This window comes from Bacillus sp. FSL K6-1338 (assembly GCF_038006965.1).
Lineage (GTDB): Bacteria > Bacillota > Bacilli > Bacillales > Bacillaceae_G > Bacillus_A > Bacillus_A thuringiensis_S.
The window spans coordinates 4,509,897-4,567,567 of the sequence record NZ_JBBOWI010000001.1 but is presented as its reverse complement, the minus strand read 5'-3'; the positions used below and the strand labels follow the sequence as shown (position 1 = coordinate 4,567,567).

The following is a 57,671-nucleotide window of genomic DNA, read 5'->3' as shown; positions in this document are numbered from 1 at the left end:
AACCCTGACTCATGAGTTGTTAATTCTTCTTCAGTTGGACGAATGAATAATTGATGTACAAATAAATTGTGCCATGCATATTCATTAATAACTTGAATTGGTAGGCGGTAATTGCGGTCAGCGCCTGCAAATCCTTTGAAGACGAATAACTCTTCTTTTTCTTTTAAGTATTCTAAAACTTTAGTATATAATTTATTAAAATGTTCTTCAGAAATCGGTTGGTTCACAGCTCCCCAAGCAATTTTGTCAGCAACCGATGCTTCTTTCACAATAAATTTATCTTTAGGAGAACGTCCTGTATATTTTCCTGTTGAAGCAGAAACGGCACCAGTAGAAGTTAATTTCCCTTCATTTCGCATTAATACTTTTTCCACTAATTGCGGAACACTTAGTTGAATCTGTGCATTGCTTCCGTTCAATAATTCGTGTAAACCAATTTGGACATTCACAGTACTCATATTTATATACCATCCTTTTCATTTAATGAAATATTTCTCGTAATCCCCAACAAGAGTATAACACAATTATATAAATAATGTATACTATTTATTTCTTTTTGTTTGTGTGAATGTATTATTTCCCTATTAATATTTCATTTTAGGCGTATTGAGAAAAACTTTCAGGAAAATGTGAATATTAATTGACAAATGAATATCATTTCTTTAGTATAGGTTGGGACGGATACTCTCTTATCCCGAGCTGGCGGAGGGACAGGCCCGATGAAGCCCAGCAACCTCACTTGTATTGATAAATGCAGGTGAATAGGTGCTAAAACCTGTGCGAGGCTACAGGTCTCGAACGATAAGAGCGAAGGGCAAAAAGCAGTATGCAAGTAGCAAATTAAACCTTTCCTCTATGTAAAGTAGGAAAGGTTTTTCTGTATGCTTGTGTGGGAGAATAAATGTATGTCGCAGTTTGTGGCAAATTAAGGATGAGTTCCGTACAATATATACAATTACTGTAGGGAGGTTTACCACATGACAAAAAAACGTCATCTGTTCACATCTGAGTCTGTAACTGAAGGACATCCAGATAAAATTTGTGACCAAATTTCTGATTCAATTTTAGATGCGATCTTATCAAAAGACGCAAATGCACGTGTAGCTTGTGAAACAACTGTAACAACTGGTTTAGTATTGGTAGCGGGGGAAATTACGACTTCTACTTACGTAGATATTCCGAAAATCGTTCGTGAAACAATTCAAGGCATTGGTTACACACGCGCAAAATACGGATTCGATGCAGAAACTTGTGCTGTTTTAACATCTATCGATGAGCAGTCTGCTGACATCGCTATGGGTGTTGACCAAGCGCTAGAAGCACGCGAAGGTCAAATGACTGACGCTGAGATTGAGGCAATTGGTGCAGGAGACCAAGGTTTAATGTTTGGTTTTGCATGTAATGAAACACAAGAATTAATGCCACTTCCAATCTCGCTTGCTCACAAATTAGCTCGCCGTTTAACTGAAGTACGTAAAGATGATACATTATCATACTTACGTCCAGATGGAAAAACGCAAGTTACAGTTGAGTATGATGAAAATGGTAAACCAGTACGTGTTGATACTATCGTAATTTCTACACAACATCACCCAGATGTTACATGGGAAGAAATCGATCGCGACTTAAAAGAGCACGTAATTAAAGCTGTAGTACCAGCAGAATTAATGGATGGAGAAACGAAATTCTTCATTAATCCAACTGGCCGCTTCGTAATTGGTGGACCACAAGGTGATGCTGGCTTAACAGGACGTAAAATCATCGTTGATACTTACGGTGGATACGCTCGCCACGGTGGCGGTGCATTCTCTGGTAAAGATGCAACAAAAGTTGACCGTTCTGCAGCATATGCAGCTCGTTATGTTGCGAAAAACATCGTAGCAGCTGGTCTTGCTGACAAAGCAGAAGTACAACTTGCATACGCAATCGGTGTAGCACAACCAGTATCAATTTCAGTTGATACATTCGGCACAGGTAAAGTATCTGAAGACGTACTAGTAGAACTAGTTCGTAACAACTTCGATCTTCGCCCAGCTGGTATTATTAAAATGCTAGACTTACGTCGCCCAATTTACAAACAAACAGCAGCTTACGGCCACTTCGGACGTACTGATGTAGATCTTTCATGGGAACGTACAGACAAAGCTGCAGCTTTAAAAGAGCAAGCTGGTCTATAATATATGAAAAAAAGCTTTGCGCGGTGAGCGCAAAGCTTTTTTTATTTCGTTTTACTTACAATTTGAATACATGAACTACAATATACTTCTCCATCTAGCTCAATATACTTTTTCATATTAGTCATGCCACTTGCTGGAAATGGCATATGAATCCAAGCCTTTTCATACGTTTGTATTTCCTTTTTACATGATTTACAAAGGGTGGGTTTCTTCTGGAACATATGTAATCAACCGTTCATTTGACGTGCTTTACCTGCGCAAAAGGCACTGCTTAGTAAAAATAGTGTCGCGAATATAATGCTTACTAATGTAGCGTATGGAATTGCGCCTTTTAAGGAAAAGCCGACAGTGATTGAAGCGACGAATAAGAGGATGAATGTTGTTGTTAATTTTTTATAAAGTTCCATACTATGTAGACCTCCAATTTATTTTTTAGTACAAGTTTTAAAATTGAATTCTATTATGTAGAAAATATAAAGAGTAACTAAAGATGTGTAGTCTAGGAGTATAAGAAAGTGCACTTTCCTTTTTGTGGATTAGTATACTTATATTGTATCATGGCGCATGATTGGCTTCATACATAATTGTGTAAAGATATGTATGATAAAATGAAGAAAAGTCTTTAAGAAAGGAAAGATAAAAAATGAGTGTAACTGAACATAAAAAACAAGCTCCAAAAGAAGTGCGTTGCAAGATTGTTACGATTTCCGATACACGTACGGAAGAAACGGATAAGAGCGGACAACTATTACATGAATTGTTAAAAGAAGCGGGCCATACAGTAACCTCTTATGAAATTGTAAAAGATGATAAAGAAAGTATTCAGCAAGCAGTGTTAGCTGGTTATCATAAGGAAGATGTAGATGTTGTATTAACAAATGGCGGTACTGGTATTACGAAGCGTGATGTAACAATTGAAGCAGTGTCAGCTCTATTAGATAAAGAGATTGTCGGGTTTGGTGAGTTGTTCCGCATGATTAGTTATTTAGAAGATATCGGGAGCAGCGCAATGTTAAGTAGAGCGATTGGGGGTACAATTGGGCGCAAAGTAGTTTTCTCGATGCCAGGATCGAGCGGGGCGGTTCGCCTTGCGATGAATAAATTAATTTTACCGGAATTAGGCCATATTACATTTGAGCTACATCGCCAATGAGTAGGTGGGCTGGAATTGTATTAGCGGGCGGTATGTCGAGTAGATTTGGTGAGCCGAAAGCGTTAGCGAGCTGGCAAGGTAGTACTTTTATTGAGCATATTTTGAAAGAGATGACAAGTGCGCTCCAAGAAGTTGTAGTCATTAGTCATTCTGATATAAAAGAGCGAGTAGAGCAATTCGTACAAGTTCCTGTTATAGAAGATATCCCGCACTATAAAGGGAATGGACCGCTGGCCGGTATTGTATCAGGAATGGAGTACATAGAAGCAGATTGGTATGCTATTATGCCTTGCGATGCGCCAAATGTTTCGCATGAATGGTTTACCATTTTACTGGAGCAAACGAGCAATGAATATGATGCAGTTGTACCTATTATTAACGGAAGAAAACAGCCGCTACTTGCAGCGTATCATAACCGCGTGAAAGAAAAGATTTATGCTTTACTTCAGGAAGAGAAAAGAAGTATGGGGCAGCTTTTATCACAATGTAATGTGAAGTATGTTGCTGGAGAAGATGTACAAGCGAATACAGATTGGTTTATAAATGTAAATACAAAAGAAGAATATGTGCAGGCTCAAAAAGACCTTTCAAATGAATGAAAGGTTTTTTGATATACAGAATTGGGGAACAATTGCTGTATAAAGGTATGTGAGTAAGTTGATTTTAAGGGGAATTCTTAAAATCATTATACAGCAAAAACACTGTATAACCATATATTAATTTTTATGGGTTTTTATTACAAGTCTGTTTAGTTATGTTTATTTTTGCTATAATGAATATGGAAATAAATGATATTTCACCTTATGTATCATTCATTCAACTAAAATTTACAAGTGTGTAATAAACTCCCTTCGTTTTTTGAAGGGAGTTTTTCTGTTCAAGCAAGTAACTCTGATGCGGTATGCTGAAGGACTTCTTCATACTGGTTAAGTAAGCCGCGAAAGATCTCATCCCAGCTTTTTGATTTTGCAAAAGATGAAGCTGCTATTCCCATCTGCTCAAGTTTTTCTTCATTTTGCAATAAAGAATAAATGGATGATAGAAATGCATCCTCATTTTTAGGGGGACAAAGAATTCCCGTTTTTCCATCTGTAATAATATTTTTAACCCCGCCACTATTTGCACCAATGACAGGTGTGCCACATGCGAGTGATTCAAGTACGACATTTCCGAATGTTTCAGTAGCTGATGGAAATACCATTATGTTAGAACAAGCATATGCTTCAGCTAAATCTGCACTTTGTAAATAGCCAGTAAAAGTGACATTTGTTTGTGGAACAGCTTCACGCAAATTTGTTGCTAGAGGTCCGTCTCCTGCGATGAGCCAATGAATGTCGTTTCGAGTATGCGATGTTTTAACGATAAGGTTTTGCAACGTATCAATATCTTTTTCAGGAGCAATTCGTCCTACATAGGAAAGAACGTACTTCGCTGTAATATTATATTTTTTTCGGAATAGGTCTGTATTGTAAGCTGGATGAAAGAGTGTGCAATCTACACCACGTCCCCAAATGGAGAGGGCCTGAAAGCCTTTATTTTTTAATTGATGTAATGTTTCAGAGGAGGGAACAAAATTTTTTTGCATATGACTATGAAACCATTTTAAATAGTTCCAAAGCATATTGGAGAGAAATTCAATTTTGTAATAGCGTAAATACGCATCGAAATCAGTATGATAAGAACCGACAACTGGGATGTTTAACTTTTTGGCGTAATACAGTCCACAAAGTCCCATGTTGAAAGGTGTGGCAATGTGAATAATGTCAGGTTTAAAGGAATGAAGTTCCCGTTTAATACGCGGAGTAGGAAAAGAAAAGCGACATTCTGGATATAATATTGTTAACGGGATACTTCTCATCTTGTTCACATTAGCTACGAAATTATCTTCAGCTGTATGCTGAGGGGCGAAAACAGAATAGGCGATCTGTTCTTTCTGAAAGTAACTTGTTAATCGTTCTAACGTTTTCGCAACCCCGTTAACTTGTGGCGTAAAAGTATCGGTAAAAATGGCGACTCTCATCATATCACTCCTTTATGTGAAAAGTGGGATGAATTGATAAAAAGAGATGATGCCAGAGCAAGTGCCAAGGCACATGCCGACGAACACATCTGACGGATAGTGAAGTCCTAAATAAATACGTGAAATACCGACGCATAATGCTAACGGTAATAGGAAAGCAAGTAAGCTTGGATTATAGCAAATAAATGGAATGAAGACAGAGAAAACGGCTGTTGTATGACCAGACGGGAAAGAGTGGTCTTTTAATGGATGGACTGGATATTTCGCATCCTGAATTGTTAAATAAGGACGTTTTCGTGGATACCACCTTTTTAATATTTGTACAGGAATATGGCTAATTGCTAAAGAAATAGCAGTAGCGATTGCTGCTTGGTGTAAAGTCCCTTTTGCAAAAATTAAAAAGAAAAGTGTAAGTGCAATGGAGAAAGTAGCACCACCGATATGGGTAATATTGCTGAAAAAGATGTTTAATGTTTTTTGATCAAAGTAGCGATTAATTCCTTTAAAAATGTAACATTCTATTTTATATAATCCACTGACCTTCATGAAAATTCTCCTCCCTCGTTTACATATATATGGAGATATTAGCTTTTATTTTAATAAGATTTTGTTGAGGGAGTAATAATGTTTTGTAAAGAAAAAGTTAGATTTTATATAAAAAAAGCTGCCAATCTTATGGCAGCGGAAATTTACTTCTGTAATGATTTATAATATTGACCTTTTTCAACGTATTGCGTACGAATACGCTCCATATCTTTACGGTCTTCTTCTGTTAATTCACGAATGACTTTCGCGGGACGACCGAAAGCTAACGTGTTTGGTGGAATTTTCTTTCCTTGTGAAACGAGGCTTCCGGCACCGATAAAAGCTCCTTCGCCAATTTCAGCACCATCTAATATAATGGATCCCATTCCAATTAAAGCATCCTTTTTAATATGACAGCTATGTAAAATAACTTGATGCCCAACTGTAACATCATCTTCTAAAATAAGAGGATACTGAGGGCTTTGGTGGAGTGTACATTGGTCTTGTACATTTACTCGGTCTCCAATTATTGTTGGTGACACATCACCACGGATGACTGTATTAAACCAAATACTTGATTCCTCGCCAACGGAAACGTCGCCTGTAATCGTAACATAGTCAGCGATAAAAGCACTACTCGCAATTTTCGGATTTTTTTCTTTGTAAGGATATATCATGTAAAGTCTTCCTTTCCTAGAGACTAGTTTTAGTGTATCAAATTATGAGAAAGAGTGAAATGGAGGAGGTCCGTATGTGGAATTATGAAGCAGAGGAAGCAAAAGCTGTCATTGTTATCGTGCACGGCGCAATGGAATATCACGGACGTTACGAAGCCGTTGCGGAAATGTGGAATCACATCGGCTACCACGTCGTGATGGGGGACCTTCCGTCACATGGAACGACTTCAAGAAATAGAGGACATATTGATTCATTTGATGAATACATAGAGGAAGTTAAATTATGGGTGAAAGAAGCAAGAAAGTATAGGTTACCTATTTTTCTATTCGGTCATAGTATGGGTGGTCTTATCGTCATTCGTATGATGCAAGAAACGAAGAGAGAAGATGTAGATGGTATTATTTTGAGTTCGCCTTGTTTAGGGGTAGTGACTGGACCCTCTGCTCCGCTTCAATTTGCTGCAAAAATATTAAATGTTGTGGCTCCAAAATTGCAATTTGCAACGAATCTTACGGTGGAAATGTCAACAAGGAATCATGAAGTGAGAGATGCAATGGAGAATGATTCATTGTTCTTGCGCAAAGTATCAGTACGTTGGTATAGTGAATTGATTAAGTCTATCGAAATTGCTCATAAAAAAATAGACGATTTTCCAGACGTTCCGCTCTTGCTAATGCAAGCATGTGAGGATAAACTTGTAGATAAAACACGTGTCCGCATGTGGTTTGATAATGTTAAAATAAGTGATAAGGCATATAAAGAATGGCCGAATTGTTATCATGAGTTATTAAATGAGTATGAGCGTGATGAAATTTTGAATTATATTCAGTCATTTACTGAAATGCATGTCAATAATATAGTAAAAACAAACAAATAAATCATTATTTGTACATTTAATAGAGGAGATGAAGGAAGAAGTGAACGTACCGAGTAATCCCATAACGCTCATGGCGAAAGTATACCGTGATGTGTTTCCGGTTGTACACCATGAGCTAGCGATGTGGAAAGAGCGTGCCTACCATATTCCAAATGATGAGCTTCATAGTCAGGCAATCGCAAGTATTGAGCATAAAACGTTTCATTGTGAGGGTGGTGGCATTTTATCGCTGCTAGCAAATGAACACCGAGAGGAATGTATTCGTTTTATCGTAGCGTATCAAACAATCAGTGACTATTTAGATAATTTATGTGATCGCAGTACATCACTTGATCCGAATGATTTTGCCGCGCTACATGAATCAATGTTAATGGCACTATCACCTGAAGTGGAAGGTGGCGGTAATTATTATCGTTACCGTGATGATCAAGATGATGGTGGTTATTTAGATGAACTTGTGGAAACGTGCCAAGATGTTTTAAAGAAAACGAAGCACTATGACAAAATCGCTCCTGTTCTCCATGAACTTGCTTGTTATTATTGTGATTTACAAATTCATAAACACGTGAAGTTAGAAGAGAGAGAACCGCGCCTGAAAACATGGTTTGAAGCACATAAAGAAAACTTACCTGAGATGAGCTGGTTTGAATTTTCAGCATGTGCCGGTTCTACTCTTGGAATTTTCTGCCTTGTAGCATATGCATTTCATGATGAATTACATGATGAAGATATTGCGAAAATTAGACAAGGATACTTTCCTTACGTACAAGGACTTCATATCTTACTTGATTATTTCATCGATCAAGAAGAAGACCGCATAGGCGGAGATTTGAATTTCTGTAGTTATTATGAAAACGAGCAAGCTATATTAGATCGTATGAAACACTTTGTAGAAGAAGCAGAGAAGAGCATTGGTGATTTGCCTCATGCGAAGTTTCATCGTCTTATAAGCCGAGGATTACTTGGTATTTATTTATCAGATCAAAAAGTATCAGCACAAAAGAATATGCACAAAATGGCACGGCGCATTGTAAAGTACGGAGGCCTCACTTCAAGATTCTTCTATTGGAACGGGAAGATGTACCGAAAGAAAATGGCGCAGTGATGAAGAAAACCACTCATGTAGAGTGGTTTTCTTGTTATAATATGGTAAAGGTGGTGGTGGAAATGAAGCGATTGTTTCAAAAGCTATATGACAATATTGAAGTAACATTACTTGTGCTACTTTCCATTTCATTCGTAACTGGAATGTATATGATGATGAATAAAACCGGCGGTCCTACAACGATGGATTATGTAGCTCAAATTATCATTGCATTGATTATTATAGTAGATATTGTTTTTTTAATAAGTGGTAGAAAAAAAGAGAACAGTAAATAAAAAGCATTTGTACACGATGGTACAAATGCTTTTTCATTATGATCGTATTTTTAAAAATACATATATAAGAAGTTCAATTGCAAAAATAACTAAAACAGATAGTCCGAATAAAGGCATGACAGCGCCTAGTATAATCATCATGATAAAGAAAACGAGTACGCTTTTCTTATCTCTTTGCTTTGGAGGTGCTGCTAATTTTCCTTTTGGCTTTCTTGCTAACCACATTTTTATTCCGTAATAAATGAGAAGTAGTAGAGATAATGTCGTTAGTAAGCATAATATTTTATTTGGCCATCCGAATAAATGTCCTTCATGAAGCGGAATACCGTAAGTGAACCATTGTGCAAGTAATCCATAATCACGATAGTCCGTTTTTGAAATGAGTTCCCCGCTATATTGATCAAAGTAAGCTGTTATCTCTTCACTTGGTGCAACATGCATCCCTGTAATACCAGAACCGCTCGATTTCGAAACAGTGAATACACCTTTCGGATCAGCTGGTAGTGAAATAACATATGGCTTCTTTATTTCAATTCCTTTTTGTAATTCATCGACAGAAATTGCTTTCGGTTCATTTGAATTCGATTCAGGAGGAGCTTCTTTTCTTGTTGCCCACGGCAATTCTTTTACCTTTGATTCAGGCGGTGCCATGTACAATTTTGGATATCCGAGTGATTCATTAGAAGATGCAATTTTATAAATTTGGTTCCCCATAAATCCTGACCATGGCAATCCAGATGCGATTAGCAGAAAGAGAGGAATTGTAAATATAATACCGATAATAGAATGACGTCTTTTTGCCTTTTCTCGCTTATTGGATGATGGTGTGTTTTTGAATTGGCGTATACTCATGTACAATCCGGTTACAATTAAAAAGATTGTCCAGCATGCCGCAAGTTCTACAGTATAGTTGACGACAGTGCCACCAACTAAAAGAGAACTATGTAATTCCCGCATGATATTGGCAAACGTTTCACTTGCGTTTTGATCCCCAACAATTTGATTATTACTATCTAAATACACATATTTTTGTTGCCCAGTATACTCATTTGCAATCGTAAGTCTCGTATTATAATCCCCATTAAACTCACTAATTTTCGCCACGCTATAATGTGGATATTTTTTCTCTGTTAAGGAAATAGAATTAGCCATCGAAATAGATTCTGTTTGAGCGCTCTTTCCAAAATATAAATCTTTATAGATGAAATCTTCAACTTCCTCCCGAAATAAATACCCAATTCCGCTCAGTGACAAAGTAATAAGAAGCGGCGTAATAAAAAGTCCAGCATAAAAATGCCAACGCCAAAAAATGTAATGAAGCGAACGATTTTGTTTCATACTTTCAGTTCCCCTAACCTTCCCTATATGAATAACTACTTATTTAATATAGCGAGATTAAGTGTGATTACTTTGAAAGAATTGTGAAGAAAGTTAAAAGTTTTTAGGGTTTTCAACGTTTATAAATGTTTCTTCTTATTTGATAAATACATTTCAACAACCGCTTCAGCAAGATATTGAGAGGAATCAACAAAATCCTCATTCGCCACCACATTCAAATCGGTACACGCGATAATTGCAGTATCTACTTCATCTCTCAGTTGTAAAACGAGCGCATTCCACAATTCGCGAGCTTCTTCAATCTCTCCAGATTTAATGTAAGTAATAATTTGATTAATGCTTTCCTGCCATTTTTCATGATGAATGTATTCTATATTACGCTTTGCAATCCCATCTTGGTAAATCCTAGCTTGAACAGTTGCTTCTGTTGCGAGAAGAGCGACTCTTTTTGTATTTTCAGGAATTGCTTGTAACGTTTCATCGACTATATTTAAAATCGGGATAGAAAGCGAACGCTGTAATTCTTCAAAATAAAGATGCGCCGTATTACACGGCATAGCAATAAAGCTTGCGCCAGTACTTTCAAGTTTTTGTGCTCCGTCAATAATTGCTTTTTTCATCGCTTCGTGATCAATAGGGCGATCCATGTAAAACGGTGTTGGGCACGAGTAAATCATCATATGAGGAAAGTCCATATCATACTTTGCTCCGTATATTGTTTGGCACCTTGCTACAACTGTATCGACGAATGGTCCAGTTGATTTTGGACCCATTCCTGCTAGTATTCCGATCATTGTTTCGTCTCCTTTAAGAATGTATATATCCATTATATAGGAGAATAAAAAAAGACGTGCAGTGAATGCACGTCTTTTTTTGTTATGTTTTGTCGAACAATCGATATATCCGAGAAATCGTTGATATATTGTAAGTTATGATAGATATATCGAAAAAATCGTTGATATATCCCGAGTTACGATAGATATAATTGAAAAATCGTTGATATATTATCGTTTCTCAATCGCCACAATAAATGGCGGGTTATTTTGCTGGTTAATGAAGCCATATCGTAGTACGTGAGCTTGTTTTTGGTCTAGTTTTTCAGCAAATGTAAGGACAGCGTCGCGTTCTACTTGTCCTTCTGGATGTCCGTGGTAAATGACAAGAACGATGATACCTTCAGGTGCCATTACTTCTAATAGTTGTTCGATCGCTGAGATTGTTGAGTTCGGTTTTGTAACGATATGCTTGTCTCCGCCTGGAAGGTAACCTAAGTTGAAAATTGCGCCTGTTACTTTTCCTTTTGCATCTTCTGGTAATACGGATAGAAGAGTATCGTGACTATCGTGAACTAAAACAGTACGTTCAAAAAGTTCTTTTTCTTTTAGACGAGTTGTTGAGCTTTCGATTGCCTCTTTTTGAATATCAAATCCAAATACTTTTCCGCTATCTCCAACGATTTCAGCTAGGAAGCAAGTGTCATGGCCGTTTCCTAAAGTTGCATCTACAGCGTAATCGCCTTCTTTTACTGCCGTTTGCAGAAGCGAGCGAGCAAACGGTAATACACGTTCTAATTTCATTTTTGTTTCTCCTCATTTGCATATTTTCCTTGCCAGCTTCCGCGGCGTACAAATTCTGCATCGATGGAATTTAATACTTCCCATTTATTTAAGCTCCACATTGGGCCAATCATTAAATCAGGCGGACCGTCACCTGTGATGCGGTGCACAATTACGTCTTCTGGAATCATTTCAAGTTGGTCAACAACGAGACTTACGTAATCTTCAAGAGAAAGGAACTCGAGTTGTCCTTTTTCATATTGCTTCACCATTGGCGTTCCTTTTAATAAGTGAAGTAAATGAATTTTAATTCCTTGTACGTCAAGCTTTGCTACTTCACGAGTTGTTTCCATCATCATGTCGTAATCTTCAAGTGGAAGACCATTAATAATATGAGAGCAAACTCTAATGCCATGCTTACGTAATTTATTTACACCTTCCACGTAAGATGGGTAATCATGAGCGCGATTAATAAGGTTTGCAGTTCGTTCGTGAACAGTTTGTAAACCGAGTTCAACCCAAAGGTATGTGCGTTTATTTAAGTCCGCTAAATATTCAACGACATCGTCTGGTAAGCAATCTGGACGAGTCGCGATAGAAAGACCGACAACGTCTTTTTCTGCTAGAAGCGGTTCGAATTTTTCTTTTAAAACTTCAAGTGGTGCATGTGTATTTGTGTACGCTTGGAAATAAGCGATACATTTTCCGTCTTTCCACTTTGAGCGCATTTTTTCTTTCATTTCATGATATTGCGTTATAACATCATCGCGGCGATCACCAGCGAAGTCACCAGATCCGGCAGCACTGCAAAATGTACAACCGCCGTAAGCAACTGTACCGTCCCGGTTCGGGCAATCGAAGCCAGCATCTAATGAAACTTTAAAGATTTTTTCACCAAATTCATTTCGTAAATGGTAATTCCATGTATGATAACGTTTATTGTCGTTTGTATATGGAAAAGGGTTTTGAACCTTCATTACTTTCCCTCCTAAGCCGAGTCAAAATGAAACAAAATCCATTATAACATACTCATAAGGTAGAGATGGAAGGGACACACTAAAGGGGAATTGAAGCAAGGAGGGACAATTATGGCAGAGCGTCAATCACTTGAATCGTATATTACACAAGCGGAACAAGCGGTGGAATATGCGAAAGAACAATTAGACCAAGGTATGAGACAAGAGCATTACAATACGATGGAGTATTCGGATGCGCAGTTACAATTAGAACAAGCATATAACGATTTACAAACGATGCAACAACATGCGAATGATGAGCAACGTGAGCAGTTAAATAGAGCACGTATGGCAATTCGCCAATTGCAACATCAAATGATTATTACACCGCACTAATAAGGAGTGAATGTAATGGCGAAACGTTCAGATCAAAATAATCCAGAGCAAAAAACGCAAAATGGACATAACGCTGAATTTTCGAATGAGCTTGATCCGATTGTTCAAGTAAAACAGCGTAATAGTAAAAAAGGACAACCGCAAAAATCGAAACAATCAGAGTAAACCAGGTCGAAATATGACCTGGTTTTATTTTGTTATATGACAATAATGTAAGATTACTGTAAGGTTTGTCGATAGTTGTGAGCAACTTTCTCCAGTAGAGTAAGGAAGGGTTAAATTTTATACAAGGAGTTGCTTTATGGGGAACAATATTACAAACAAGCGAATTGATGAGTTAGATTACATTCGTGGCTTTGCACTACTAGGGATTATTTTAGTAAATATTCTCGCACTACTTAACATTAAAATTCCAGATCCTAATACAGTGGATGCTAGCTATCAAAGATTTTTATATTTATTTGTAGAAGGTCGTTTCTTCTCAATCTTCTCATTCTTATTTGGAGTGGGATTCTATATCTTTATTTCAAGAGCGATTGCGAAAGGGAAAAATGGCTATGTTTTATTTTTACGTCGCTTAGTAGCATTATTTATTTTTGGTTTAATTCATCACATGTTTCAGCCTGGAGAAGCATTAGCGTTATACGCAATTTGCGGGTTAATCGTTTTACCGTTTTATAAAGCGAAAAAAGAAGTGAACTTAGTACTAGGAATTATTTTGACAATTGCCTTCAGTGTAATGGGAGTTAAAGAGTTATTACCACTTGGCTTAATTTTATTAGGGCTTGCTGCAGGACAATATCGTGTATTTGAAAATCTCACGCAAAATATAAAGAAAGTCGCTATTTTTACAGGTGTTATGTTTGTTTTAAGTGTCGTAGCTGTATGGTATCAATACGGGCACGTTCCTGCTGAACCATTTATAAATATGATACTTGAGAATGATGATGGAACAATGAATGCTGCAGGCCAATTTTTAAAAATTGGTGTTACAGTAGGACCTATTATTTCAGCTTTCTATGTTGGAGCTTTAATTTTATTACTTCAATTAAAACCGGTTCAAACATTGTTAGCACCACTGAAATATTATGGACGAATGGCTTTAACAAATTATATTGGACAAACTGCAATGATTTTAATTGCGGGCAGTGTATTTAACTTTGCAGAAAACTTAACGTACATGCAGACGTTATATGTGTGTATTGCAATTTATGCAATTCAAATTTTGTTTAGCGTAATTTGGATGAAGGTCTTTAAAATGGGTCCACTAGAATGGATTTGGCGAGTTGTTACTTACTGGACGGTAACACCTTTAAAGAAATAAAGAGAGAAGTGGGTTGTTCCTTTTGTGGAACAGCCCATTTTTATTGTCATCTTTTTCGGTGAGTCGATATTACTTGTCGAATCGCTAATAAAATTTTCATTTATCAACGAACCTTACACACTCATCTTTTTTATATTACAAAAGTGTAAGGTAAATGTAATGTTAACAAATAGCAGTTCACTTCCAAAAAGCGCAAAATAGGTAATGGAAAAACAAGCGTAGGAGGATATATATGACGAAACCAGTTGTAGACGTGAAAAACGTCCAAAAAGTGTACGGTAAAAAAGGTGAGAACCAATCACATGCGTTAAAAGGTGTTTCATTCTCAATTCAAGAGGGTGAGTTTGTTGGAATTATGGGGCCATCTGGTTCTGGTAAAACGACATTGTTAAATGTAATTTCAACGCTTGATAAAGCAACGGGCGGCGTTGTTGAAATTGCGGGTACGGACATTACGAAAATGAAGCAAGGTGAACTTTCTGATTTTCGTTCACAAAAGTTAGGATTCATTTTCCAAGACTTCAACTTATTAGAGAACTTATCTATTTATGAAAACATTGCACTTCCACTTTCTCTTCAAGGTGTTTCATCACGTAACATTGGACCAAAAGTAGAAAAAGTAGCGGGTATGCTAGGGATTACAGAAATTCTTCAAAAGTATCCATCTGAAGTATCTGGTGGGCAGAAACAACGTTCAGCAGCAGCGCGCGCACTTGTGCATGAGCCAGCAATTATTTTAGGGGACGAGCCAACAGGAGCACTTGATTCTAAAAATGCAGCGAGTTTACTTGATGCGATGACAAACTTAAATGAAGAACAAGGCGTATCTATTATGATGGTTACACATGATCCGTATAGTGCAAGTTATTGTCAGCGAATTTTATTCATTCAAGATGGTGAGCTGTATAAAGAAATTCATCGCGGTGGTACGCGTGAAGAGTTCTACAAAGAAATTTTAGATGTACTTGCAGATTTAGGTACACAAAAAGCGTAAGAAAGGAGGTTCCAGTATGTTATTTAAACTTTCCATGTCGGGGCTGAAAAGTAAGCTGAAAGATTATATCGTCTTACTTGTCGGTCTTGTCATGTCGATTTCAATTTTTTACATGTTCCAAACGTTAGCGCTGAATAAAGCGTTTATCGAATCTAACTCAGTTATTCAATCAATTGGATTCGTATTCCAAGCAGGTTCATTTTTACTAGCTATTATAACGTTCTTCTATATTTTATATGCGAACTCTTTCTTATTATCTCTTCGTCAAAAAGAGTTCGGTATGTATATGATGCTAGGAGCAAAAAAGCATAAAGTTACATTACTTATGTTTATTGAAACGATCGTATTAGGCGCTGCGTCTCTTGCCATTGGTATTACAGTTGGTGTAGGACTTGCAGAGGGTATCGGACAATTATTAATGAAACAATTAGAATTTGCTGGTGAAGGCTATAAAGCATTTTACCTGCCATCTATGACTGTTACTTGCATCTTCTTCTTTGCGCTATTTGTATTATCAGCAATTATGAACAGTATTAAATTATCACGTATTTCTGTACTGCAACTTGTACATGCAGATGCACAAACAGAACGTGTTGTGGTAAAAGGAAAAATGACAGGTTTAGTTGCATTCCTAGCGGTTATTTTATTAGGTATTGGTTATGCAGCTATGATTAATATGGAAACATTAAGAGAAATGGGAATCCTTATTGCATTAGTTACAACAACAGCAGGTACTTATATGCTATTTGGATCACTCCTTCCAGTTATTATTAAAAAGTTAAAGAGTAATAAAAAGCGTAGTGAAAAAGGACTTAATGCTTTTACATTTGCACAATTAAATTTCCGTATTAATAGCTTAACAAAGGTACTTGCAACAGTAGCGATGTTAGTTGCTCTTGGAGCTGGTGCAATTTCAGGTGGTATGGCATTTAAAAATAACGTTATAAAAACGGTTGATGGATTTGAAATTTACGATTCAATTGTTCATAATCCTACAGCTGAAGAGAAGAAAATTTTAGATGGTATATCATTTAAAAATAAAGCTGAGTACCGTTATAAAGTAGACGACAAATATATTTATTATGTAAAAGAAGATTTAGAGAAACATAAGCCATTTATTCGAGATGGTGTAGGTAAAGAAAGTTTCGGTAAATATAAAGAAGTTTCAGGAGAAGCTCCAGTAGGTACAGTAGCAGGAGTGAGGTCAGAACAAGATAAAAATGAAAAAACAATGCCGGAAGAATGGGATGAGGCATTTAGAACAATCCAACCATATTATATATACCAAGATCGTGCCATTAAAGTTGTAGATCAAAAAATGTACGATACTGTAAATGGTAAAGAAGGAATCGTATTTACTGGAAAAACAGACGATTTCGTAGCATACACAAAAGAATGGAAAAAAATTGACGAGTTGCAGCTAGCTAAATATAAAAATGTAAAAGCTGAGCAAATGAGTAGTAAATATCAAGTGTATGACATGTTCTACGGTGTTGCGAGCGGAACAGTGTTTATGGGCTTCTTCCTTGGAATTGCTTTCTTAGCAATGATGGCAAGCTGTCTTATGTTCAAAATTCTTTCTGGTGCATCAAAAGATATTACGCGTTATCAAATGCTTCGTAAAATCGGTGTACGCCGTGAATTATTAACGAAATCAATTTATAAAGAGTTATTCTTAGTATTCTTATTCCCAGCAATTGTGGGTATCGCTCACGTATTAGTTGGTATGAATATTTTCGGATTTATGTTAGTCGATCCGTACTTCCGTATTTGGATACCAATCGTAATTTTCGTAGTTATTTACACGATTTATTACCTTATTACAGTTCAATTGTATAAAGGAATTGTTCTTCCGAAAGAAGATTAATAAAAAACCGAGCGAAATTGCTCGGTTTTTATTATTTTCAGAAAAAATACTTTAATGTTACTTAAATATATAATATAATGTAAATAAGTAACGTAATATAAAAGTAGAAGCAGCTGGATAAGGAAAGGAGGAATCCAATCTATAGAAAGAAGCTGAACTTTTATCCCCTATTTCTTTTCTAACCACAACGTATTTGTACAATCGTAAATTTCCAAATTGAAAATTGCTTGGATCACAAAAGTATATTGTGAAAATAATGGATAATACATGGAAATCTCATAGCATGATAAGGTAAAATGGACAACATGATGAGAAAATTACCGTTCATAAGATGAGGAGAATACATGTATGGAAGTTGTAGAGGCATTAAAAGATATAAGCCAAATTGAGGCTATGAAAAAATATTTAAAAGAGCACTCCCAGCGAGACTATCTTTTATTTGTTATTGGAATTAACACAGGATTAAAAATTACAGAACTACTTGGCATGAAATTTGAAGATGTATTAAATGAAGACGGGACTGTTAAAGAGTTTTATTCTCTTCCTGTGAAAGATGAAAAATTTAAACAAGATATTTATTTAAATACAAAAGTAAAAGAAGCGCTTTTAGATTACGTACAATCTATTGGCGTTAAAAGAGAAAATTACGTATTTCAATCTAATAAAACGCCAAATTCAATTACGCGCCAACAAGCGTATCGTGTAATTCATAATGCTGCAGAAGCAGTTGGAGTTGTTGGTAAGATCGGAACGAATTCAATGCGAAAAACGTTTGGATTTCATGCGTACAAAAGAGGGATAGCGATTGCGCTATTGCAAAAACATTTTCATCACGCGACTCCATCAGAGACGCTAAAGTATTTAGGTATCTCAAAGGATGAGACCTTTAAAACGGAGATTGATGTCGATTTATAAAAGCCGTAACTAAAAAAATTAGGAGGCGGAAAATATGAATATTAGAGAGAGTGAACTGCCAGGTATTGGATGTAAGTTTGAAGTGATTACAAAAGGTAATGAAAAGATGGTTATCGTTATTCATGATGATGGCCGAAGAGAAATGTACCATTTTGATGCTGATCATGAGGAGAGTATTTCAAGCGTCTCTCTTCGTGATTCCGAAGCGAGACAAATTGCAGCTATATTGGGCGGAATGGTGTATAGGCCACAAGCTTTAGATACGATTGAAATGGCCTTTGAAGGATTATCAATTGAGTGGTTTAAGGTGGAAAATAATGCACCAGTCGTACAAAAAACAATTGGTAGTTTACATGTCCGAAACACATATAATGTAACGATTATTGCCATTTTGAAAAAGAATATGAAGAAGTTCTTTAATCCAGGCCCAGATTCTATCATTGAAGCTGGCGATATGCTTGTATTATCAGGTGAAAGACATGAAGTAAAAAGAATTATTAATGAGTTGCTTTCAGTAGGAGGGGATTCATAATCGATGGATACTTTAATCTTTGAAGTTGGGACTGCGTTAGTATTAGTCGCTTTTGCAGCTATTCTCGCTGCAAAGTTAAAGTTCTCGATTATTCCGTTTCTCATTATACTCGGTATGCTAGTGGGGCCTCATGCCCCAGATTTAGGGCTTATCGATTTAAGATTTATTGAAAGCGGAGAAGTTATTTCCTTCCTTGGCCGTGTTGGCGTTATATTCCTCTTATTCTATTTAGGCTTAGAATTCTCAATTAAAAAATTAATTAAATCAGGAAAATCAATTGCTTTTGGGGGAACTGTTCATATATCGCTTAATTTTATATTAGGTTTACTTTACGGATATATAATGGGTTTCCCCTTATTAGAAACATTAATTATTGCTGGGATCATAACAATTTCATCGAGTGCAATTGTTGCGAAAGTAATTGTTGATTTAAGAAGATCTGGTAATAAAGAGACGGAACTAATTTTAGGAATCATTATGTTTGACGATATCTTTTTAGCGGTATATTTATCAGTCGTTTCAGGATTAGTACTCGGAGGGGCAACGTCATTTGTAGGTGCTCTCACATCCATTTTAATCGCAGTAGGGTATATGTTACTATTCTTTGTAGTTGCTAGAAAAGCTACAAGGTTTTTAAATAAAATGTTAGATATTTCGTCCAATGAAATTTTTATTATTGTAATATTCGCTATTTTGTTCTTTGTAGCAGGATTTTCAGAAACGATTCATGTTGCAGAGGCGATTGGAGCATTATTACTAGGACTCGTCTTTTCAGAAACGGAGCATAGTGATCGAATTGAACAGCTCGTTGTTCCGTTTCGTGATTTCTTTGGAGCTATATTCTTTTTCAGCTTCGGTTTAAGTATAGATCCATTTTCACTTGGAGGAGCAGTGTGGTTGGCATTAGGAGCAGTTTTTATTACTCTTATCGGTAATTTTACCGCTGGAATGGTTGCGGGGCGTAAAGCGGGATTATCGCATAAGGCTTCTACGAATATTGGTTTAACACTTGTATCACGCGGAGAGTTTTCCATTATCGTCGCGAATATTGGAATTGCGGGCGGCTTAATGGCAACGATTAAACCATTCTCAGCCCTGTATGTTTTAATATTGGCATCGTTAGGACCTTTGTTAACGAAAGAATCTGGGAGAATATATTCCGTATTAGATAAAATATTTAAATGGAGCGCTAAAGAACGTGCGAAGCGAGAAAAAGAAGTTGGATAATATAAATAAGGGGAGACTGTATGAAGTTCATACAGTCTCCCCTTATTTATATATTGTTACTGATGTCGTTTTTGTCGGTAAGTCAATATATTTTCAAACAGGGATCAGTATAATTTCATTTACCGATGAACCATTATCTGAATTTCATCAACTATTAATCAGTTGCCTTCCTATTTAAAAACGACTACAATTTTACTGTTATATATATGAACGAAAAAAATAGAATAGGAGGGGAAACTATGCCAAGGAAAGTATGGCTATTAGTAGCTGGGATGATTATTAATGTCACGGGTGCTTCTTTTTTATGGCCTTTTAATACAATTTATTTGCATGATCACCTAGGAAAATCTTTATCTGTGGCCGGAATGGTATTAATGATCAACTCGCTTACTGGTGTAATCGGAAACTTGCTCGGCGGTGTTTTATTTGATAAATGGGGCGGTTATAAATCAACTTTAGTAGGAATTGTTATTACACTTATATCAATTTTAGGTCTTGTGTTCTTCCACGGTTGGCCGTTATATGTTGTGTGGCTAGCGTTAATCGGCTTCGGTTCTGGAATGGTCTTCCCATCGATGTATGCGATGGTTGGTACGGTTTGGCCAGAGGGCGGAAGACGGGCATTTAATGCGATGTACGTTGGACAAAATGTTGGTATTGCGATTGGAACAGCGTGTGGTGGATTAGTTGCATCATATCGTTTTGATTATATTTTCTTAGCGAATTTTATTTTATATTTTGTTTTCTTCTTAATTGCTTTTATTGGATTCCGTGGTATGGAAGACAAGAAAGAGCCAGGAGTGCAAAAGGAAATCGAAACGAAAAAAGGTTGGTCACTTACACCTGGATTTAAAGCACTTCTGATCGTGTGTGTAGCATATGCTTTATGCTGGGTTACATACGTACAGTGGCAAGGAGCGATTGCAACACATATGCAAGAATTGAATATTAGCCTTCGTCATTATAGTTTATTATGGACGATAAATGGAGCTATGATTGTTTGTGCGCAGCCACTTGTTAGTATGCTAATTCGCTGGATGAAGCGTTCTTTAAAACAGCAAATTATGATTGGAATCTTCATTTTTGCGGCGTCATTCATTGTGTTAAGTCAAGCGCAGCAATTTACGATGTTCCTCGTTGCGATGGTAACATTAACAATCGGTGAATTATTTGTGTGGCCAGCAGTTCCGACGATTGCAAATATACTTGCACCAAAAGATAAACTAGGTTTTTATCAAGGTGTTGTAAATAGCGCGGCGACTGTAGGGAAAATGTTCGGGCCGGTCGTTGGCGGAGCGATTGTTGATTTATACAATATGGAAGTATTGTTTATAGCAATCATGGTAATGCTTGTAGTAGCGCTTATAGCAACGAGCATGTATGATAAACGAGTAAAAGTAGAAGAAACAGTTGAAGAAAAAATTGCAGTTTAGTTTGACGGAACATGTAACATGTTTTAGAATATATTTAAATAAAACAACCTTTAGAACAAGGGAGATAGCTCGGCTGTCTTAAGACGAATTCGTTAGTTATTAAAAGTAACGATTAACCGAGAAGCCCCGCTTTAAGTAAGCTTTTTAGAGATACTAAGTGGAGGGTAGTTCACATTAACTCATATGTGTAATAACAGTGAGAAGGAGTAGTAGTAATAGAAGCTGGTTTAGAGAGTTGACGGTCGGTGCAAGTCAATCCACGTTTCGTTATGAACTCGCCTTTGAGTTGCAGTTGTGAAACTAATAGTAGCAATTGCCGTTAATCCACGTTACGGATCTAAGCGAATGTATATTTTTACATTAATTTAGGGTGGTACCGCGGGAATCTATAACCTCTCGTCCCTTTCTAGGGATGAGAGGTTTTTTGTATTTTGGGCGGTGAAAATAAATAGAATTTCAAGGAGGGTATCTCATGAGCTTTAATCATCAAGATATTGAGAAGAAGTGGCAAGGGTACTGGGAAGAGAATAAAACATTCCGTACGCCAGATGAGACAGAAAAACCAAAATTTTATGCACTAGATATGTTCCCATATCCATCAGGTGCAGGCCTACACGTAGGACATCCAGAAGGTTATACAGCGACAGATATTTTATCTCGTATGAAGCGTATGCAAGGGTATAACGTTCTTCATCCAATGGGATGGGATGCATTTGGTCTTCCAGCAGAGCAATATGCACTTGATACTGGAAATAGCCCAGCTGAATTTACAGAGCATAATATTAATACGTTCCGTAACCAAATTAAATCACTAGGTTTCTCTTATGATTGGGACCGTGAAGTAAATACAACAGATCCAAACTACTATAAGTGGACACAATGGATCTTCTTAAAACTATTTGAAAAAGGCTTAGCTTACGTTGATGAAGTACCTGTAAACTGGTGTCCAGCACTTGGTACAGTACTTGCAAATGAAGAAATCATTGACGGTAAGAGTGAGCGTGGTGGACATCCAGTTGAGCGTCGTCCGATGAGACAGTGGATGTTAAAAATTACAGCTTACGGAGATCGTCTATTAGAAGATCTAGATGAGCTTGATTGGCCAGAAAGCTTAAAAGATATGCAACGTAACTGGATCGGTCGTTCTGAAGGTGCAGAAGTACACTTCAATATCGATGGTACAGACGAGAAGTTCACAGTATTCACAACGCGCCCTGATACACTATTTGGTGCAACATACTGTGTACTAGCTCCGGAACATGCACTTGTTGCAGAAATTACAACAGCAGAACAAAAAGAAGCGGTAGAAGCTTACATTAACGCTGTAAAAATGAAGAGTGACCTAGAGCGTACAGAACTTGCGAAAGAGAAAACTGGTGTATTCACTGGTGCTTACGCAGTTAACCCAGTAAACGGTAAGAAATTACCAATCTGGATTGCTGACTATGTTCTTGCAACTTACGGAACAGGTGCCGTAATGGCAGTTCCAGCTCATGATGAGCGTGACTATGAATTCGCATCAGTATTCAATCTTCCGATGAAGGAAGTTGTAAAAGGCGGAGATATTACGAAAGAAGTGTACACAGGTGATGGTGCACACGTAAACTCAGCATTCCTTGATGGATTAAATAAAGAAGAAGCAATCGCAAAAATGATTGAATGGCTTGAAGTAACGAGCGCAGGAAATCAAAAAGTAACGTACCGTCTGCGTGACTGGTTATTCAGCCGTCAACGTTACTGGGGTGAGCCAATTCCGGTAATTCACTGGGAAGATGGGACAATGACAGCTGTGAAGGAAGAAGAATTACCATTAGTTCTTCCGAAAACAGAAAACATCCGTCCTTCAGGTACAGGTGAATCACCACTTGCTAACATTGACGAGTGGGTAAATGTTGTTGATCCTGAGACTGGTAAAAAAGGTCGTCGTGAAACAAATACAATGCCACAATGGGCTGGTAGCTGCTGGTATTACCTACGTTACATCGATCCAAACAATAGCGAAGCACTTGTAGATCCTGAAAAAGTAAAACAATGGCTTCCAGTTGATATTTATATCGGCGGAGCAGAGCATGCTGTACTTCACCTACTATATGCTCGTTTCTGGCATAAAGTATTATACGATATCGGGGTAGTTCCAACGAAAGAGCCGTTCCAACAATTATTCAACCAAGGTATGATTTTAGGTGAAAACAACGAGAAAATGAGTAAATCAAAAGGTAACGTTGTAAACCCTGATGATATCGTAGCAAGCCACGGTGCAGATACACTTCGTCTATACGAAATGTTCATGGGACCATTAGATGCTTCAATCGCTTGGTCTGAAAATGGTCTTGACGGAGCTCGTCGTTTCCTAGACCGCGTATGGCGTCTATTCGTTCAAGATAACGGTGAATTAAGTGAGAAAATTACTGACGCACCAAATAAAGAGCTTGAAAAAGCTTACCACCAAACAGTGAAGAAAGTAACAGAAGACTATGCAGAGCTTCGCTTCAACACAGCGATTTCTCAAATGATGGTATTCATCAATGATGCATACAAAGCTGAAACACTTCCGAAAGAATATGTAGAAGGTTTCGTAAAAATGATCGCACCAGTTGCACCTCACATCGGGGAAGAGCTATGGAGCAAACTTGGATATAATGAAACAATCACATATGCAAGCTGGCCAATATTTGATGAGTCTAAACTTGTAGAAGATGAAGTTGAAATCGTTGTTCAAGTTATGGGTAAAGTTCGCGCAAAACTAACAATGAGTAAAGACGCATCAAAAGAAGAAATGGAACAACTTGCACTTGAAGCAATTCAAGACCAAATTGAAGGGAAAACAGTTCGTAAAGTAATTGTTGTTCCTGGAAAACTTGTTAACGTTGTTGCAAACTAATTCATTCTAAATAAAAGCTCAGAGCATTTATGCTCTGAGCTTTTTTGTGTAGAAAATAATCTCTGAATCACTTTAGTCTAAGTTTTCAATTATTCCACTACGTATAAATAAAAGAGCGGAATTCCCATACAGACAAACACCTATTTTTCTATAGGAAATATGATAAAAAAGGTAGGCTAAATTGAGTAGAAGAGGTGAAAGGAATGAAAGGGATGGACAATAATGCACCACATGGCTTCTTCGGAGGTGAATCGGATAGTTATGAACAAATGATGTTAATGGGAGGGGCTGGCCAACAAGGATACGGTGGAATTCCGAGCTGGATGGGTGGAGCAGCAGGAGGGTTCCAAACATCGGTAGCTGGCATGCAAACTGGAATGCCTACATCAATGGGGGGCTTTTCGACATCAGGGGGTGGAATGCCTACAGTAACAGGAGGATTTCCGACATCAGTAGCTGGCGTACAGACAGGATTTCCAGTAGGAGCACCAACTACATTTCCTTCTTTCGTTGGAGGAGTGCAGACAGGATTCCCGGTACCGGGAGTGGGTGTTGTAGCTGGAGGAATAGGTGGGTATCCGCAAGTTGTTCACGGTCATCATGGACATCACCATCATCAAGGCCAACATGGTCATCATGGACACCATCATCACCAAGGTCACCACGGTCATCATGGACATCATCATCACCAAGGTCACCACGGTCATCATGGACATCATCATCACCAAGGTCACCACGGTCATCATGGACACCATCATGACCAAGGTCACCACGGTCATCAACAACAAGTACATCACCACGGTCACCACCACATTCATCCGCAAGCTGTTCTTTATCAAACTCACCAAGGCCATCAAGGCCATCAAGGCCATCAAGGCCATCAAGGCCATCAAGGCCATCAAGGCCATCAAGGCCATCAAGGCCATCAAGGCCATCAAGGCCATCAAGGCCATCAAGGCCATCACGGCCACCAAGGCCACCAAGGCCACCAAGGTCACCAAGGTCACCAAGGTCACCAAGGTCACCACGGTCAACACGGTCATCAAGGCCAACATGGTCAACAGCACCAACAGCACCAACAGCACCAACAATACCAACAATATCAACAATATCAACAGCAACAATCTTCTCCTTGGGCAGGTGGAATTGGAGCAGGAGCAGCAGGGGCAGCGGCAGGAGCAGCTAGCATTAGTGGAGCAGCAGGACACGCGGGACACGTGGGTCATTAATGAATTGCAGAAAAAAGACATAATAAAAAACTGCTAGGAAATCCTAGCAGTTTTTTTCAGCTTCTTTGCGCTGACGTTCGATTTCAGCACGAAGTTGTGGTTCTGGTGCTTGCCAGCCTTCTGGTTTTAGAATTTTGCCATCGCCTTCACGGAATCGGGGTTTTCCATCAGGGAATAGTTTTGCCATGTTTGCGTTATTTACAATTTCAAATCCTTTATCAGGACGTACGCCCATTTCGGCAAACGTTCCGAATGCAAAGTAAATAAGGTCAATCAGTGCATCGTATTGATCTTCAACAGTCGTTGCTTCTAGAAATTCTTCTAGCTCTTCTTGCATAAAACTTGCACGAATTTTTGCACGCTCTTCTGTTAGTTTTGTTGGAGTATTTTTCACAGGATGTCCGAACTCTTCATGCATTTTTGCAACAAGTTCGAATCCTTTATCTAAACCTTTTTCGTTTGCCATGTTGTTTCATCCTTTCTCGTTTTCTGCCGAATTTCATTGTAACATAAGGTGATTATGAAATGAAAAGAACATCTTATCGAAATAAGATGTTCGCTTGTTATTCTTCTTTTTTTATTAAAAGGGATAAAATAAGATCGATGCCAAAAATACCGACGAGTAACATTGGTATAACGACAAGTAAATAACGTGTGAAGGAAACATTTTTTAAGTATGTATGAGCAAATAAAAAGACGCCGAGAAATAAAATACCATTTAAAATAGGCTTTACTAATTTTTTAGACATAAGCTCCCCCATAAATATCTTCTCTCTCTATTTGATAATAAAAAACTCCTCTCTCCGTTGTATCATGCTGGAGAGAGGAGTTCAATCATTTCTCATTCAATTACACCAGAATTTGTAATGTCTACGGTGTATTTTATAGTAACTGGAACATCTTTGTACATTTGTTTCCACTCCTCTAATTTGAATGGGCGATAATGTTGCTTATATTTAGCTCCTAGCCCAAGAGGATCGACATCTAAAGATTTAAACTGCTTAATTAATTTCTTACCTTGTGTCTCCAATTGTTTTTGAACGACCTTCTCAATCTTTTTTGTGTTCTTAGCATTCTCTAAGTTAATCTGTTTCGATACTTCTTGAATACGAGCCTCAAGTTTAACATGAATGGAAAAGGAAGGCTTACCATTTTTTATTTTTATATCGTATGTTGGAATAGAACGAATATTATTAATCATTACGTACCCAGGATCTGCTTTAAATTCATGTGAATCTAACTTATGTTTTTCTAAAAGTCCTTTGAATATAAACATATCTTTTTCCGCGATTTTACCAACATATTTATCCTTTTTAAAAAGACCAATTCCCGTGATTTTTATTTTATCACCATGTTTCTTTAAAATTGGAATATAGTAGTCTTGCCCTTCTTGATAATAACGGAAAGCTCCTACATGCAGATTATCTGTTGGTAAAGGACCGGTCTCCATATTATGTTCTAGCATTTTTTTTATATAAATTGCAACGTTGGATGAAGTCGTGTACTTTCCTTTTAAGAGTTCAGTACCATTACCTTCAAGTAAAGCAACATATAAGGCATTCCCAATGTTTACATCACGAATTAATGTATCGAAGGAAGCAACCATTCCTTTCTTAGCAATTCGGGTGGTAAATAGAGCAACCCGCATTTGTCCGCTCGCAAATGGTTGAGAAGACTCTAAAGATGTGTCAGCTTTTACTTGTTTTACCGCATTTGCTGTTCCTTCAAAAACTTGAACTTTGTTCCCTTTTTGCTGAATAGGACAAACAAATGTTACCTTTATTTTATTATCTTTTGCTACATCGAAGACAGTTCCTTGGATAAGGTGTACGTCATCGATAATATTTTTTTGTAAACATCCAGTTAGACTAAAGAGTGTTATACAAGAGATAAGTATTAATTTATTTTTGATTTTTTCCATTTTCTTTTCACCCACACAATAATAAATAGAATTGGGATGTATACATAAATGAGCCAAAAGCTTCCTTTTGATGCATTACTAATAAAATTATTAATATCGTGTCTGTTTGTTAAAAGTTGTGAAACAATGAGGGTGATAAACATAAAAGCGATTAAAACACCTCTTTGTTTTACACGGAATATTTCGTGCGTTGCTCTCGTTGCCGCCCACAAAGGTAGAATGAAACTTGTAATAATAACGAGGGCATAAGCTGAAATTGCGATATATTCTAGCCTTTCTATGAATGGTAATTGAATAACTTGGGTCATAGAAAGTTGGGCCCATATCGTTTTTAATAATTGTTTTTCACTAAAAAACGAAAAGGCTAAAAGGGTGCTAAATAAATATAGAAGGTTTGAAAATAGTGCCCCATATTGAGCAAATTTATGAGATTGTTTAGGGTTTTTCACAAATGGATAAACCATGAGGTAAATCTCAAAACCAGTCATACTGTAGATTGACAGTTGAGCGGATTTTAAAATATCTGAAAAAGAATGTGTGAAAATAGGTAGTAAATTCTCCCAATGTGAGTATTTCAAAACAAATAAGCTTAGAAATAAATACCCTAGCGTACCACCAACAGAGATGACGCAAATGCCAGTAATGACACGAAATCCAGAAGAAATGATGTAATAGCTAACTAGGCATAAAAAGAGTGTTAACATAAAGGTGGAGGCAGTTGGGAACATCCATACTTGAATAATTTCAACGTATGTTCGAATAACCGAAATACTGACGATTAAAAAATAAGTTGCAAAGATGATATTAAAGACGTTTCCTATCCACTTTCCAAAGGTTTGTCGTTGTAAATCAATTAAATTCCCGTTTGTTTCTTTTAATAAAAAATACATCATCCATATAAGAATTTGGATACAGAGTCCTGTGATTAGAACGCCCATCCAGCCGTCGTATCCAGCGGCCTTTGCGGTGATTCGAGCAAATCCGAGAACGCCAGCTCCAAACTGTGCACCGTGAATTAAGAAGAAAACAAAGGTAGGAGATATTTGATATTTTTCTTGAACTTTACTCATCAATGCACCTCATCTCTTAATCATCAAAGTCTGATCTATGTTTTGTTGAAATTCCTTTAGCAGCTTTTTTTACATGTTGTGGTCTTGCCTGCACATCTCTTGTATCAATCATTGTTAATGGGAAACGAATCCAAGAATCTTTAACCGATTGTTGTCTTGTCGGATAAAACAAAGCGTACGGCTTGCGTAAGGAAGTAAGTCTAAATAGATGAGTAAATAAAAAGATAAATCCAAGAGAAATACCGAAAAGTCCACCTATTTCTGCAAATATGAGAAACGGGAAGCGTAGTAATCGAACAGCATTACCCATTTTATAAATAGGTGTAATAAAGGAAGCAAGTGCTGATAAGGCAACGATAATTAATAAAATGTTACTCGTTAAACCAGCTTGTACAGATGCTTGTCCGATTACGATACCGCCTACAATACCGAGCGTTTGACCAACTTTCATCGGTAACCTCGCGCCAGCCTCTCTTAATAAATCGATTGCGAGTTCTAAAAAGAGTGCTTCAATTAAAGGTGGGAATGGTACTTGCGCCCTTGATAAAATCAAAGTTTCAAGTAAATCACTTGGAATAAGTTCATAATGATAATTTAAAACTGCAACGTATAACGGTGTAGCACAGATAGAAAATAGAACAGCGATAAGGCGTAAAATGCGTGAAAATGTAGCGTATAACCAAGAGACGTTATAGTCTTCTGGTGAAATGAAAAAATCGAAATAGGATACAGGTGTTAGTAAAACACTTGGAGAACCATCCACAAAAATAGCAATTTTCCCATCAATGAGTGCTTTTGTCACCCTATCAGTACGTTCTGTATTGATATAGAGAGGGAAAATCGACTTTTCACCCATAAGTTCTTGTATATAAGCGCTATCATTAATTTGATCATATTCAAGAGCACGTAATGACTCCTCGAGAAAATCTATATTATCTTTTTCGGCGAGGTTGTCTAAATACATCATGACAACTTTCGTTTTGGAAAATTCGCCGACAATCATTTCTTTTGTTTGTAAATCTAAAACAGGAAGGCGTTTTCGTACTAAATTAATATTCGTATCAATAGCTTCTACAAAGCCTTCTTGTGGACCGATAACTGTTGATTCATTTAATGGAGGGCTTGGTGCCCGGTAAGTATCAATTGCAATGTTTGCAAGCATACACTTTTGATCTTGCTGATTCAATTGAATAATCGCATGTCCCTTTAAAACCATGTCCTCAATTTTTTGTAAGTCGTTCGTAATTGTAATGCCGCTCATCGGAATATGTTCTTTTAGTTGTTCTAGAGAAGCACAGGGTTTCTCTAAAAGAGTGGGCATTAAATATTTCTGTAATTTCTCTCCATCAAGTGAAGGGCGATAGTAAGAAATCCAATAAGGCATCGTTTCATCGTCAGATGTATGGTAATTAATAAAATCACTAGACTTTTTAAGTTTCTCTATTAAATCTTGTAGAGAATGAATACGGTCTTTTTCTGGTTTGGTAAAGTCATAAATACTATTACCTCCAGAGCTTTGTTGCTTACTTTGAGAAGAATCACCTTGTTTAGCACTTTGTTGCTTATCCCGAGAAGAATCATCTTGCTTAGAGTTTTGCTGTTTCTCTTGAGAAGAGTCATCTTGCTTAGAGTTTTGCTGTTTCTCTTGAGAAGAGTCATCTTGCTTAGAGTTTAGTTGTTTCTCCTGAGAAGAGTCATCTTGCTTAGAGTTTAGTTGTTTCTCCTGAGAAGAGTCATCTTGCTTAGAGTTTAGTTGTTTCTCCTGAGAAGAGTCATCTTGCTTAGAGTTTTGCTGTTTCTCTTGAGAAGAGTCATCTTGCTCGTTATTTTTACCTTTAGTATGTTTCATACTTCTAGTCTGTTCTTTGTTATCGTCATCTGGATTGTTAGACTGCTGCTCCCAGTTATCGGCTTCTTTTGCCTCTGTTGTATTTGATTTTTTTTTCTTACGAAACCAATTCCAAATCATATGTATGCCCTCTTTAATTGTGTAATATAGTGCTATTTTGTGGCTAATTTTGTATATTATTCATTTATTTATGAAAAGAAGGAGGAGATTGGTTTACATAGAAAAAAACCTTTAGTAAGCAGTTCATACTATAACGGGGAGAGGAAGAGTCTGTGCAAATTGTAAAAAAGGAGAAGTTTGTTTTAAAAGAATTTACGTTTGAAAATGGTAGGGAAATTCCTGTTCAAATGGGATACGAGACATATGGTACGTTGAATAGAGAAAGGTCAAATGTGATTTTGGTTTGTCATTATTTTAGTGCAACAAGTCATGCGGCAGGAAAATATACAGTGCATGATGAGGAGTCTGGTTGGTGGGATGGGCTCATTGGACCTGGAAAAGCAATTGATACAAATAAGTATTTTGTTATATGTACGGATAATCTTTGTAATGTGCAGGTGAAGAATCCATATGTGATTACAACAGGACCGAAATCGATTAACCCAGAAACTGGAGAAGAATATGCTATGGATTTTCCGGTTTTTACATTTCTTGATGTAGCTCGTATGCAATATGAGTTAATAAAAGGTATGGGAATTTCAAGGTTACACGCTGTAATCGGACCGTCGGCGGGGGGAATGATTGCACAACAATGGGCGGTTCACTATCCACATATGGTAGAGCGGATGATTGGCGTTATTACGAACCCACAAAATCCAATTATTACGTCTGTAAACGTAGCACAAAATGCGATTGAGGCAATTCAACTGGATCCAAGTTGGAAAGATGGAAAATACGGAGAAGAGCAGCCGATAAAGGGGCTTCATTTAGCAAATAGAATGATGTTTATGAATGCGTTTGATGAGCATTTTTATGAAATGGCATTTCCTCGTAATAGTATAGAGATAGAACCTTATGAAAAGTTTTCTACATTAACATCATTTGAAAAAGAGATAAATAAAGCGACATATAGAAGTATAGAGTTAGTAGATGCAAATTCATGGATGTATACTGCGAAGGCGGTTTTATTGCATGATATTGCACATGGGTTTTCTTCACTAGAAGAATCTCTTTCTAACATAGAAGCGAATGTACTTATGATTCCGTGCAAACAAGATTTGCTTCAGCCGCCACGTTATAATTATAAAATGTTAGACATTTTGCAAAAACAAGGAAAATATGCGGAAGTGTATGAGATAGAAAGTATAAATGGGCATATGGCAGGAGCATTTGATATTCATTTATTTGAAAAGAAAATTTATGAATTTTTAAATCGGAAAGTATCTAGTTTTGTGTAGGAAATAAATTATGTGAAAAAGGTGCAATATGTGTAGTAGGCACCTTTTTTTACATGATTTGTAGACGGAATATATATGTAGCGATTGCTATGCCGAAGAACGCTATACTAAGTAATAGAAATAAGAATGACATTTCTTGGGGAGATTTTATCTTTTTATTATTTTGCATACTAAGTGCAATAATTGCAGCGATTAAGAACACAATGCCCATAATGAAAAGAAAAAGCGACATTTTAATCGACTCCTTTCATAAAACAAGTATATTGAGGATACAATGTGCTAGTTATGTTTGTAAAGAATAAGTTTTGCGAGAAAATTGAGAAATAGCTTTTCGATTCTTTGCGTTCTTTCTTTTGCATGCTAAAATTGGTAGAGAATGTTTGTGGAAAAGAAACTAAAGGTTTTATTGTATATAAGGAGGAACTACATATGACAGAAGTTAAAACAATTACTACAGAAGAGGTACAAGTGCGTTTAGAAAATGGAGAAACGTTATTTCTAGTAGACGTAAGAGAAGATGAAGAAGTAGCGGCAGGAAAGATTCCAGAAGCTGTACATATTAAAATGGGCGATATCCCACATAAAGTAGACTTCTTTAATAAAGAGAATGAATATATCTTTATTTGTCGTTCAGGAATGCGCAGTGAAAATGTATGTCATTATTTAAATGAGCAAGGATTTAAAACAGTGAACATGGTTGGCGGTATGCTTCAATATGAAGGTGAAACGAAATAGTTAATAGTTAAAAACTTGAAACGAGTCTGTTTCAAGTTTTTTTCTTTTGCATACAGTATAAAAAAGGAGGAGGGGTAAATGGGGGTTAATTTGCGTAAAGTAAAAATTATTAATAATACAGGAGCTGTTAATGTTGGTGACTGTTATGATATCTCGCCTTTAGCTGTGGCGAAAGTATATGCAGGAGCTGGAGGATCGAGTGCGGCTATTTTTTTAAATGGAAAAAGACAGCCAGAAGCGGTGATTAGAACATCGGTATTTCTTCCGCCTTTGGCAACGAGTACACGTACGTTAGGTTCATAAAGGAAAGGTAGAGTGTAATTATGCCTGCGCATATAAAAGAGTTTGTTATTGTTAATAATACTGGGAATATATTTACAGGTGATAATTTGAGTGATACTTCATTTACTGCTACGAAATCGTATAGTGGTTCAATGGGGTGTACTTGGATTGATGTTGTTACAGTAATAGGGACAGAAACGAAGCTTTGTTTACAGCCGGGAGATTCGGTGACGACGACATATACAAGGGGCACCCCTGCTGGTACTGTAACAGGAACAAATATGGGGCAAAGTGTAAATACATCGGGTATAGCGCAAGCTGTCCCTAATACAGATAATATGGATTCAATTGCAGGACTCCCTTAAGGAATTAAGGGAGTTTTATTTATTTGAAATAAAAATAGTCTTGGAGATTATTTTTGTAAATAGATTAAGAAGAGGTTTATTTATTATGAAAAAGACGGTTTGTAGGTGGTGAAAGTGTGAAGAATCGTGATAATAAAGGGAAACAACAATCTAATTTTAGAATTCCACCAGAACTTATTGGTCCTACTTTTCCTCCTGTTCCAACTGGATTTACGGGTATAGGGATTACTGGTCCAACAGGTCCACAAGGTCCGACTGGACCGCAAGGACCGAGAGGATTTCAAGGTCCAATGGGAGAGATGGGTCCGACTGGACCTCAAGGTGTGCAAGGGATTCAAGGTCCAGTTGGACCAATAGGTGCAACTGGACCAGAAGGGCAGCAGGGAGCACAAGGATTGAGAGGACCACAAGGAGAAACTGGAGCGACAGGACCTCAAGGTGTGCAAGGGTTACAAGGTCCGATTGGTCCAACGGGAGCGACTGGGGCACAAGGTATACAAGGGATACAGGGATTGCAAGGGCCAATTGGAGCGACAGGACCTGAGGGACCTCAAGGAATTCAAGGCGTCCAAGGGTTACCGGGTGCAACTGGTCCACAAGGAATACAAGGAGCACAAGGGATACAAGGAACACAAGGACCGAGTGGAAATACAGGTGCAACCGGAGCAACGGGTCAGGGGCTAACAGGTCCGACTGGAATAACAGGCCCAACTGGGATAACTGGACCATCTGGAGGACCTCCTGGCCCGACGGGGCCAACTGGTGCGACAGGTCCGGGTGGCGGACCGAGTGGGAGTACAGGTGCGACTGGAGCAACGGGGGATACTGGGGCTACAGGAAGTACAGGTGTAACAGGAGCAACGGGAACTACAGGTCCGACTGGAAGTACGGGAGCACAGGGCTTGCAAGGAATACAAGGTATTCAAGGGTCAATTGGCCCAACAGGTCCAGAAGGACCGCAGGGGATTCAAGGTATTCCTGGTCCGACAGGAATAACTGGTGAACAAGGAATCCAAGGGGTTCAGGGTATTCAAGGGGTAACGGGAGCAACAGGGGATCAAGGTCCACAAGGTATACAGGGGGCTATAGGGCCTCAAGGGGTCACAGGAGCAACAGGAGATCAAGGTCCACAAGGAATACAAGGAGTACCAGGGCCATCAGGAGCAACGGGACCACAGGGAGTTCAAGGGATACAAGGTCCGATGGGTGATATAGGACCAACAGGTCCAGAAGGCCCAGAGGGACTTCAGGGCCCGCAAGGAATACAAGGAGTGCCAGGACCAGTTGGAGCAACGGGTCCAGAGGGTCCTCAGGGGATACAAGGTATTCAAGGACCGGTAGGAACAACAGGCCCACAAGGTCCACAAGGAATACAGGGAATACAAGGTGTGCAAGGGATAACGGGAGCAACTGGAGTACAAGGAGCAACTGGAATTCAAGGGATACAAGGGGAAATAGGAGCAACGGGTCCAGAGGGTCCCCAAGGAGTGCAAGGTGCTCAAGGGGAGATTGGTCCAACAGGTCCGATGGGTCCCCAAGGTGTGCAAGGAGTACAAGGAATTCAAGGAGCGACGGGCGCACAAGGAGTGCAAGGTCCACAGGGAATTCAAGGAATCCAAGGTCCGACGGGGGCAACAGGAGATACAGGAGCAACAGGTGCGACAGGGGAAGGAACTACAGGCCCAACTGGAATAACGGGAGCAACAGGGGTAACGGGACCTTCTGGAGGACCAGCAGGACCGTCCGGCCCAACAGGGCCATCAGGTCCGACGGGAGTAACTGGTCCATCGGGTGGACCACCTGGCCCGACAGGAGCAACTGGTGCGACAGGAGTAACAGGGGATACTGGTGCGACAGGCTCAACTGGAGTGACAGGAGCGACAGGAGAAACGGGAGCAACCGGAGTGACAGGGTTACAAGGTCCTCAAGGAATACAAGGTGTGCAAGGAGATATTGGTCCAACTGGTCCGCAAGGGATACAAGGTCCGCAAGGGATACAAGGAGTAACTGGTGCGACAGGAGATCAAGGACCACAGGGAATCCAAGGCCCGCAAGGAATCCAAGGTCCAACCGGTCCCCAAGGAATTCAAGGGGAACAAGGCCCTCAAGGGATTCAAGGAGCAACCGGAGCCACGGGAGCACAAGGCCCACAGGGGATTCAAGGAATTCAAGGGATCCAAGGTCCGACCGGTCCTCAAGGCCCAACAGGAATACAAGGGGTACAAGGAGAGATAGGTCCAACCGGTCCTCAAGGTGTGCAAGGATTGCAAGGTCCCCAAGGTCCTACAGGGGACACAGGGGCAACGGGAGCGCAAGGTCCCCAAGGAGTTCAAGGGATACAAGGTCCAACGGGAGCTACAGGAGCAACAGGAGCGACAGGTCCACAAGGAATTCAAGGCCCAACAGGGGCTACAGGAGCAACAGGTTCCCAAGGACCAACTGGAAATACAGGTCCAACAGGTTCACAAGGAATACAAGGTCCAACTGGTCCAACAGGAGCTGGAGCAACCGGAGCAACAGGAGCGACCGGGGCGACTGGAGTCAGTACAACTGCAACATATGCATTTGCGAATAATACATCAGGAAGTATTATTTCTGTTTTGTTAGGTGGCACGAATATTCCGTTACCAAACAATCAAAATATTGGACCAGGAATAACCGTTAGTGGTGGAAATACTGTATTTACAGTTGCGAATGCAGGAAACTATTATATAGCCTATACAATTAATTTAACGGCAGGATTACTTGTAAGTTCCCGTATAACTGTAAATGGCAGTCCGCTTGCGGGAACGATAAACTCTCCGGCAGTGGCTGCAGGTTCATTTAGTGCAACAATAATCGCTAACTTGCCTGCTGGAGCTGCAGTTAGTTTACAATTATTTGGAGTAATTGCGTTGGCTACATTATCTACGGCAACGCCAGGGGCTACTCTAACGATTATTAGATTAAGTTAATAAGCAGAAAACCTTGAAACTTTTATGTTTCAAGGTTTTTTTATCCTTGTATCTGGAAGTAAACCTCGTTAACCAGGGGGAGTGGATACCCTCTAATTATTTAAAGTTTCACTTTATTCACTTGGGCAAAAACATCGCAGTCCGAAAATATATTATAATAGAATGAAAAGAAAGAAATTTGGCAGAAAGGGAGGGTGGCGATGCAGGAGATGGTTAAAGATTTTTTTGGACGCCCACTTCAAGATTTACGTATATCTGTCATTGATCGTTGCAATTTTAGATGTACATATTGTATGCCGGCGGAAATATTTGGGCCAGATTATGCTTTTTTGAAAGATGAGTTTTTACTAACTTTTGATGAAATTGAGCGTTTGGCAAAATTATTTGTTAACATCGGTGTACGAAAAATTAGAATTACTGGCGGTGAGCCACTGCTTCGTAAAGATTTAACAAAACTGATTGCACGTCTCGTGAAAATTGATGGGCTAATAGATATAGGGTTAACGACAAATGCTATCCATTTAACGAAACAAGCGAAGGCATTAAAAGAAGCTGGATTACATAGAGTGAATGTTAGTTTAGATGCGATAGATGACGACATATTTAGGAATATTAATGGTCGAAATATTAATACGAAACCGGTGATTAAGGGAATTATAGCAGCTAAAGAGGCGGGGCTGGAAGTAAAGGTAAATATGGTTGTGAAAAAAGGGATGAACGATCATCAAGTACTTCCGATGGCTGCGTATTTTAAAGAGCAAGGAATCACGCTTAGGTTTATTGAGTTTATGGATGTTGGTAGTACAAATGGGTGGAATTTTGATCAAGTGGTTACAAAACGAGAATTGATTGAGATGATTCATAAGGTGTATCCGCTTGAGCCAGCTGAAGTCCATTACTTTGGTGAAGTTGCGAAGCGATATCGGTACGTTGGAACAAATGTTGAAGTTGGTTTTATTACATCTGTTTCTGAGTCATTTTGTGCCTCTTGTACGAGGGCAAGAATTTCGGCAGATGGAAAGTTTTATACGTGCTTATTTGCGACAGAGGGTTTGAATGTAAGAGAACTTCTTAGAGGAAATCTTTCGGATGAGGAGTTATTAAGTGTTATACAAGATGTATGGATGAATAGAAAAGATAGGTATTCGGATGAACGGACAGAAGAAAGTGCAAAAAATCGTCCGAAAATCGAAATGTCTTATATAGGAGGATAAGAAAGGGGGCTATCGCATGCAGGAGCGATATTCAAGACAAATATTATTTTCTGGTGTTAGAGAAGAAGGACAGAGAAAAATAAGAGAGAAGCATGTGCTTATTATTGGTGCTGGTGCTCTCGGTGCGGCAAATGCAGAAGCGATTGTTAGAGCAGGTGTTGGAAAAGTAACGATTGCTGATCGTGATTATGTAGAATGGAGTAATTTACAAAGACAACAACTATATACGGAAGAAGATGCAAAGCAGTATAAACCGAAGGCGATAGCGGCTGCAGAACATTTACAAGCGATTAATTCTGAGGTGGAAATAAATCCAGTTGTGACGGATGTAACGGTGCAAGAAATGGAAGAGCTAGTGCGTGATGTAGATTTAATATTAGATGCGACAGATAATTTTGAAACGCGTCTTCTTATTAATGATATTTCACAAAAGTATAATATTCCGTGGATATATGGTGGGTGTGTCGGAAGTTACGGAGTAACGTATACAATTTTACCAGGGAAAACACCGTGTTTTCGCTGTTTAATGGAGCATCCGGCGAGCGGAGCAACATGTGACACAGCTGGTATTATACAACCGGCAGTACAATTAGTAGTTGCGCATCAAATTACGGAAGCGCTGAAAATATTAGTAGAAGACTTTGGGGCGCTTCGTGAAACGATGTTATCATTTGATCTTTGGAATAATCAACAGATGGCATTTAAAGTGAATAGGCAGAAAAAAGATACTTGTTTATCTTGCGGAAGGTTACGTACATATCCGAGTTTAACATTTGAAGCACAAACAAAAACAGAAGTGTTATGTGGGCGAAATACAGTACAAATTCGCCCGGGTGTGCGGAAGAATTTTAATTTAGAAGAAATTAAAAAGCGCTTACAAAGAAGTGTAGAGATAAAGGCGACACCTTATCTATTATCATTTCCGGTAGAAGAATATCGTTTTGTTTTATTTACAGATGGCAGGGCGTTCATTCATGGGACGAATGATATGAATGTAGCGAAAAGTTTATATGCAAGATATATAGGTTGAACCTAAAGGAAATCCTTTAGGTTCAACGGAGAGAGGATTATGAATTTCTCGTATAATCTCCACTTTTTCCACCTGTTTTTTCAAGTAAGTATGTTTCGCCGATAATCATACCTTTATCGACAGCTTTACACATATCATACACAGTAAGAGCGGTAGCGGAAGCAGCTGTTAAAGCTTCCATTTCAACACCGGTGCTACCTTCTGTTTTAACTTTTACTTCAATGAGTAAACGATATTGTTCTTCTGATTGTTTCCAATCAAAAGAAACGTCAACACCTTTTAATAATAAAGGATGGCACATTGGGATAATATCAGAAGTTCGTTTCGCAGCCATAATGCCTGCGATTTGCGCAACTGCTAATACGTCACCTTTCCCAATTTCATTGTGAGAGATTTTATCGTAAATTTCTTTCGTAACGACAATGCTAGAGCACGCAATTGCTGTTCGAACGGTTGCTTTTTTGTCACTTATATCAACCATTTTTGCGCGTCCTTGGTCATTAAAATGTGTAAATGAAGACATGGAATTCCTCCTTGAAGTAATTTCTATTGAATACATAAAGTTTAATCGAGATAAAAAAAATTGCAAATATGAGGTGAGAAACGATGGTAGAAAAACGAATTCCAATTCAAGTTGCTGAAGCAGTAGAACGGGTAATGAAATATGCGAAGCATGGTGAAGTAGAAGAAATTTCTATTACGGAAAGTTACGGGAGAATTCTCGGGGAAGATGTTGTCTCAGATCATGAAGTTCCTCATTTTGATCGTTCCCCTTACGACGGTTTCGCCATTCGAGCAGAAGATACGAAAGGAGCAACCCAAGAGAATCCAGTTGAATTTGAAGTAATAGGAGAGATCGGGGCGGGTTCTGTTTTTTTAGAAGAAGTAGGAGCTTTTGAAGCGATTCGAATTATGACAGGAGCAGCTATTCCAGAAGATTGCAATGCAGTTGTAATGCTAGAGCTGACAGAAGGATTTGAGAAGAACGGAAAAACATATATGAAGTTAAAACGCCCTTTTAATAACGGTGACAATGTGTCGTTTAAAGGAGAAGATATAAAACAAAATCAAGTTCTCGTTAAGAAAGGTGTGGCAATTAATCCAGGAGTTGCGGCCTTACTAGCAACGTTTGGATATAGCACTGTGAAAGTTATAAAACAGCCTGTTGTCGGTATTGTAACGACAGGGAGTGAATTATTAGAAGTACATGAGCCGTTAGAACCGGGGAAAATTAGAAATAGTAACTCGTATATGATCGCAGCTCAAATTATGAAAGCTGGCGGGAAAGTTCGTTATTATGGTCAACTCGCGGATGAGTTAGATGCATGTTTTACAGCTATTCAATTAGCGATGGATGAGGTCGACATTTTAATTACAACTGGCGGTGTATCGGTAGGAGATTATGACTACTTACCAGCTATTTATGAAAGGTTACAGGCGAATGTACTCTTTAATAAAATAGCCATGAGACCTGGAAGTGTAACGACAGTAGCTGAATTTGATGGGAAGTTACTTTTCGGTTTATCAGGAAATCCGTCTGCTTGTTATGTAGGCTTTGAATTATTTGTGCAACCAATTATAAAAACGTATTTGTATGCGAAGGAACCTCACGTATATAGAGCGGATGCTATTTTACAAAAAGATTTTCCAAAGCCAAATCCATTTACTCGTTTCGTAAGAGCAAACGTAACGATTGTGGACGGGGCGTTACAAGCGATGCCGGTCGGTTTAGATAAATCGAGTGCAGTATCTTCACTTGCAGATGCGAATGCTTTTATTGTGTTACCTGGAGGAACGAGAGGATTTGAGACCGGGATGAAAGTATCTGTATTATTGTTAGAGCACTCTGAGGGATGTGATTGGCCATGGGCAAAGCCACTTCAATCTTACAAATAGTAGGATATCAAAATAGCGGAAAAACAACGCTTGTGGAGAAAATAGTGCATGCATTAGCTGAACGGGAAATGAAGGTTGCTACCATTAAACATCACGGGCACGGAGGTTTTCCAGAAGTAGCGCAAAAAGATAGCGAAAGACACCGTAAAGCTGGTGCTGTCGTAAGTAGTGTAGAAGGTGCTGGATTGCTTTCACTTTCTTCACTAAGAAAGAAATGGTCCTTGCAAGAAATTATTCGCTTATATGAGTTTTTTGAAGTGGATACAATTTTAATAGAGGGCTATAAAAAAGAGAACTACCCGAAAGTAGTGTTACTTCGTTCTGCGGAAGACGTTGAGCTTTTACATAAAGTAGAAAATATAGTAGCGATTATTACGTGGTATGATGCCCCGGCAAATATACGAGAAGAATATAAAGTATTTCATATAACAGAAGAAGAGTTGTACATAGACTGGTTTTTACAAACGGTTAGGAGTGCGAAATGACAAATACATATTATGAAGTAATTAATACAGAAATCTCGATTGAAGAGGTAACGAAGAAAGTGATTCGACGTGAATGCGGTGCTGTTACAACATTTATTGGAACCGTTAGAGAGTTTACGAAAGGGCGTCGTACATTATACTTAGAGTATGTTGCTTATAAGACGATGGCAGAAAAGATGCTAGAGAAAATTGGCCTGGAAGTGAAAGAGAAATGGCCGGATACATATGTTGCGATTACACATCGCATCGGTACGTTGCAAATTTCTGATATAGCGGTTGTTGTTGCTGTTTCAACACCACACCGTAAAGCGGCTTATGAAGCGAACGAATATATTATGGAACGCATAAAACAAATTGTTCCGATTTGGAAAAAGGAGTTTTGGGAAGATGGTGACTCATGGATTGGTGATCAATTAGAAAAAACACCATATCCGGCGGGAGAGCCTGGGAAGGAGCTATAAGTATGATTCGAGTATTGTTATTTGCGCACTTGCAAGAAGAAGCAGGGACAAGTGAATTACAAATAGAGAAAGAAAATATTACAGTTGCAGAGTTAAAAGATGTTGTTGCGAAAGAATATAATGTACCAGTTTCAGAGCCAATTATGGTTGCGATTAATGAAGAATACGCAAATGAAGATGACAGGGTCCAATCTGGTGATGTTGTTGCACTTATACCACCAGTGAGTGGTGGTTAATATTGGATTCATTAAAACGACTTTCCTAAGTAGGGGAAGTCGTTTTTTTATGGCGTTTTTGAGAACACTAACTTATAGGATAAGGAGGACGTTATGAAAAAAATATGTGTAATTATTACAGCGATATGTTCTATCTTTTTCTCTTCTCCAAGCGATTCTTTCGCGAAAGAATCAAGAGAACAGCTTTTAGAGAGTGCGTTATTGAATAGGTACTATTCGGTTATTAGACAAGTGACAGAAGATCAATATGAATGTGATGCAGTTATGAATATAAAGCGTCTCGGCAGGAAAGATGAATTTGTACCTAGATTTGAAGTGACGCTACAATTTCTTACTTTTCAAGGGGCGCATAATCCCCCAAATGACAAAGTTACACTTACTTTGGAGGATTATTTAGATCATATAAAGGTAAAAAATGTGGAGCGAGAAAAGAATGTTTCTAATGATGTTGTAGAAAAGATTTGTGCTCGCAAAAAAGAAAAAATGAAAGCTCATTCTAATGATTGAGAGTGGTAACTTATTCCGCTATTTTGCGGGATGATTAAAGTTTCAATTTATGACATTTTACAGAGAAAGGTAATGGGCGATGGATATATTTTTAGCAATTTTACCAGCTATATTTTGGGGAAGTATTGTGCTATTTAATGTAAAACTGGGCGGGGGACCGTATAGTCAAACGCTCGGAACAACGTTTGGAGCACTTATTTTCTCAATTGTTGTTTATATTTTTATGAAGCCAGTATTAACACCTACCGTTATTGGAGTTGGAGTTGTTTCAGGTTTATTTTGGGCGCTTGGTCAGGCGAATCAATTAAAAAGTATTGATTTAATGGGTGTTTCGAGGACGATGCCAATTTCAACAGGACTTCAATTAGTTGCGACGACTTTATTTGGCGTTATCGTATTTCATGAATGGTCCACGACAATATCGGTCGTCCTTGGGATTTTAGCGCTCGTTTGTATTATTATCGGTGTTATTTTAACATCGCTTCAAAGTGAAGAAGAAAAAAATGCAGAGCAAGCAGCAAACTTTAAAAGAGGTATCGTAATTTTATTAATTTCAACAGTCGGTTATTTAGTTTACGTAGTAGTGATTAGACTATTTAACGTAGATGGTTGGTCAGCTTTGTTGCCACAAGCAGTTGGTATGGTGTTAGGTGGGATTTTGCTTACCTTTAAACATCAGCCATTTAATAAATATGCAATCCGAAATATTATTCCAGGATTAATTTGGGCAGCTGGAAATATGTTTTTATTCATTTCGCAGCCGCGTGTTGGAGTCGCAACAAGTTTCTCGCTATCGCAAATGGGAATTATTATTTCCACGCTTGGTGGGATTCTTATATTAGGTGAAAAGAAAACGAAACGCCAATTAACGGGTATCGTTGTCGGTATCGTTTTTATTATTGCAGCCGGAATTATGTTAGGTATAGCCAAAAGTTAAAGGAGGTATAGAAATGTATAGTGATTTAGCAGGGAAAGTTGTCGTTATTACAGGATCAGCAACTGGTCTCGGAAGAGCGATGGGAGTGAGGTTTGCTAAGGAAAAAGCGAAAGTGGTTATTAATTATCGCTCACGAGAATCAGAAGCAAATGGTGTGTTAGAAGAAATTAAAAAGGTAGGCGGCGAAGCGATTGCTGTAAAAGGTGATGTAACGGTCGAATCAGATGTTGTGAATCTCATTCAATCTGCTGTGAAAGAGTTTGGTACGCTTGACGTTATGATTAATAATGCAGGGATAGAAAACGCGGTACCGTCGCATGAAATGCCGCTTGAAGATTGGAATAGGGTAATTAATACAAATTTAACAGGTGCTTTTTTAGGAAGTCGTGAAGCGATTAAATATTTTGTAGAACATGATATTAAAGGGTCTGTCATTAATATGTCTAGTGTTCATGAGAAAATTCCGTGGCCACTATTTGTGCACTATGCAGCAAGTAAGGGTGGTATTAAACTGATGACAGAAACGTTAGCGCTAGAATATGCGTCAAAAGGTATTCGAGTAAATAATATTGGGCCAGGTGCAATTAATACGCCGATAAATGCAGAAAAATTTGCTGATCCAAAGCAGCGTGCTGACGTAGAAAGTATGATACCGATGGGCTATATTGGAAAACCTGAAGAAATTGCAGCGGTAGCAACTTGGCTTGCTTCTTCAGAGGCGAGTTATGTAACGGGAATTACGCTATTTGCAGATGGTGGAATGACGTTATATCCATCGTTTCAAGCTGGGCGTGGGTAATATGAAAAGGACAAAGAGTTTTATCTCTTTGTCCTTTTTACAAAAAAAATAGCGTTCAGCTATTTTAAATTTAATGATTAATTGTATCTTGAAGAAATTCTGTTGCTTGATGTTCAGTAACATTTTGTACGAGCGCGACTTCGCTAATCATCATTTTTCGGGCATTATCTAGCATTTGTTTTTCGCTCGCATTTAATGTTCTCTCTTTATTACGGCGAAGTAAATCCCGAACCACTTCTGCGCTATCTTGTAAATTGCCATTTTTCATTTTTTCCATATTCATTGTATATCTTTGTTTCCATGAGAGTGATGGGTCTGACTCCCCGTTTTGAAATTCAAGAAGTATATCATCTAACGTACCTCGATCAACGATATAACGAATACCTGATTTTTTTAATTGTTCCATCGGAAGCATTACTTGCATATCTTTACTAATGATGCGTATCACACAATATTGACGTGAAGTACCTAATATTTCTTTCTCTTCAATTGCTTCGATAATTCCTGCACCGTGCATTGGATAAACGATTTTATCACCAATTTGAAACAAATCATCCACCTCCATATGTGGTAACCACTTTTAATGATAGCATACGTATGTAAAAATGTCAAATTTTATATAATAACATAATATTTATATTCGAGTCAATAAGGTAAAGTGCTTTTTTTATGTTTTTTTGGGGATTTTATTTATAGTGATTTTTTTAGAAAAATAGTACAGGTGAAGAAAGAAGGCATATCCACTTATTTTTAAGCATAAAATGTAAAAGCGCTAATACAATATACCTAAATCCGTTCTTTGCAAAGGAGGGAGAGAAGGTGGGGCGCACAATAAAAATTGATATTACAAATAAAGTTGTAGCTAAATTTAGACCAAATTATTTGGAATTATATACGAGTAAATTTATGATAGGTAAGTTTTATGTCTATACTGAAGATAAAAAATATGTGTTAGAAGACGGATATATATATGAGAATGGAAAGTTTTATCGCATCATAGATACGCACCGTGGCAATAATCAAGCGGCGGAGGGCTGCGATCTAGGATGGTGTTAACATGATTCGTGTGAAAGTGTTTGATGAAAGTCACGAAAAAGACTTAGAAGACGCTGTGAATGTTTTTTTGAAAAAGATTGATGATAGCAACTTTGTAGATATTAAGTACCAAGTTGGTGTTTCCATTAACGACGATGAAAACCAAATTTATTGTTTTTCAGCAATGATCGTTTATAAAGCATAAAAAAGAGCTGGCTCATCCAGCTCTTTTTTATGTTTTATGTTGGGACAACATGTGTCGGTAATACGTTCATAATAGATTGGGTTGTGCCTGATTTCTTTGTCGTTAAAAGAGGCTCCCCTGTTTCATGGTTTTGGGCATCTTTACACATACCAAGGTGATAACGATCACCTAAAAATGGATCAATATAAAAACCGTTTTTGAATACTTTATCATTCGGATGTTTTTCATGATGAATATCAGAGCAGTTAATGCAATAGAACATAGCGTTCAACCCCTTTTTATTTTGTTTGAAAAAAGTGAGTCGGTAGTCATTTCGCTCCTAAGGAAATGTTGAGGAGAAGAGAAATAACTACCTACTCAAATGGTGGGCATATTCCTTCTGATTTGTCATATCTCGCGTATTGTCCCTGAGGGAAGGAGGAGAGACGAAGTACGCATGATATAAGTAAGGCACTTCTTTCAATATGAATGATGGAGTTTCATGTTGAGAGAAGTTTTTATTTTGTATTGCCTTTGTGAGTATATTATGAGGAAATGCTAAGAGGGTGTTTGTCCTGTTGAAAAAATGTTGAGAATTTCTCAACAGTAAAAGAATTAGCGTTGACATGAAACCAAAAGGTGTTATATCATCGAAGTACAACCAAAAGGTGTTATGTTATAACGCGGAGTAAAGGAGAATGAAAATGGAACAACAAAATACATTAAATGATATTAAACAAACAATCGTTTTTAACGCGTCTATTCAAAAGGTATGGAGTGTAGTATCAACTGCAGAAGGGATTGCGTCATGGTTTATGCCAAATGATTTTGTATTAGAGGTAGGACATGAATTTCATGTGCAATCACCATTTGGGCCATCACCATGTAAAGTGTTAGAAATTGATGAGCCAAACCATTTATCTTTCTCATGGGATACAGATGGCTGGATTGTTTCATTTAATTTGAAAGACTTAGGAGATAACAAAACAGAATTTACGTTAATTCACGGCGGCTGGAAACATCCTGATGAAATTCTTCCGAAAGCAAATGCGAAGAGCTCTATTATTCGCGATAGAATGAGCGGTGGTTGGGTAGCGATTGTAAATGAAAAACTGAAAAAGGTTGTCGAAGGCTAAGTGTCCTCGTCAGCAGCGAAATATGATGTATTTCAAGCAATTGCTGATCCAACCCGCCGAGAAGTAATACGGTTATTAAGTGACAAAGAGTTACCGATTTCCAAAATAACGGATCATTTCCCGATGAGTCGTACTGCGGTTGTAAAGCACCTTCATATTCTTTCGGAAGCGAATTTAGTAAGTGGAAGAAAAAGCGGAAGAGAGAAGATATATCGTTTGCATCCAGAACCATTAGAAGAATTACAACAGTGGCTCTCGTATTATGAGCGTTTTTGGGATAATAAATTATCCATGCTGAAACATATTGTGGAGAATGAAGAGTAGATGTTATGTAAAAAGGATGACCAAAATGGTCATCCTTTTTATTGTTGCTCACTTGTTTGTGTAGCTGGCTTTAATAAAATCCAAGCGATAATTAATGTACATACTGCTAATACGAAAGTGCTCATATAAATGACGTGTACGCTTGATGCTAATGCGGATTGTGATTCGGTTACTACGTTTGCTGTAGTACCGCCATGTCCACCAGATACAAGATCAAGATTTTTAATACCACGTGCGTGAATCATCGTATTGAAGATTGTACCGAATATTGCAGCACCTAACGTTTGACTAAATGTATTAATAAATGTGTTTAAACCAACAGCTGTTCCGCGTGTATGAGCTGGGACTGCTGCTTGAATTGTTACCATATAAATCGGTGTCACAAGCCCCATTCCTAAGCCGAATAATCCAACTGCTACATAAATAAGGAACGATGGTGAATTGGTTGATAGTGTAAATAATAAGAACGTAGCGACTGATAAAATGCTAGCCCCAAGTAAAATGATTTGTTTCGTTTTTAATTTGCCTACTAAGTTACCAGAGAAAATAGCGCCAAATGTCCACATAACAGGGATTGGCATTAAAATAAGTCCAGCTTCTGTAGCGTTTTTTCCTAATACACCTTGGCTCCAGATTGGTAGGTACATTGTAATACTAATAATCATTGCGCCAGCAATAAGAGTTAATATATTTATCGTAGATAATGTACGGTTAGAGAAAAGTGTTAAAGGAATTAATGGTTCCGGAGATTTTTTCTCGATGAACAAGAAAATAATGAATGAAATAGCGGCAAAGATTAATAGGCCGATAATTGTCATGTCTCCCCAGTTTTGCTTACTGCTACCTGTTAATAATGCATATAGTAGAGCGATTGTACTTAATGAAAAAACTGTTGCACCAAGATAATCGATATGGTGTTTAGCGGGCTTAATAGATTCTTTGTAGTAAATTGCAATCATTAAGCAAGCGATAATTCCAAATGGAACGTTTAAGAAGAAAATATAGCGCCAAGAAAGGGAATCAACTAAAAATCCACCTACTAACGGTCCGATAACACCGGATACACCCCAAACGGCACTCATCCAACCTTGTGCTTTCGCGCGGTCTTTCGCTTCGCTATATAAGTCTCCAATTATCGTCATTGTGATTGGCATAACAGCACCAGCACCGATACCTTGAAGAGCGCGGAAGAAAATTAATTGTTCCATCGATGTAACGACTCCGCAAAGTGCAGAACCGACTAAAAAGATTGTAGCTCCGATCAGTAAAACTTTTTTACGGCCGAATAAATCAGCGAGCTTTCCGTATATTGGAGTCGAAACAGCTGTTGCAAGCATATAAATTGCATATACCCAACTAACAAGTTCGACGCCTGACAAATCACTCGTTATACGAGGGATTGCTGTACTAACAATCGTTCCTTCTACCGCAGAAAGAAACGTCATTAACATTAAAGACATCATGACTTTTTTTCTCATTTGTTTTCCCCTTACCCTTTTTTAAATATTCAACAATATAAAATATAAAGGTACTAAGGTATATAAAGCAACAAAAAAGCAATGGAAAGTTACATGGAGCAGATGTTTGTCGCTTCTTGTCGGTAAGTCGATATATTTGAGAAATCGCCGATATAAGTTGTAGAATCGCCGATAATGATTTCATGGCAATATTAAAAAAGAAACAGGAATCCCTGTTTCTTTTTTAATATTGCATTTTCGCGTTTTCTCCAGCTGTCGTTCCAGCAATTCTACCAGTAACGAGGGCTGATGTAATATTATAGCCACCAGTATAACCGTGGATATCAAGAACTTCTCCGCAGAAATATAAGCCGTTCGTGAATTTAGAAGACATTTCTTTCGGATTAATTTCTTTCACGGATACACCTCCGCCAGTAACGAATGCTTTTTCAATTGACTGCGTACCATTTACATTCACAGTAAACTCTTTAAAGTCTTTCACAAGTGCACGAATCTTTTCGTGAGAAACTTGTCCAGCTTGTTCACTACCGTCAATTTCATTTTTTTCTAATAAGAATAGGAAGTAACGTTCAGGGACATAACCTTTTAAAACGTTTTTAATTCCTTTTTTCGGATCTTCTTTCATTTGTTTCAGCATGCGCTGAAATAGTTGCTCACTATTTTCCTCTGGCAATGCATCAATACTCATTTGTATTGTGTTCGTTTTAAACTTTTTCAGTGCTTTCACGACGAATTGACTACAGCGAAGAGCAGCAGGACCAGATAGGCCGAAATGAGTGAAGAGCATGTCCATTTTGTGAGAAATGATAGCTTTTCCTTTCGGGTTTAATACGCTTAAGTTTATATCACGTAAAGCAAGACCTTGTAATGAGCGATCACGTATAAACGGCTCGTTTGACAGGATAGGTACTTCTGTTGGGAATAATTCTGTAATTGTATGACCTGCTTTTTCAGCCCAAGCGTATCCGTCTCCAGTGGAACCAGTTTGAGGAACGGATTTTCCGCCAACAGCGATAACGACATGATTTGTTTCTAACACTTCGCCTGTTTGCAGTACAACTGCCTTCGTTTGACCATTTTCATATTCAATCGTTTCAACAGGCGTATTTGTACGGATTTTTACACCTAAGTCTTTTAATCGTGTTAAAAGTGCATCTACAACAGATTGCGCTTTGTTTGACACGGGGAACATGCGACCGTGGTCTTCTTCTTTCAATTTAACACCAAGATTTTCGAAGAATGTAATAATATCTTCATTATTAAAAAGAGAAAAAGCGCTGTATAAGAAGCGACCGTTTCCTGGTATATGTTTAACAATTTCATCAAGTGGTAGACGGTTCGTTACGTTACAGCGTCCGCCACCAGAAATCGCAAGTTTACGCCCAAGTTTATTTCCTTTATCAAGAAGCAGGACATTTGCGCCTTCTTCTGCAGCACCAATTGCAGCCATTAGCCCAGAAGGACCGCCGCCGATGACAATAACATCATAATGCATAATATATCGACCTCATTTTCTACATTTCCTGCCTAAAAGAATAGCATGTTTTCCGTTAAAAGAAAAATAGAGTGAAGTACTGCTTAATGAGAGAATTGTGGTACAATACAAAAGTTAGAGTTCAGCACTATCCTGCTATTTGTAGGCGATAAGACTAAAACCTCAAGATTTAGGAGAAGTAAATAGGGAGTCTGTTAGCCTGTAAATGCTCGAATGGTTCAACTAATAATCAGTGGAGAAGAACACCCCACTGATTAAAGTTTCATTTTATGTAGATGTAGGAGGATTTTTGTATGTCCGATTCGAAATTTCTGCGCGGAACGCTTATTGTTACGCTAGGGACATTTTTAGTAAAGTTCTTAGGCATGATTTACGTCTTCCCGTTTCATGCATTAGTAGGTACAGAAGGCGGAACGCTCTATACATATGGATACATTCCATATACGATCTTTTTAAGTATTGCAACGGCAGGTGTGCCGCTTGCTGTTTCAAAATTTGTTTCCAAATATAATGCGCTTGGCGATTATAAAACGAGCCGGAGAATGTTCCGCTCGGGAATGGTTATGATGATAGTAACAGGAGTTCTTTCGTTCCTAGTACTGTACATGACGGCACCGTTGTTTGCAGAAGCGATGCTTGGTAAACAAAGTATACACAATAATGTAGGAGAAGTTACGACGATCATTCGTCTTGTAAGTTTCGCACTTATTGTTGTACCAGCAGCGAGTTTAATTCGTGGTTATTTCCAAGGTCACCAGTCTATGGGACCAACTACCGTTTCACAAATTATTGAACAAATTATTCGTATCGTCTTTTTATTAGCAGGTAGTTTTATCGTTATTAAAGTACTTGGCGGTACAGTTGCAACAGCAGTTGGAGTAGCGACATTTGCTGCGTTCGTTTCAGCGGTTGGAGCACTCGGTGTGTTAATTTGGTACTGGTTAAAACGTAAAAAATATTTGGATCAATATTTAATTGAACAAACTGTACCAGAATCAACAGTAAGTACTGTTCAATTGTTTAAAGAGTTATTCGCATATGCGATTCCTTACGTTGTAATTGGGTTAACAATTCCTTTATATCAACAAATTGATACATTGACATTTAACTCAATTATGCAGGCGATTGGTCAAGGTGATATCGCAGAGCGAGCGCTGGGTATTTTCACAATGTGGACGCATAAGTTAATTATGATTCCTGTATCACTTGCAACAGCGTTTAGTTTAACGCTTGTACCAGCAATTACAAAATCATTTACTGAAAAACAATACCGCTATTTGAAATTACAAATTACACAAACATTCCAGGCAAATATGTTTTTAACATTGCCAGCAGTTATCGGTATTTCAACACTTGCATATCCAATTTACACGGCTTTCTATGACTCAGATCCATTAGGTGGACAAGTATTAATGTGGTATGCACCAGTTGCATTGTTATTTGCTTTATTTACAGTAACAGCGGCAATTCTTCAAGGGATTAATCAGCAAAAGCATGCAATTGTCGCGCTTATTATGGGTGTTATTTTGAAATTTGTATGTAACGTAATCTTTATTCGTTATTTCGGTACAGTAGGAGCAATTCTAGCGACCGCAGTTGGTTTCTTAGCTTCTGTTTGGTATACAAATCGACAAATTAAAAAATACGCACACTATTCATTCGGTGTTGTATATAAAAGAACATTCCAAATTGCAGTACTGACACTTATAATGGTCGTTGCTGTAAAACTATCACAATGGCTTCTATCCTTCATGATTTCGCCTGATGGCCGTATTGGTGCTCTTATAACAGTTGCGATTTGTGCAGGTATTGGTGGTCTTGTTTACGGATTGTTAGCAATTCGCACAGGAGTACTTGAAAGAGTATTTGGCGGAGAAGCATTAGATAAAATTCAACGTAAACTTGGTAGTAGATTTAAAATAAAGTTGAAATCAAGAGGGGCGTAATTACGTCCCCTTTTCTATGATAAATAAAGAAGGTGAAAAGCGTGAGATTAGATAAATTATTAGCGAATATGGGATATGGAAGTAGAAAAGAAGTAAAGAAATTATTGAAAGATGGCGTTGTGAAAATTGATGGAACGCCAGTAAAAGATGCGAAAGTTCATGTAAATGTAGAAGAGCAAGAAGTTATGATTCACGGTGAAGTTGTGGAATACAAAGAGTTTGTTTACTTAATGATGCATAAACCACAAGGTGTTATTTCAGCGACGGAAGATGATAATCATGAAACGGTAATAGATTTATTAGAATTAGAAGATGCAATCTTTGATCCGTTCCCAGTTGGACGACTTGATATCGATACGGAAGGTTTCTTATTGATAACAAATGATGGGAAGTTATCACATCAATTATTATCTCCGAAAAAGCATGTGCCGAAAAAATATTATGCACACGTTGCAGGAGTAGTAACAGAAGAGGATGTAAAAGAGTTTGCTAAAGGTGTTATCTTAGACGATGGCTATGAAACAAAACCAGGTACGCTTACAATATTGAAAAGCGATGATATTTCCGAAATTGAGCTTGTGATTACAGAAGGGAAATTCCATCAAGTGAAGCGTATGTTTGAAGCGGTAGGGAAAAAAGTAGTCTACCTAAAGAGAACGGAGATGGGTCCGTTAGTATTAGATGAAGAACTAGAACTTGGACAATACCGAGAGCTAACAGATGAAGAAGTAGAAATGTTAAAAACATATCAAGTAGATACCGAAAAGTAGTACCTTTATAGGTACAGAAAAAACCCCTTTCTAATAGTTAGAAAGGGGTATGTATTTATTTACATACAATTATTTTTTGTTATGAGGTCATTCTCACTTTCTTTCCTGTTGTTGTCCACTTACCGCGGCAAGGGCTATACACGAGTTCATTAAACTGCAACACATTTAGATCACGTTGTATCGTTCGCGGTGTGATCCCGAACTCATCTACAAGGTCTTTCGTCGTTACCGTTCCGTTTTCATTGATGTACATATAAATTGATTTAATGCGTGTTAGCATACGAGTAGTTGTAGGTTTCAAGAGAAAACCACTCCTCTACTAGTTTTTTTGACCCCATTCAGGAAAGAAGGTCGTTACTACCATTGTACTCTACATGATAAAATTCATGCTTTAATCTACTTAAATTTTACAAAAGTTTAACAAAAATTCATATAGAAAAATATTGGTAGTTGACATTGTATATATGGTCAGTCAACTAACACATAAAATTCTACGTAAAACGCCAAATTCCTGCAAATTTTTTTGAAAAAATAAAAGAAAAACTAATAAGAAATGTCTGAAATATTACAATTGTTCGGTATTTAGTTTTCGTGTATGGCATAAGGGATTTCGGTTTGCTATGATGAAAGAGATAATATAGTGAAGGATGGATGCGTGATGTCAGCGATTAATTGGACAGAAGAAGTTGCAAAACGAAAAGATGATTTAATTCGTGATACACAACAATTTTTACAAATTAAAAGTGTATGGGAAGAAGAATCGGCGAAAGAGGGCGCACCATTCGGTGAAGGGGTAGAAAAAGCGCTATCTTTCATGTTACATAAAGGAGAAGCTGAAGGTTTTGCTTCTAAAAATTTAGAAGGATATGCAGGTCATCTTGAAATGGGACAAGGAGAAGAATTAGTAGGTATTCTTTGTCACGTTGATGTTGTACCAGAAGGAGATGGCTGGACGACTCCCGCATATAGTGCGGATATTCGCGATGGAAAGATTTTTGCACGTGGTGCAATTGACGATAAAGGCCCAACGATGGCAGCATATTATGCGATGAAAATTGTGAAAGAATTAGGCTTACCTCTTTCAAAACGTGTTCGTATGATTATAGGAACAGATGAAGAAAGCAATTGGAAATGTGTAGATCACTACTTTAAAAACGAAGAAATGCCAACAATCGGTTTTGCACCAGATGCAGATTTTCCAATTATTAATGCAGAAAAAGGAATTTCTGATATACAAGTTGTGCAAAATGGTAGTGAAGAGAAAAAAGGTACATATGAACTTGTTTCATTTGATTCAGGGCGACGTTTAAATATGGTTCCTGATTTTGCAGAAGCGGTTATTACAGGAGAAGATGTAAATGCACTTACAGTAGCATATGAAGAGTATTTACAAACTGCTAAAAAAATAGGGGAATCGACTATAGAAGGTAATACAGTGACGTTGCAAATAAAAGGAATTTCAGCGCACGGATCTACTCCTGAAAAAGGAGAAAATGCAGGTTTATTATTAGCAAACTTCTTGACTACAGTTTCACTTGATGGAAAAGCAACTGCATTTGCGACATTTGCAACAGAAACATTTACTGGTGATATTTTGGGTGAAAAAGCTACTATTGCTTATAAAGATGAAATTAGCGGTCCGTTAACAGTGAATGTTGGTCGCCTTTCTTATACGAAAGAAAACGGTGGTAACTTAGGGCTAAACGTACGTTACCCAGTTACAACTAACTTTGAAGAAACAATTGCGAAGTTGAAAGAGTATGTTGGTACGCATGGATTTGAAGTAGCTGACTATTCTAATTCACGCCCGCATCACGTTGATAAAGACCACGTATTAATTCGTACGTTACAACGTGTATATGAAGAACAAACAGGTGAAAAAGCAGAACTATTAGCAATTGGCGGAGGTACTTATGCTCGTTCATTAAAAGCTGGTGTGGCATTTGGACCGCTATTCCCTGGAAAGGAAGAACTTGCGCATCAAAAAGATGAGTACATTGAAATTGAAGACTTATTAAAAGCAACAGCAATTTATGCGCAAGCAATTCATGAATTAGCGAAGTAAAGTGAAACTTTAATCGCCGATATATGAATAATGACCGCTCTCTACTTTAGAGGGCGGCTTCTTTTTAATTGAATGAGATAAGAAAGAAAAGCAACAATAGAAAGAAGGAGACGGTGTACATGGATAGGCATTATTTTGTCGCAATTACGTTACCAAATCATATAAAAGAAGTGCTGTCTAACTATAAAGAGGATACGAATGAGAAATTACCATTTCGCTCGTGGGTACATAAGGAAGATTATCATATTACCCTTTCCTTTTTAGGAGGTGCGACAGAAGAACAGTTAAAAGGGATAAAGAATGGATTACAAACACTTATAAAAACAAAAGAACTATCGTTCACGTTACAAGGTTTTTCAACGTTTGGTAGGGAAGATCAGCCCCGTATTCTTTGGGCGAAGGTAAGTGAGAATCATGATTTGTTTCAGTTACAAAAGCAAGTACATGCCATTTGTGAAGAAAATGGTTTTTCTCTAGAAACACGCCCGTATCATCCACATATTACTGTTGCTCGTAAATGGATAGGAGAAGAAAAGTTTCATTTAGAAAGTATAAAAGAAGTGCCTGAAATATCATTTCAAGCAGATACAATTACTTTATACGAATCCCACGTGAAAGAAACCCCGAAGTATAAATCGATTGCTGAAATAAAATTACAAAAATAGAATGTTGAAAACGTTTTTTATGCAGGTGAATATACTATAGAGAAGAATGGAGTTACTGTATAGAGTCTTGTTGATAAGAAAAGCCTTATCATTTGCAGCTCATTTTATCTCGCCTGATTGGTGAAGGCTAATAATAAGTGAGGATGGGAAAATTTTCTCGCTCATTAAAGTTTCACTTTATTTTAACTTTGAGAATGATGGTGATTTTTTTATGTTGAAAGTAAAACGTCCATTTGATGCCTATTTAGATGAAATGAATAAAATTACAATTTTGCTCCCACATGCGTATGGAACAAGTCGGACATTTCGTTTGCAAGAAGGAAGTAATGTGAAAGATTTACCGATTGCTCATACTATTGCACTTCCAGATGCAACGAAGTATGAGTGCTTTATAGAAGAGCCGCTAGATGTGGGGAAGTATTATACAGTACGAGATGAACGGAATGAAGAAACGGATTTACAAATAGGTGCTGTTATTCGAACAACAATTTTCGATGAAAAGTATTATTACGAAGGTACAGATTTAGGTGCTGTGTATCAAAAAGAAGAAACGACATTTAAAGTATGGGCTCCAACCGCAAGGCTTGCGAAAGTAAGAATTTATAAGAGTGATAAAGAATATACCGATCATGAAATGTACAGAGAAGAAAACGGAGTTTGGATTCAAACATTACAAGGGGATTTAGACGGAGCATGCTATACATTTCTTGTTTGTATTAATTTAATATGGAACGAAGCTGTGGATCCTTATGCAAAGTCGGTGACGGTAAACGGCAAACACGGTGTTGTTATCGATTTAGAAAAAACGAGTGTAACAAGACGAGAGGGATTACCACCATTACAATCAATGACAGATGCCATATTGTATGAACTGCATATTCGTGATGCGACTATACATCAAAATAGTGGAGTGAGTCAAAAGGGAACATATAAAGGATTGATGGAAGAGGGAACAACGGGACGGAACGGGACGTTAACAGGGTTGTCTCATATAAAAGATTTAGGTGTTACACATGTTGAACTATTACCTTTATATTGTTTCGGTGGTGTAGATGAGGCGAATCCTTCGTCCGCCTATAATTGGGGGTATAATCCATTATATTACAATGCACCAACAGGATTTTATGCTACAAATCCCTCTGATCCGTATAACAGGATAGTTGAGTGCAAACAACTAATTGAAACATTTCATGAACAAGGTATTAGGGTGATCATAGATGTTGTATATAATCATGTTTATGAAAGAGAGCTATCATCATTTGAAAAGCTTGTTCCAGGCTATTATTTTCGTCATGGTGAAGATGGTATGCCTTCTAATGGGACGGGAGTCGGAAATGATATAGCGTCTGAACGGAAAATGATGAGGAAATTCATTGTAGAGTCTATTTTATATTGGCTTACTGAATACAATGTCGATGGATTCCGATTCGACTTAATGGGAATTTTAGATGTTGATACAATGAATGTGATAGAAAAAGAAGTACGAAACATAAAACGAGATGCTTTATTATTAGGAGAAGGATGGGATTTACAAACACCACTTCCTGCCAAAGAAAAAGCAACGTTAAATAATGCGAAGAACATGCCGCATATTGCGCAGTTTAATGATCAATTTCGTGATGGGATAAAAGGGAGTACATTTCATATAAACAAGCGTGGTTTTGCATTTGGTGGGTCTGTAGACTGTAATCATTTGCAGTATATTGCAGCAGGAAGTCTTTTAAGTATGAAAGAAACAGGGCTGTTTCTAGAGCCGGCGCAAAGCATTAATTATGTAGAATGTCATGATAATATGACGATGTGGGATAAACTAGTGCGCAGTAATGAAGAATCAGAAGCGATTTTGAAAAAACGTCACCTGCTAGCGAGCGCAATGGTTATTCTTTCACAAGGCATTCCTTTCTTACATGCAGGACAAGAGTTTTATCGTACGAAGAAAGGAAATGAAAATAGTTATAATGCAAATGATGAGATCAATCAATTAGATTGGGATCAAAAAGAGAAAGAGATAGAGACTGTTAACTATATAAAAGGTTTAATTGCGATTCGTAAAGAGCATGGGGCATTCCGATTACAAAACGCAGACCTTATAAAAAAACATATGACTTTTTTACAAACATCTACAGAAGTACTTGCATACCACCTGCAAAATGTAAAATCGTTTGGACCGTGGAAAGAGATTGTCGTTTTATTTAATAGCGGTTTAGAAGCTAAAACGGTGCAACTTCCGAAAGAAGAAACGTGGCATGTGTTAGTAAACGAAAACGAAGCGAAAATAGATCCAATTTCTTCATTTAGAGGAAAGGAACTTAGGCTCGCTCCAATTAGCACGTATATATTGACGATAATGTGACAAATCGCTACTTGACGATGAGAATGTAATAAATGTAGAATTGACAAAGGTGACGATTTTGATAAGTTGTCATTCTATGACAGGTTTTGTAAAATAAAATAGAGGATTTTTGGCCTAGGCTAATTTTTCTTTTCATTTACAGTAAAATATATGAATCCACAACATGTGTAGAAATGTTGCGGTTTTTCTTTTCATAACTATAAAAGATAAGGATTTGTTAACGGGTAATGAATATGGAATGGTTGGAACAATTATTAGGAAAAGAGTGGAGTCTTGTACCGGCTGGTGGAGTAACGGGCGATGCATATATTGCGCAAAACGGACAACAGAAGTTATTTTTAAAGCGGAATACATCGCCCTTTTTAGCGGTATTGTCAGCAGAAGGAATTGTTCCAAAATTACTTTGGACAAGAAGGGTAACGAATGGTGATGTAATTTCTGCTCAAAAATGGCTTCCGGGACAGAAGCTAGAGCCAGAGGATATGAAACTAGAACGTGTTGCGAAACTTTTGAAGAAAATACACTCCTCTAAAGCGCTTGTACAGATGATTCAAAGACTTGGGAAGCAGCCGCTTCACGCACAAGAGTTATTACAACAACTGCAACTCGTTTTAAGAGGAGATA

General features: G+C 37.8%; 63 protein-coding genes, 1 riboswitch and 1 other annotated feature (2 of these 65 cut by a window edge). Of the genes, 41 read left to right on the top strand and 22 right to left on the bottom strand.

Annotated elements, in window-relative coordinates:
* A protein-coding gene (gene pckA / locus NZ044_RS23455) for a phosphoenolpyruvate carboxykinase (ATP) (RefSeq protein WP_000108813.1) crosses the window boundary here: on the bottom strand, positions 1-458 show its beginning. It extends 1,129 nt beyond the left edge of the window; the window shows 458 of its 1,587 coding nt (coding positions 1-458); it begins with the start codon at positions 456-458; the stop codon falls past the left edge of the window.
* A 228-nt stretch (positions 459-686) separates the two neighbouring features.
* Positions 687-808, top strand: a riboswitch (SAM riboswitch).
* A 169-nt stretch (positions 809-977) separates the two neighbouring features.
* Here pckA and metK point away from each other — a divergent pair.
* Positions 978-2,177 (top strand): methionine adenosyltransferase, encoded by a 1,200-nt coding sequence (gene metK / locus NZ044_RS23450; RefSeq protein WP_000163117.1) that lies wholly within the window; start codon positions 978-980, stop codon positions 2,175-2,177.
* A gap of 41 nt (positions 2,178-2,218) precedes the next feature.
* On the opposite strand, the gene NZ044_RS23445 is transcribed toward metK, so the two are convergent.
* Together NZ044_RS23445 and NZ044_RS23440 are read right to left on the bottom strand one after the other, a co-directional pair.
* Positions 2,219-2,398 (bottom strand): hypothetical protein, encoded by a 180-nt coding sequence (locus NZ044_RS23445; RefSeq protein ID WP_014895354.1) that lies wholly within the window; start codon positions 2,396-2,398, stop codon positions 2,219-2,221.
* A gap of 6 nt (positions 2,399-2,404) precedes the next feature.
* Positions 2,405-2,584 (bottom strand): hypothetical protein, encoded by a 180-nt coding sequence (locus NZ044_RS23440; RefSeq protein WP_000424807.1) that lies wholly within the window; start codon positions 2,582-2,584, stop codon positions 2,405-2,407.
* Positions 2,585-2,820: 236 nt separating this feature from the next.
* Here NZ044_RS23440 and NZ044_RS23435 point away from each other — a divergent pair, with 236 nt between their 5' ends.
* Positions 2,821-3,330 (top strand): MogA/MoaB family molybdenum cofactor biosynthesis protein, encoded by a 510-nt coding sequence (locus NZ044_RS23435; protein ID WP_000117130.1) that lies wholly within the window; start codon positions 2,821-2,823, stop codon positions 3,328-3,330.
* The gene (locus tag NZ044_RS23430; protein ID WP_000092360.1) at positions 3,327-3,929 is read left to right on the top strand and encodes a molybdenum cofactor guanylyltransferase; all 603 of its coding nucleotides are present in this window, start codon (positions 3,327-3,329) and stop codon (positions 3,927-3,929) included. Before NZ044_RS23435 ends, NZ044_RS23430 begins: the two co-directional genes overlap by 4 nt.
* 278 nt (positions 3,930-4,207) lie before the next feature.
* Here NZ044_RS23430 and NZ044_RS23425 read toward each other — a convergent pair whose 3' ends face one another.
* From NZ044_RS23425 to NZ044_RS23415, 3 genes are all read right to left on the bottom strand, one after another.
* The gene (locus NZ044_RS23425) at positions 4,208-5,350 is read right to left on the bottom strand and encodes a glycosyltransferase family 4 protein (RefSeq protein ID WP_001261652.1); all 1,143 of its coding nucleotides are present in this window, start codon (positions 5,348-5,350) and stop codon (positions 4,208-4,210) included.
* 12 nt (positions 5,351-5,362) lie between these two features.
* Positions 5,363-5,896, bottom strand: coding sequence for a phosphatase PAP2 family protein (locus tag NZ044_RS23420; protein ID WP_000868582.1), 534 nt, complete (start codon positions 5,894-5,896; stop codon positions 5,363-5,365).
* A gap of 143 nt (positions 5,897-6,039) precedes the next feature.
* Positions 6,040-6,552: a gamma carbonic anhydrase gene (locus NZ044_RS23415; RefSeq protein WP_000640208.1), complete on the bottom strand. Its 513-nt coding sequence runs from the start codon at positions 6,550-6,552 to the stop codon at positions 6,040-6,042.
* A gap of 74 nt (positions 6,553-6,626) precedes the next feature.
* Between NZ044_RS23415 and NZ044_RS23410 the strand changes: the two genes are divergently transcribed.
* Genes NZ044_RS23410 through NZ044_RS23400 form a run of 3 tightly spaced genes read left to right on the top strand, consistent with a single transcriptional unit; the run spans position 6,627 to position 8,810 of the window.
* Complete coding sequence (locus NZ044_RS23410; RefSeq protein WP_098506045.1) at positions 6,627-7,430, top strand: alpha/beta hydrolase; 804 nt, start codon at positions 6,627-6,629, stop codon at positions 7,428-7,430.
* A 40-nt stretch (positions 7,431-7,470) separates the two neighbouring features.
* Positions 7,471-8,535, top strand: coding sequence for a tetraprenyl-beta-curcumene synthase family protein (locus tag NZ044_RS23405; RefSeq protein WP_001102475.1), 1,065 nt, complete (start codon positions 7,471-7,473; stop codon positions 8,533-8,535).
* Between the two features lie 41 nt (positions 8,536-8,576).
* Entirely contained in the window at positions 8,577-8,810 is a 234-nt protein-coding gene (locus NZ044_RS23400; RefSeq protein WP_118961730.1) for a hypothetical protein, read from the top strand.
* A 36-nt stretch (positions 8,811-8,846) separates the two neighbouring features.
* On the opposite strand, the gene NZ044_RS23395 is transcribed toward NZ044_RS23400, so the two are convergent.
* The 4 genes from NZ044_RS23395 to NZ044_RS23380 form a co-directional block, all read right to left on the bottom strand.
* Complete coding sequence (locus tag NZ044_RS23395; protein WP_098506048.1) at positions 8,847-10,148, bottom strand: PepSY-associated TM helix domain-containing protein; 1,302 nt, start codon at positions 10,146-10,148, stop codon at positions 8,847-8,849.
* Between the two features lie 119 nt (positions 10,149-10,267).
* On the bottom strand, positions 10,268-10,942 hold the full coding sequence (locus NZ044_RS23390) for an aspartate/glutamate racemase family protein (RefSeq protein ID WP_090976843.1): 675 nt from the start codon (positions 10,940-10,942) through the stop codon (positions 10,268-10,270).
* Between the two features lie 210 nt (positions 10,943-11,152).
* Positions 11,153-11,725, bottom strand: a complete 573-nt coding sequence (locus NZ044_RS23385) for a class I SAM-dependent methyltransferase (protein WP_074790633.1) — start codon at positions 11,723-11,725, stop codon at positions 11,153-11,155.
* Entirely contained in the window at positions 11,722-12,681 is a 960-nt protein-coding gene (locus NZ044_RS23380; protein ID WP_086390935.1) for a TIGR01212 family radical SAM protein, read from the bottom strand. Before NZ044_RS23380 ends, NZ044_RS23385 begins: the two co-directional genes overlap by 4 nt.
* Before the next feature lie 111 nt (positions 12,682-12,792).
* Here NZ044_RS23380 and NZ044_RS23375 point away from each other — a divergent pair, with 111 nt between their 5' ends.
* From NZ044_RS23375 to NZ044_RS23325, 11 genes are all read left to right on the top strand, one after another.
* A complete protein-coding gene (locus NZ044_RS23375; protein WP_000840869.1) occupies positions 12,793-13,056 on the top strand; it encodes a YtzC family protein in 264 nt (87 codons plus the stop codon).
* A gap of 15 nt (positions 13,057-13,071) precedes the next feature.
* Positions 13,072-13,221, top strand: a complete 150-nt coding sequence (locus tag NZ044_RS23370; protein WP_001129340.1) for a hypothetical protein — start codon at positions 13,072-13,074, stop codon at positions 13,219-13,221.
* A gap of 136 nt (positions 13,222-13,357) precedes the next feature.
* Positions 13,358-14,380, top strand: a complete 1,023-nt coding sequence (locus tag NZ044_RS23365) for a DUF418 domain-containing protein (RefSeq protein ID WP_086390936.1) — start codon at positions 13,358-13,360, stop codon at positions 14,378-14,380.
* A gap of 232 nt (positions 14,381-14,612) precedes the next feature.
* Positions 14,613-15,374: an ABC transporter ATP-binding protein gene (locus tag NZ044_RS23360; protein WP_000165855.1), complete on the top strand. Its 762-nt coding sequence runs from the start codon at positions 14,613-14,615 to the stop codon at positions 15,372-15,374.
* Between the two features lie 16 nt (positions 15,375-15,390).
* Positions 15,391-17,241: an FtsX-like permease family protein gene (locus NZ044_RS23355; RefSeq protein ID WP_098506052.1), complete on the top strand. Its 1,851-nt coding sequence runs from the start codon at positions 15,391-15,393 to the stop codon at positions 17,239-17,241.
* Positions 17,242-17,589: 348 nt separating this feature from the next.
* On the top strand, positions 17,590-18,156 hold the full coding sequence (locus tag NZ044_RS23350) for a tyrosine-type recombinase/integrase (protein WP_000454200.1): 567 nt from the start codon (positions 17,590-17,592) through the stop codon (positions 18,154-18,156).
* A gap of 34 nt (positions 18,157-18,190) precedes the next feature.
* Positions 18,191-18,688: a cation:proton antiporter regulatory subunit gene (locus tag NZ044_RS23345; protein WP_001026053.1), complete on the top strand. Its 498-nt coding sequence runs from the start codon at positions 18,191-18,193 to the stop codon at positions 18,686-18,688.
* 3 nt (positions 18,689-18,691) lie between these two features.
* Entirely contained in the window at positions 18,692-19,915 is a 1,224-nt protein-coding gene (locus tag NZ044_RS23340; protein WP_000380177.1) for a cation:proton antiporter, read from the top strand.
* A gap of 239 nt (positions 19,916-20,154) precedes the next feature.
* Entirely contained in the window at positions 20,155-21,348 is a 1,194-nt protein-coding gene (locus NZ044_RS23335; protein WP_098506055.1) for an MDR family MFS transporter, read from the top strand.
* 187 nt (positions 21,349-21,535) lie between these two features.
* Positions 21,536-21,755 (top strand) — a binding site (T-box leader).
* A gap of 65 nt (positions 21,756-21,820) precedes the next feature.
* Complete coding sequence (leuS, locus tag NZ044_RS23330) at positions 21,821-24,229, top strand: leucine--tRNA ligase (protein ID WP_098506060.1); 2,409 nt, start codon at positions 21,821-21,823, stop codon at positions 24,227-24,229.
* Between the two features lie 203 nt (positions 24,230-24,432).
* Positions 24,433-25,458, top strand: coding sequence for a hypothetical protein (locus tag NZ044_RS23325; RefSeq protein ID WP_277512703.1), 1,026 nt, complete (start codon positions 24,433-24,435; stop codon positions 25,456-25,458).
* A gap of 43 nt (positions 25,459-25,501) precedes the next feature.
* On the opposite strand, the gene NZ044_RS23320 is transcribed toward NZ044_RS23325, so the two are convergent.
* The 5 genes from NZ044_RS23320 to NZ044_RS23300 all read right to left on the bottom strand — a co-directional run bounded on the left by NZ044_RS23320 (position 25,502) and on the right by NZ044_RS23300 (position 30,418).
* Entirely contained in the window at positions 25,502-25,924 is a 423-nt protein-coding gene (locus tag NZ044_RS23320) for a hypothetical protein (RefSeq protein ID WP_001262632.1), read from the bottom strand.
* Between the two features lie 97 nt (positions 25,925-26,021).
* Positions 26,022-26,207: a hypothetical protein gene (locus NZ044_RS23315; protein ID WP_000038780.1), complete on the bottom strand. Its 186-nt coding sequence runs from the start codon at positions 26,205-26,207 to the stop codon at positions 26,022-26,024.
* A gap of 92 nt (positions 26,208-26,299) precedes the next feature.
* Positions 26,300-27,379 (bottom strand): Ger(x)C family spore germination protein, encoded by a 1,080-nt coding sequence (locus tag NZ044_RS23310; RefSeq protein WP_000411348.1) that lies wholly within the window; start codon positions 27,377-27,379, stop codon positions 26,300-26,302.
* Positions 27,355-28,449 (bottom strand): spore germination protein, encoded by a 1,095-nt coding sequence (locus tag NZ044_RS23305; RefSeq protein ID WP_000049080.1) that lies wholly within the window; start codon positions 28,447-28,449, stop codon positions 27,355-27,357. Before NZ044_RS23305 ends, NZ044_RS23310 begins: the two co-directional genes overlap by 25 nt.
* 16 nt (positions 28,450-28,465) lie before the next feature.
* Positions 28,466-30,418 carry a spore germination protein gene (locus NZ044_RS23300; protein ID WP_277512699.1) on the bottom strand — a complete coding sequence of 651 codons (1,953 nt, stop codon included), beginning with the start codon at positions 30,416-30,418 and terminating at the stop codon, positions 28,466-28,468.
* Between the two features lie 152 nt (positions 30,419-30,570).
* Between NZ044_RS23300 and NZ044_RS23295 the strand changes: the two genes are divergently transcribed.
* Positions 30,571-31,695: an alpha/beta fold hydrolase gene (locus tag NZ044_RS23295; protein WP_098506076.1), complete on the top strand. Its 1,125-nt coding sequence runs from the start codon at positions 30,571-30,573 to the stop codon at positions 31,693-31,695.
* Between the two features lie 49 nt (positions 31,696-31,744).
* On the opposite strand, the gene NZ044_RS23290 is transcribed toward NZ044_RS23295, so the two are convergent.
* Positions 31,745-31,927, bottom strand: a complete 183-nt coding sequence (locus NZ044_RS23290; RefSeq protein WP_000051780.1) for a hypothetical protein — start codon at positions 31,925-31,927, stop codon at positions 31,745-31,747.
* 197 nt (positions 31,928-32,124) lie between these two features.
* On the opposite strand from NZ044_RS23290, the gene NZ044_RS23285 reads away from it, so the two are divergent.
* From NZ044_RS23285 to NZ044_RS23260, 6 genes are all read left to right on the top strand, one after another.
* On the top strand, positions 32,125-32,430 hold the full coding sequence (locus NZ044_RS23285; RefSeq protein WP_000141224.1) for a rhodanese-like domain-containing protein: 306 nt from the start codon (positions 32,125-32,127) through the stop codon (positions 32,428-32,430).
* Positions 32,431-32,508: 78 nt separating this feature from the next.
* Positions 32,509-32,733: a spore germination protein gene (locus NZ044_RS23280; RefSeq protein WP_000538719.1), complete on the top strand. Its 225-nt coding sequence runs from the start codon at positions 32,509-32,511 to the stop codon at positions 32,731-32,733.
* 20 nt (positions 32,734-32,753) lie between these two features.
* Positions 32,754-33,077: a hypothetical protein gene (locus tag NZ044_RS23275; protein WP_001110864.1), complete on the top strand. Its 324-nt coding sequence runs from the start codon at positions 32,754-32,756 to the stop codon at positions 33,075-33,077.
* Between the two features lie 116 nt (positions 33,078-33,193).
* On the top strand, positions 33,194-36,031 hold the full coding sequence (locus tag NZ044_RS23270; protein WP_340950004.1) for a BclA-related collagen-like exosporium protein: 2,838 nt from the start codon (positions 33,194-33,196) through the stop codon (positions 36,029-36,031).
* Between the two features lie 200 nt (positions 36,032-36,231).
* A complete protein-coding gene (gene moaA / locus NZ044_RS23265; RefSeq protein WP_001157112.1) occupies positions 36,232-37,245 on the top strand; it encodes a GTP 3',8-cyclase MoaA in 1,014 nt (337 codons plus the stop codon).
* 16 nt (positions 37,246-37,261) lie between these two features.
* Entirely contained in the window at positions 37,262-38,275 is a 1,014-nt protein-coding gene (locus NZ044_RS23260; protein WP_001158115.1) for a molybdopterin-synthase adenylyltransferase MoeB, read from the top strand.
* 37 nt (positions 38,276-38,312) lie between these two features.
* Here the strand turns inward: NZ044_RS23260 and moaC are convergent, their stop codons facing one another.
* Positions 38,313-38,798 carry a cyclic pyranopterin monophosphate synthase MoaC gene (gene moaC / locus NZ044_RS23255; protein ID WP_000094146.1) on the bottom strand — a complete coding sequence of 162 codons (486 nt, stop codon included), beginning with the start codon at positions 38,796-38,798 and terminating at the stop codon, positions 38,313-38,315.
* A gap of 83 nt (positions 38,799-38,881) precedes the next feature.
* Here moaC and NZ044_RS23250 point away from each other — a divergent pair, with 83 nt between their 5' ends.
* From NZ044_RS23250 to NZ044_RS23220, 7 genes are all read left to right on the top strand, one after another.
* On the top strand, positions 38,882-40,171 hold the full coding sequence (locus tag NZ044_RS23250; protein ID WP_000229704.1) for a molybdopterin molybdotransferase MoeA: 1,290 nt from the start codon (positions 38,882-38,884) through the stop codon (positions 40,169-40,171).
* Positions 40,135-40,656 carry a molybdopterin-guanine dinucleotide biosynthesis protein B gene (gene mobB, locus NZ044_RS23245; protein WP_002081993.1) on the top strand — a complete coding sequence of 174 codons (522 nt, stop codon included), beginning with the start codon at positions 40,135-40,137 and terminating at the stop codon, positions 40,654-40,656. The genes NZ044_RS23250 and mobB overlap by 37 nt, the downstream gene beginning before the upstream one ends.
* A complete protein-coding gene (gene moaE / locus NZ044_RS23240; RefSeq protein WP_000185947.1) occupies positions 40,653-41,117 on the top strand; it encodes a molybdopterin synthase catalytic subunit MoaE in 465 nt (154 codons plus the stop codon). Before mobB ends, moaE begins: the two co-directional genes overlap by 4 nt.
* A gap of 2 nt (positions 41,118-41,119) precedes the next feature.
* Positions 41,120-41,353 (top strand): molybdopterin converting factor subunit 1, encoded by a 234-nt coding sequence (moaD, locus tag NZ044_RS23235; protein ID WP_000621773.1) that lies wholly within the window; start codon positions 41,120-41,122, stop codon positions 41,351-41,353.
* A 93-nt stretch (positions 41,354-41,446) separates the two neighbouring features.
* The gene (locus tag NZ044_RS23230) at positions 41,447-41,860 is read left to right on the top strand and encodes a DUF3888 domain-containing protein (protein WP_086390943.1); all 414 of its coding nucleotides are present in this window, start codon (positions 41,447-41,449) and stop codon (positions 41,858-41,860) included.
* 79 nt (positions 41,861-41,939) lie between these two features.
* Entirely contained in the window at positions 41,940-42,797 is an 858-nt protein-coding gene (gene glcU / locus NZ044_RS23225; RefSeq protein ID WP_000350863.1) for a glucose uptake protein GlcU, read from the top strand.
* Positions 42,798-42,810: 13 nt separating this feature from the next.
* The gene (locus NZ044_RS23220) at positions 42,811-43,596 is read left to right on the top strand and encodes a glucose 1-dehydrogenase (RefSeq protein WP_000286680.1); all 786 of its coding nucleotides are present in this window, start codon (positions 42,811-42,813) and stop codon (positions 43,594-43,596) included.
* 70 nt (positions 43,597-43,666) lie between these two features.
* On the opposite strand, the gene NZ044_RS23215 is transcribed toward NZ044_RS23220, so the two are convergent.
* Positions 43,667-44,161 carry a CarD family transcriptional regulator gene (locus NZ044_RS23215; RefSeq protein WP_000451446.1) on the bottom strand — a complete coding sequence of 165 codons (495 nt, stop codon included), beginning with the start codon at positions 44,159-44,161 and terminating at the stop codon, positions 43,667-43,669.
* A 254-nt stretch (positions 44,162-44,415) separates the two neighbouring features.
* On the opposite strand from NZ044_RS23215, the gene NZ044_RS23210 reads away from it, so the two are divergent.
* A complete protein-coding gene (locus tag NZ044_RS23210) occupies positions 44,416-44,652 on the top strand; it encodes a DUF2553 family protein (protein ID WP_000533804.1) in 237 nt (78 codons plus the stop codon).
* Between the two features lies 1 nt (position 44,653).
* Complete coding sequence (locus NZ044_RS23205; RefSeq protein ID WP_000621751.1) at positions 44,654-44,836, top strand: sporulation protein Cse60; 183 nt, start codon at positions 44,654-44,656, stop codon at positions 44,834-44,836.
* Between the two features lie 34 nt (positions 44,837-44,870).
* Here NZ044_RS23205 and NZ044_RS23200 read toward each other — a convergent pair whose 3' ends face one another.
* Positions 44,871-45,098, bottom strand: coding sequence for a DUF3973 domain-containing protein (locus NZ044_RS23200; protein ID WP_000498990.1), 228 nt, complete (start codon positions 45,096-45,098; stop codon positions 44,871-44,873).
* 421 nt (positions 45,099-45,519) lie between these two features.
* Here NZ044_RS23200 and NZ044_RS23195 point away from each other — a divergent pair, with 421 nt between their 5' ends.
* Entirely contained in the window at positions 45,520-45,951 is a 432-nt protein-coding gene (locus tag NZ044_RS23195) for an SRPBCC family protein (protein ID WP_000437764.1), read from the top strand.
* Positions 45,952-46,275, top strand: a complete 324-nt coding sequence (locus NZ044_RS23190) for an ArsR/SmtB family transcription factor (protein WP_000098837.1) — start codon at positions 45,952-45,954, stop codon at positions 46,273-46,275.
* A 38-nt stretch (positions 46,276-46,313) separates the two neighbouring features.
* Here the strand turns inward: NZ044_RS23190 and NZ044_RS23185 are convergent, their stop codons facing one another.
* On the bottom strand, positions 46,314-47,753 hold the full coding sequence (locus NZ044_RS23185; RefSeq protein ID WP_001228024.1) for an MDR family MFS transporter: 1,440 nt from the start codon (positions 47,751-47,753) through the stop codon (positions 46,314-46,316).
* Between the two features lie 223 nt (positions 47,754-47,976).
* On the bottom strand, positions 47,977-49,248 hold the full coding sequence (locus NZ044_RS23180) for a BaiN/RdsA family NAD(P)/FAD-dependent oxidoreductase (protein ID WP_000558871.1): 1,272 nt from the start codon (positions 49,246-49,248) through the stop codon (positions 47,977-47,979).
* 293 nt (positions 49,249-49,541) lie between these two features.
* Here NZ044_RS23180 and NZ044_RS23175 point away from each other — a divergent pair, with 293 nt between their 5' ends.
* Together NZ044_RS23175 and NZ044_RS23170 are read left to right on the top strand one after the other, a co-directional pair.
* Entirely contained in the window at positions 49,542-51,194 is a 1,653-nt protein-coding gene (locus tag NZ044_RS23175; RefSeq protein ID WP_001284026.1) for a putative polysaccharide biosynthesis protein, read from the top strand.
* Positions 51,195-51,235: 41 nt separating this feature from the next.
* Positions 51,236-51,964: a pseudouridine synthase gene (locus tag NZ044_RS23170; RefSeq protein WP_001234949.1), complete on the top strand. Its 729-nt coding sequence runs from the start codon at positions 51,236-51,238 to the stop codon at positions 51,962-51,964.
* Positions 51,965-52,043: 79 nt separating this feature from the next.
* Here NZ044_RS23170 and NZ044_RS23165 read toward each other — a convergent pair whose 3' ends face one another.
* Positions 52,044-52,265 carry a DeoR family transcriptional regulator gene (locus tag NZ044_RS23165; protein ID WP_000805512.1) on the bottom strand — a complete coding sequence of 74 codons (222 nt, stop codon included), beginning with the start codon at positions 52,263-52,265 and terminating at the stop codon, positions 52,044-52,046.
* A gap of 357 nt (positions 52,266-52,622) precedes the next feature.
* Here NZ044_RS23165 and pepV point away from each other — a divergent pair, with 357 nt between their 5' ends.
* From pepV to NZ044_RS23145, 4 genes are all read left to right on the top strand, one after another.
* Positions 52,623-54,029: a dipeptidase PepV gene (gene pepV, locus NZ044_RS23160; protein WP_001274235.1), complete on the top strand. Its 1,407-nt coding sequence runs from the start codon at positions 52,623-52,625 to the stop codon at positions 54,027-54,029.
* 119 nt (positions 54,030-54,148) lie between these two features.
* The gene (gene thpR, locus NZ044_RS23155; RefSeq protein ID WP_000373845.1) at positions 54,149-54,694 is read left to right on the top strand and encodes an RNA 2',3'-cyclic phosphodiesterase; all 546 of its coding nucleotides are present in this window, start codon (positions 54,149-54,151) and stop codon (positions 54,692-54,694) included.
* A gap of 211 nt (positions 54,695-54,905) precedes the next feature.
* Complete coding sequence (pulA, locus tag NZ044_RS23150; protein WP_000921762.1) at positions 54,906-57,047, top strand: type I pullulanase; 2,142 nt, start codon at positions 54,906-54,908, stop codon at positions 57,045-57,047.
* A 227-nt stretch (positions 57,048-57,274) separates the two neighbouring features.
* Positions 57,275-57,671, top strand: the beginning of a protein-coding gene (locus NZ044_RS23145; RefSeq protein ID WP_002162466.1) for a phosphotransferase family protein. 401 nt of this gene lie beyond the right edge of the window; the window shows 397 of its 798 coding nt (coding positions 1-397); its start codon is at positions 57,275-57,277; its stop codon lies off the right edge, out of view.

Bases quoted from the DNA above. Each gene is read 5' to 3' on its own strand.
- metK (WP_000163117.1), top strand. From the start codon at position 978: ATGACAAAAAAACGTCATCTGTTCACATCTGAGTCTGTAACTGAAGGA.
- NZ044_RS23445 (WP_014895354.1), bottom strand. From the start codon at position 2,398: ATGTTCCAGAAGAAACCCACCCTTTGTAAATCATGTAAAAAGGAAATA.
- NZ044_RS23440 (WP_000424807.1), bottom strand. From the start codon at position 2,584: ATGGAACTTTATAAAAAATTAACAACAACATTCATCCTCTTATTCGTC.
- NZ044_RS23435 (WP_000117130.1), top strand. From the start codon at position 2,821: ATGAGTGTAACTGAACATAAAAAACAAGCTCCAAAAGAAGTGCGTTGC.
- NZ044_RS23430 (WP_000092360.1), top strand. From the start codon at position 3,327: ATGAGTAGGTGGGCTGGAATTGTATTAGCGGGCGGTATGTCGAGTAGA.
- NZ044_RS23425 (WP_001261652.1), bottom strand. From the start codon at position 5,350: ATGAGAGTCGCCATTTTTACCGATACTTTTACGCCACAAGTTAACGGG.
- NZ044_RS23420 (WP_000868582.1), bottom strand. From the start codon at position 5,896: ATGAAGGTCAGTGGATTATATAAAATAGAATGTTACATTTTTAAAGGA.
- NZ044_RS23415 (WP_000640208.1), bottom strand. From the start codon at position 6,552: ATGATATATCCTTACAAAGAAAAAAATCCGAAAATTGCGAGTAGTGCT.
- NZ044_RS23410 (WP_098506045.1), top strand. From the start codon at position 6,627: ATGTGGAATTATGAAGCAGAGGAAGCAAAAGCTGTCATTGTTATCGTG.
- NZ044_RS23400 (WP_118961730.1), top strand. From the start codon at position 8,577: ATGGTAAAGGTGGTGGTGGAAATGAAGCGATTGTTTCAAAAGCTATAT.
- NZ044_RS23395 (WP_098506048.1), bottom strand. From the start codon at position 10,148: ATGAAACAAAATCGTTCGCTTCATTACATTTTTTGGCGTTGGCATTTT.
- NZ044_RS23390 (WP_090976843.1), bottom strand. From the start codon at position 10,942: ATGATCGGAATACTAGCAGGAATGGGTCCAAAATCAACTGGACCATTC.
- NZ044_RS23385 (WP_074790633.1), bottom strand. From the start codon at position 11,725: ATGAAATTAGAACGTGTATTACCGTTTGCTCGCTCGCTTCTGCAAACG.
- NZ044_RS23380 (WP_086390935.1), bottom strand. From the start codon at position 12,681: ATGAAGGTTCAAAACCCTTTTCCATATACAAACGACAATAAACGTTAT.
- NZ044_RS23375 (WP_000840869.1), top strand. From the start codon at position 12,793: ATGGCAGAGCGTCAATCACTTGAATCGTATATTACACAAGCGGAACAA.
- NZ044_RS23370 (WP_001129340.1), top strand. From the start codon at position 13,072: ATGGCGAAACGTTCAGATCAAAATAATCCAGAGCAAAAAACGCAAAAT.
- NZ044_RS23365 (WP_086390936.1), top strand. From the start codon at position 13,358: ATGGGGAACAATATTACAAACAAGCGAATTGATGAGTTAGATTACATT.
- NZ044_RS23360 (WP_000165855.1), top strand. From the start codon at position 14,613: ATGACGAAACCAGTTGTAGACGTGAAAAACGTCCAAAAAGTGTACGGT.
- NZ044_RS23355 (WP_098506052.1), top strand. From the start codon at position 15,391: ATGTTATTTAAACTTTCCATGTCGGGGCTGAAAAGTAAGCTGAAAGAT.
- NZ044_RS23350 (WP_000454200.1), top strand. From the start codon at position 17,590: ATGGAAGTTGTAGAGGCATTAAAAGATATAAGCCAAATTGAGGCTATG.
- NZ044_RS23345 (WP_001026053.1), top strand. From the start codon at position 18,191: ATGAATATTAGAGAGAGTGAACTGCCAGGTATTGGATGTAAGTTTGAA.
- NZ044_RS23340 (WP_000380177.1), top strand. From the start codon at position 18,692: ATGGATACTTTAATCTTTGAAGTTGGGACTGCGTTAGTATTAGTCGCT.
- NZ044_RS23335 (WP_098506055.1), top strand. From the start codon at position 20,155: ATGCCAAGGAAAGTATGGCTATTAGTAGCTGGGATGATTATTAATGTC.
- leuS (WP_098506060.1), top strand. From the start codon at position 21,821: ATGAGCTTTAATCATCAAGATATTGAGAAGAAGTGGCAAGGGTACTGG.
- NZ044_RS23325 (WP_277512703.1), top strand. From the start codon at position 24,433: ATGAAAGGGATGGACAATAATGCACCACATGGCTTCTTCGGAGGTGAA.
- NZ044_RS23320 (WP_001262632.1), bottom strand. From the start codon at position 25,924: ATGGCAAACGAAAAAGGTTTAGATAAAGGATTCGAACTTGTTGCAAAA.
- NZ044_RS23315 (WP_000038780.1), bottom strand. From the start codon at position 26,207: ATGTCTAAAAAATTAGTAAAGCCTATTTTAAATGGTATTTTATTTCTC.
- NZ044_RS23310 (WP_000411348.1), bottom strand. From the start codon at position 27,379: ATGGAAAAAATCAAAAATAAATTAATACTTATCTCTTGTATAACACTC.
- NZ044_RS23305 (WP_000049080.1), bottom strand. From the start codon at position 28,449: ATGAGTAAAGTTCAAGAAAAATATCAAATATCTCCTACCTTTGTTTTC.
- NZ044_RS23300 (WP_277512699.1), bottom strand. From the start codon at position 30,418: ATGATTTGGAATTGGTTTCGTAAGAAAAAAAAATCAAATACAACAGAG.
- NZ044_RS23290 (WP_000051780.1), bottom strand. From the start codon at position 31,927: ATGTCGCTTTTTCTTTTCATTATGGGCATTGTGTTCTTAATCGCTGCA.
- NZ044_RS23285 (WP_000141224.1), top strand. From the start codon at position 32,125: ATGACAGAAGTTAAAACAATTACTACAGAAGAGGTACAAGTGCGTTTA.
- NZ044_RS23280 (WP_000538719.1), top strand. From the start codon at position 32,509: ATGGGGGTTAATTTGCGTAAAGTAAAAATTATTAATAATACAGGAGCT.
- NZ044_RS23275 (WP_001110864.1), top strand. From the start codon at position 32,754: ATGCCTGCGCATATAAAAGAGTTTGTTATTGTTAATAATACTGGGAAT.
- moaA (WP_001157112.1), top strand. From the start codon at position 36,232: ATGCAGGAGATGGTTAAAGATTTTTTTGGACGCCCACTTCAAGATTTA.
- NZ044_RS23260 (WP_001158115.1), top strand. From the start codon at position 37,262: ATGCAGGAGCGATATTCAAGACAAATATTATTTTCTGGTGTTAGAGAA.
- moaC (WP_000094146.1), bottom strand. From the start codon at position 38,798: ATGTCTTCATTTACACATTTTAATGACCAAGGACGCGCAAAAATGGTT.
- NZ044_RS23250 (WP_000229704.1), top strand. From the start codon at position 38,882: ATGGTAGAAAAACGAATTCCAATTCAAGTTGCTGAAGCAGTAGAACGG.
- moaE (WP_000185947.1), top strand. From the start codon at position 40,653: ATGACAAATACATATTATGAAGTAATTAATACAGAAATCTCGATTGAA.
- moaD (WP_000621773.1), top strand. From the start codon at position 41,120: ATGATTCGAGTATTGTTATTTGCGCACTTGCAAGAAGAAGCAGGGACA.
- NZ044_RS23230 (WP_086390943.1), top strand. From the start codon at position 41,447: ATGAAAAAAATATGTGTAATTATTACAGCGATATGTTCTATCTTTTTC.
- glcU (WP_000350863.1), top strand. From the start codon at position 41,940: ATGGATATATTTTTAGCAATTTTACCAGCTATATTTTGGGGAAGTATT.
- NZ044_RS23220 (WP_000286680.1), top strand. From the start codon at position 42,811: ATGTATAGTGATTTAGCAGGGAAAGTTGTCGTTATTACAGGATCAGCA.
- NZ044_RS23215 (WP_000451446.1), bottom strand. From the start codon at position 44,161: ATGGAGGTGGATGATTTGTTTCAAATTGGTGATAAAATCGTTTATCCA.
- NZ044_RS23205 (WP_000621751.1), top strand. From the start codon at position 44,654: ATGATTCGTGTGAAAGTGTTTGATGAAAGTCACGAAAAAGACTTAGAA.
- NZ044_RS23200 (WP_000498990.1), bottom strand. From the start codon at position 45,098: ATGTTCTATTGCATTAACTGCTCTGATATTCATCATGAAAAACATCCG.
- NZ044_RS23195 (WP_000437764.1), top strand. From the start codon at position 45,520: ATGGAACAACAAAATACATTAAATGATATTAAACAAACAATCGTTTTT.
- NZ044_RS23185 (WP_001228024.1), bottom strand. From the start codon at position 47,753: ATGAGAAAAAAAGTCATGATGTCTTTAATGTTAATGACGTTTCTTTCT.
- NZ044_RS23180 (WP_000558871.1), bottom strand. From the start codon at position 49,248: ATGCATTATGATGTTATTGTCATCGGCGGCGGTCCTTCTGGGCTAATG.
- NZ044_RS23175 (WP_001284026.1), top strand. From the start codon at position 49,542: ATGTCCGATTCGAAATTTCTGCGCGGAACGCTTATTGTTACGCTAGGG.
- pepV (WP_001274235.1), top strand. From the start codon at position 52,623: ATGTCAGCGATTAATTGGACAGAAGAAGTTGCAAAACGAAAAGATGAT.
- thpR (WP_000373845.1), top strand. From the start codon at position 54,149: ATGGATAGGCATTATTTTGTCGCAATTACGTTACCAAATCATATAAAA.
- pulA (WP_000921762.1), top strand. From the start codon at position 54,906: ATGTTGAAAGTAAAACGTCCATTTGATGCCTATTTAGATGAAATGAAT.